General features: G+C 71.6%; 71 protein-coding genes and 1 riboswitch (1 of these 72 only partly in view). Of the genes, 34 read left to right on the top strand and 37 right to left on the bottom strand.

Going from position 1 to position 53,358, the window contains the following annotated elements; genetic code table 11:
- The 25 genes from ACFVHI_RS19100 to ACFVHI_RS18980 all read right to left on the bottom strand — a co-directional run.
- A protein-coding gene (locus tag ACFVHI_RS19100) for a hypothetical protein (RefSeq protein WP_380340858.1) crosses the window boundary here: on the bottom strand, positions 1-310 show its start. 443 nt of this gene lie to the left of the window's left edge; 310 of the gene's 753 nt are visible here — the first part of the coding sequence; the start codon lies at positions 308-310; its stop codon lies beyond the left edge, outside the window.
- A 213-nt stretch (positions 311-523) separates the two neighbouring features.
- Positions 524-1,321: a hypothetical protein gene (locus tag ACFVHI_RS19095; protein ID WP_380340855.1), complete on the bottom strand. Its 798-nt coding sequence runs from the start codon at positions 1,319-1,321 to the stop codon at positions 524-526.
- Between the two features lie 77 nt (positions 1,322-1,398).
- The gene (locus ACFVHI_RS19090) at positions 1,399-1,596 is read right to left on the bottom strand and encodes a hypothetical protein (protein WP_380340853.1); all 198 of its coding nucleotides are present in this window, start codon (positions 1,594-1,596) and stop codon (positions 1,399-1,401) included.
- Positions 1,593-2,147 (bottom strand): hypothetical protein, encoded by a 555-nt coding sequence (locus ACFVHI_RS19085; RefSeq protein WP_380340850.1) that lies wholly within the window; start codon positions 2,145-2,147, stop codon positions 1,593-1,595. Before ACFVHI_RS19085 ends, ACFVHI_RS19090 begins: the two co-directional genes overlap by 4 nt.
- Before the next feature lie 190 nt (positions 2,148-2,337).
- The gene (locus tag ACFVHI_RS19080) at positions 2,338-2,979 is read right to left on the bottom strand and encodes a hypothetical protein (protein ID WP_380340847.1); all 642 of its coding nucleotides are present in this window, start codon (positions 2,977-2,979) and stop codon (positions 2,338-2,340) included.
- A gap of 178 nt (positions 2,980-3,157) precedes the next feature.
- On the bottom strand, positions 3,158-3,442 hold the full coding sequence (locus ACFVHI_RS19075) for a hypothetical protein (RefSeq protein WP_380340844.1): 285 nt from the start codon (positions 3,440-3,442) through the stop codon (positions 3,158-3,160).
- 41 nt (positions 3,443-3,483) lie between these two features.
- Positions 3,484-3,726 (bottom strand): hypothetical protein, encoded by a 243-nt coding sequence (locus ACFVHI_RS19070; RefSeq protein ID WP_380340841.1) that lies wholly within the window; start codon positions 3,724-3,726, stop codon positions 3,484-3,486.
- Positions 3,726-5,573: a LysM peptidoglycan-binding domain-containing protein gene (locus ACFVHI_RS19065; RefSeq protein WP_380340838.1), complete on the bottom strand. Its 1,848-nt coding sequence runs from the start codon at positions 5,571-5,573 to the stop codon at positions 3,726-3,728. The genes ACFVHI_RS19070 and ACFVHI_RS19065 overlap by 1 nt, the downstream gene beginning before the upstream one ends.
- A gap of 117 nt (positions 5,574-5,690) precedes the next feature.
- A complete protein-coding gene (locus ACFVHI_RS19060) occupies positions 5,691-6,212 on the bottom strand; it encodes a hypothetical protein (RefSeq protein ID WP_380340835.1) in 522 nt (173 codons plus the stop codon).
- The gene (locus tag ACFVHI_RS19055) at positions 6,209-7,384 is read right to left on the bottom strand and encodes a hypothetical protein (RefSeq protein ID WP_380340832.1); all 1,176 of its coding nucleotides are present in this window, start codon (positions 7,382-7,384) and stop codon (positions 6,209-6,211) included. The genes ACFVHI_RS19060 and ACFVHI_RS19055 overlap by 4 nt, the downstream gene beginning before the upstream one ends.
- Positions 7,384-8,463: a hypothetical protein gene (locus ACFVHI_RS19050; protein ID WP_380340830.1), complete on the bottom strand. Its 1,080-nt coding sequence runs from the start codon at positions 8,461-8,463 to the stop codon at positions 7,384-7,386. Before ACFVHI_RS19050 ends, ACFVHI_RS19055 begins: the two co-directional genes overlap by 1 nt.
- Positions 8,464-8,546: 83 nt before the next feature.
- Entirely contained in the window at positions 8,547-9,461 is a 915-nt protein-coding gene (locus tag ACFVHI_RS19045) for a phage distal tail protein (RefSeq protein WP_380340827.1), read from the bottom strand.
- 298 nt (positions 9,462-9,759) lie between these two features.
- A complete protein-coding gene (locus tag ACFVHI_RS19040; protein WP_380340824.1) occupies positions 9,760-11,952 on the bottom strand; it encodes a hypothetical protein in 2,193 nt (730 codons plus the stop codon).
- 35 nt (positions 11,953-11,987) lie between these two features.
- Positions 11,988-12,527 (bottom strand): hypothetical protein, encoded by a 540-nt coding sequence (locus ACFVHI_RS19035; protein ID WP_380340821.1) that lies wholly within the window; start codon positions 12,525-12,527, stop codon positions 11,988-11,990.
- Positions 12,488-12,829, bottom strand: a complete 342-nt coding sequence (locus ACFVHI_RS19030) for a hypothetical protein (protein ID WP_380340819.1) — start codon at positions 12,827-12,829, stop codon at positions 12,488-12,490. Before ACFVHI_RS19030 ends, ACFVHI_RS19035 begins: the two co-directional genes overlap by 40 nt.
- Positions 12,830-13,447: 618 nt before the next feature.
- Complete coding sequence (locus ACFVHI_RS19025) at positions 13,448-14,044, bottom strand: hypothetical protein (protein ID WP_380340816.1); 597 nt, start codon at positions 14,042-14,044, stop codon at positions 13,448-13,450.
- 19 nt (positions 14,045-14,063) lie between these two features.
- Positions 14,064-14,492: a hypothetical protein gene (locus ACFVHI_RS19020; RefSeq protein WP_380340814.1), complete on the bottom strand. Its 429-nt coding sequence runs from the start codon at positions 14,490-14,492 to the stop codon at positions 14,064-14,066.
- Positions 14,489-14,776: a DUF5403 family protein gene (locus ACFVHI_RS19015; RefSeq protein WP_380340811.1), complete on the bottom strand. Its 288-nt coding sequence runs from the start codon at positions 14,774-14,776 to the stop codon at positions 14,489-14,491. The genes ACFVHI_RS19020 and ACFVHI_RS19015 overlap by 4 nt, the downstream gene beginning before the upstream one ends.
- Entirely contained in the window at positions 14,751-15,140 is a 390-nt protein-coding gene (locus ACFVHI_RS19010; protein WP_380340808.1) for a hypothetical protein, read from the bottom strand. Before ACFVHI_RS19010 ends, ACFVHI_RS19015 begins: the two co-directional genes overlap by 26 nt.
- Entirely contained in the window at positions 15,137-15,565 is a 429-nt protein-coding gene (locus ACFVHI_RS19005; RefSeq protein WP_380340805.1) for a hypothetical protein, read from the bottom strand. The genes ACFVHI_RS19010 and ACFVHI_RS19005 overlap by 4 nt, the downstream gene beginning before the upstream one ends.
- Before the next feature lie 8 nt (positions 15,566-15,573).
- The gene (locus ACFVHI_RS19000; RefSeq protein WP_380340919.1) at positions 15,574-16,566 is read right to left on the bottom strand and encodes a P22 phage major capsid protein family protein; all 993 of its coding nucleotides are present in this window, start codon (positions 16,564-16,566) and stop codon (positions 15,574-15,576) included.
- 123 nt (positions 16,567-16,689) lie between these two features.
- A complete protein-coding gene (locus ACFVHI_RS18995) occupies positions 16,690-17,184 on the bottom strand; it encodes a hypothetical protein (RefSeq protein ID WP_380340802.1) in 495 nt (164 codons plus the stop codon).
- A gap of 7 nt (positions 17,185-17,191) precedes the next feature.
- Positions 17,192-18,043: a hypothetical protein gene (locus ACFVHI_RS18990; protein WP_380340799.1), complete on the bottom strand. Its 852-nt coding sequence runs from the start codon at positions 18,041-18,043 to the stop codon at positions 17,192-17,194.
- On the bottom strand, positions 18,003-19,463 hold the full coding sequence (locus ACFVHI_RS18985; RefSeq protein ID WP_380340796.1) for a phage portal protein: 1,461 nt from the start codon (positions 19,461-19,463) through the stop codon (positions 18,003-18,005). The genes ACFVHI_RS18990 and ACFVHI_RS18985 overlap by 41 nt, the downstream gene beginning before the upstream one ends.
- Positions 19,463-21,124, bottom strand: a complete 1,662-nt coding sequence (locus ACFVHI_RS18980) for a terminase (protein WP_380340793.1) — start codon at positions 21,122-21,124, stop codon at positions 19,463-19,465. Before ACFVHI_RS18980 ends, ACFVHI_RS18985 begins: the two co-directional genes overlap by 1 nt.
- A gap of 99 nt (positions 21,125-21,223) precedes the next feature.
- Here ACFVHI_RS18980 and ACFVHI_RS18975 point away from each other — a divergent pair, with 99 nt between their 5' ends.
- Positions 21,224-21,481, top strand: a complete 258-nt coding sequence (locus ACFVHI_RS18975; protein ID WP_380340790.1) for a hypothetical protein — start codon at positions 21,224-21,226, stop codon at positions 21,479-21,481.
- Between the two features lie 10 nt (positions 21,482-21,491).
- On the opposite strand, the gene ACFVHI_RS18970 is transcribed toward ACFVHI_RS18975, so the two are convergent.
- From ACFVHI_RS18970 to ACFVHI_RS18960, 3 genes are read right to left on the bottom strand one after another with little or no spacing between them, the layout of a single operon-like run.
- Positions 21,492-21,719, bottom strand: coding sequence for a hypothetical protein (locus ACFVHI_RS18970; protein WP_380340787.1), 228 nt, complete (start codon positions 21,717-21,719; stop codon positions 21,492-21,494).
- A 13-nt stretch (positions 21,720-21,732) separates the two neighbouring features.
- Positions 21,733-22,083: a hypothetical protein gene (locus ACFVHI_RS18965; protein WP_380340785.1), complete on the bottom strand. Its 351-nt coding sequence runs from the start codon at positions 22,081-22,083 to the stop codon at positions 21,733-21,735.
- Positions 22,080-22,403 (bottom strand): HNH endonuclease, encoded by a 324-nt coding sequence (locus ACFVHI_RS18960; protein ID WP_380340782.1) that lies wholly within the window; start codon positions 22,401-22,403, stop codon positions 22,080-22,082. The genes ACFVHI_RS18965 and ACFVHI_RS18960 overlap by 4 nt, the downstream gene beginning before the upstream one ends.
- 574 nt (positions 22,404-22,977) lie before the next feature.
- On the opposite strand from ACFVHI_RS18960, the gene ACFVHI_RS18955 reads away from it, so the two are divergent.
- From ACFVHI_RS18955 to ACFVHI_RS18900, 12 genes are all read left to right on the top strand, one after another.
- Positions 22,978-23,256 (top strand): hypothetical protein, encoded by a 279-nt coding sequence (locus tag ACFVHI_RS18955; protein ID WP_380340780.1) that lies wholly within the window; start codon positions 22,978-22,980, stop codon positions 23,254-23,256.
- Between the two features lie 31 nt (positions 23,257-23,287).
- On the top strand, positions 23,288-23,488 hold the full coding sequence (locus ACFVHI_RS18950; RefSeq protein WP_380340777.1) for a hypothetical protein: 201 nt from the start codon (positions 23,288-23,290) through the stop codon (positions 23,486-23,488).
- Between the two features lie 28 nt (positions 23,489-23,516).
- Positions 23,517-24,335 (top strand): hypothetical protein, encoded by an 819-nt coding sequence (locus tag ACFVHI_RS18945; protein ID WP_380340774.1) that lies wholly within the window; start codon positions 23,517-23,519, stop codon positions 24,333-24,335.
- Positions 24,336-24,388: 53 nt separating this feature from the next.
- Complete coding sequence (locus tag ACFVHI_RS18940) at positions 24,389-24,577, top strand: hypothetical protein (RefSeq protein ID WP_380340771.1); 189 nt, start codon at positions 24,389-24,391, stop codon at positions 24,575-24,577.
- Positions 24,578-24,617: 40 nt separating this feature from the next.
- Positions 24,618-24,926: an antirestriction protein ArdA gene (locus ACFVHI_RS18935; protein WP_380340767.1), complete on the top strand. Its 309-nt coding sequence runs from the start codon at positions 24,618-24,620 to the stop codon at positions 24,924-24,926.
- Between the two features lie 115 nt (positions 24,927-25,041).
- Complete coding sequence (locus tag ACFVHI_RS18930) at positions 25,042-25,365, top strand: hypothetical protein (RefSeq protein ID WP_380340764.1); 324 nt, start codon at positions 25,042-25,044, stop codon at positions 25,363-25,365.
- 90 nt (positions 25,366-25,455) lie between these two features.
- Entirely contained in the window at positions 25,456-25,701 is a 246-nt protein-coding gene (locus tag ACFVHI_RS18925; RefSeq protein ID WP_380340761.1) for a hypothetical protein, read from the top strand.
- Complete coding sequence (locus ACFVHI_RS18920) at positions 25,698-26,024, top strand: hypothetical protein (RefSeq protein ID WP_380340758.1); 327 nt, start codon at positions 25,698-25,700, stop codon at positions 26,022-26,024. Before ACFVHI_RS18925 ends, ACFVHI_RS18920 begins: the two co-directional genes overlap by 4 nt.
- Positions 26,025-26,115: 91 nt before the next feature.
- The gene (locus ACFVHI_RS18915) at positions 26,116-26,613 is read left to right on the top strand and encodes a hypothetical protein (RefSeq protein ID WP_380340755.1); all 498 of its coding nucleotides are present in this window, start codon (positions 26,116-26,118) and stop codon (positions 26,611-26,613) included.
- Positions 26,614-26,699: 86 nt separating this feature from the next.
- On the top strand, positions 26,700-27,179 hold the full coding sequence (locus ACFVHI_RS18910; protein WP_380340752.1) for a hypothetical protein: 480 nt from the start codon (positions 26,700-26,702) through the stop codon (positions 27,177-27,179).
- 25 nt (positions 27,180-27,204) lie between these two features.
- The gene (locus ACFVHI_RS18905; RefSeq protein ID WP_380340749.1) at positions 27,205-27,420 is read left to right on the top strand and encodes a hypothetical protein; all 216 of its coding nucleotides are present in this window, start codon (positions 27,205-27,207) and stop codon (positions 27,418-27,420) included.
- A 35-nt stretch (positions 27,421-27,455) separates the two neighbouring features.
- Positions 27,456-27,812 carry a hypothetical protein gene (locus ACFVHI_RS18900; RefSeq protein ID WP_380340746.1) on the top strand — a complete coding sequence of 119 codons (357 nt, stop codon included), beginning with the start codon at positions 27,456-27,458 and terminating at the stop codon, positions 27,810-27,812.
- Positions 27,813-28,110: 298 nt separating this feature from the next.
- On the opposite strand, the gene ACFVHI_RS18895 is transcribed toward ACFVHI_RS18900, so the two are convergent.
- Positions 28,111-28,791, bottom strand: coding sequence for a hypothetical protein (locus ACFVHI_RS18895; protein WP_380340743.1), 681 nt, complete (start codon positions 28,789-28,791; stop codon positions 28,111-28,113).
- Between the two features lie 852 nt (positions 28,792-29,643).
- Here ACFVHI_RS18895 and ACFVHI_RS18890 point away from each other — a divergent pair.
- From ACFVHI_RS18890 to ACFVHI_RS18825, 14 genes are all read left to right on the top strand, one after another.
- Positions 29,644-31,206, top strand: coding sequence for a hypothetical protein (locus ACFVHI_RS18890; protein ID WP_380340740.1), 1,563 nt, complete (start codon positions 29,644-29,646; stop codon positions 31,204-31,206).
- Entirely contained in the window at positions 31,206-31,730 is a 525-nt protein-coding gene (locus ACFVHI_RS18885; RefSeq protein ID WP_380340737.1) for a DUF6879 family protein, read from the top strand. The genes ACFVHI_RS18890 and ACFVHI_RS18885 overlap by 1 nt, the downstream gene beginning before the upstream one ends.
- A 24-nt stretch (positions 31,731-31,754) precedes the next feature.
- Positions 31,755-32,606, top strand: coding sequence for a helix-turn-helix domain-containing protein (locus ACFVHI_RS18880; RefSeq protein ID WP_380340734.1), 852 nt, complete (start codon positions 31,755-31,757; stop codon positions 32,604-32,606).
- A 97-nt stretch (positions 32,607-32,703) separates the two neighbouring features.
- The gene (locus ACFVHI_RS18875) at positions 32,704-32,922 is read left to right on the top strand and encodes a hypothetical protein (RefSeq protein WP_380340732.1); all 219 of its coding nucleotides are present in this window, start codon (positions 32,704-32,706) and stop codon (positions 32,920-32,922) included.
- Positions 32,919-33,116 carry a hypothetical protein gene (locus tag ACFVHI_RS18870; protein ID WP_380340729.1) on the top strand — a complete coding sequence of 66 codons (198 nt, stop codon included), beginning with the start codon at positions 32,919-32,921 and terminating at the stop codon, positions 33,114-33,116. The genes ACFVHI_RS18875 and ACFVHI_RS18870 overlap by 4 nt, the downstream gene beginning before the upstream one ends.
- Entirely contained in the window at positions 33,113-33,361 is a 249-nt protein-coding gene (locus tag ACFVHI_RS18865) for a hypothetical protein (protein ID WP_380340726.1), read from the top strand. The genes ACFVHI_RS18870 and ACFVHI_RS18865 overlap by 4 nt, the downstream gene beginning before the upstream one ends.
- 6 nt (positions 33,362-33,367) lie before the next feature.
- Entirely contained in the window at positions 33,368-33,514 is a 147-nt protein-coding gene (locus ACFVHI_RS18860) for a hypothetical protein (protein WP_380340723.1), read from the top strand.
- 138 nt (positions 33,515-33,652) lie between these two features.
- Positions 33,653-34,075, top strand: a complete 423-nt coding sequence (locus ACFVHI_RS18855) for a hypothetical protein (RefSeq protein WP_380340720.1) — start codon at positions 33,653-33,655, stop codon at positions 34,073-34,075.
- On the top strand, positions 34,072-34,728 hold the full coding sequence (locus ACFVHI_RS18850) for a hypothetical protein (protein ID WP_380340717.1): 657 nt from the start codon (positions 34,072-34,074) through the stop codon (positions 34,726-34,728). Before ACFVHI_RS18855 ends, ACFVHI_RS18850 begins: the two co-directional genes overlap by 4 nt.
- The gene (locus tag ACFVHI_RS18845; protein ID WP_380340714.1) at positions 34,692-35,534 is read left to right on the top strand and encodes a hypothetical protein; all 843 of its coding nucleotides are present in this window, start codon (positions 34,692-34,694) and stop codon (positions 35,532-35,534) included. The genes ACFVHI_RS18850 and ACFVHI_RS18845 overlap by 37 nt, the downstream gene beginning before the upstream one ends.
- Positions 35,531-36,058 (top strand): GNAT family N-acetyltransferase, encoded by a 528-nt coding sequence (locus tag ACFVHI_RS18840; protein ID WP_380340711.1) that lies wholly within the window; start codon positions 35,531-35,533, stop codon positions 36,056-36,058. Before ACFVHI_RS18845 ends, ACFVHI_RS18840 begins: the two co-directional genes overlap by 4 nt.
- Positions 36,028-36,246 carry a hypothetical protein gene (locus tag ACFVHI_RS18835; RefSeq protein ID WP_380340708.1) on the top strand — a complete coding sequence of 73 codons (219 nt, stop codon included), beginning with the start codon at positions 36,028-36,030 and terminating at the stop codon, positions 36,244-36,246. The genes ACFVHI_RS18840 and ACFVHI_RS18835 overlap by 31 nt, the downstream gene beginning before the upstream one ends.
- 135 nt (positions 36,247-36,381) lie before the next feature.
- Positions 36,382-36,759: a helix-turn-helix domain-containing protein gene (locus ACFVHI_RS18830; protein WP_380340706.1), complete on the top strand. Its 378-nt coding sequence runs from the start codon at positions 36,382-36,384 to the stop codon at positions 36,757-36,759.
- Positions 36,756-36,989, top strand: a complete 234-nt coding sequence (locus ACFVHI_RS18825; protein WP_380340703.1) for a hypothetical protein — start codon at positions 36,756-36,758, stop codon at positions 36,987-36,989. Before ACFVHI_RS18830 ends, ACFVHI_RS18825 begins: the two co-directional genes overlap by 4 nt.
- A 22-nt stretch (positions 36,990-37,011) precedes the next feature.
- On the opposite strand, the gene ACFVHI_RS18820 is transcribed toward ACFVHI_RS18825, so the two are convergent.
- The 6 genes from ACFVHI_RS18820 to ACFVHI_RS18795 form a co-directional block, all read right to left on the bottom strand.
- Positions 37,012-37,263 carry an HAD domain-containing protein gene (locus ACFVHI_RS18820; RefSeq protein ID WP_380340700.1) on the bottom strand — a complete coding sequence of 84 codons (252 nt, stop codon included), beginning with the start codon at positions 37,261-37,263 and terminating at the stop codon, positions 37,012-37,014.
- A 100-nt stretch (positions 37,264-37,363) separates the two neighbouring features.
- Positions 37,364-38,632, bottom strand: a complete 1,269-nt coding sequence (locus ACFVHI_RS18815) for an MFS transporter (RefSeq protein ID WP_063350211.1) — start codon at positions 38,630-38,632, stop codon at positions 37,364-37,366.
- A 60-nt stretch (positions 38,633-38,692) separates the two neighbouring features.
- Positions 38,693-39,394, bottom strand: a complete 702-nt coding sequence (locus ACFVHI_RS18810) for a dienelactone hydrolase family protein (RefSeq protein WP_380340696.1) — start codon at positions 39,392-39,394, stop codon at positions 38,693-38,695.
- Positions 39,395-39,448: 54 nt separating this feature from the next.
- Positions 39,449-40,858, bottom strand: coding sequence for a sugar porter family MFS transporter (locus ACFVHI_RS18805; RefSeq protein ID WP_380340693.1), 1,410 nt, complete (start codon positions 40,856-40,858; stop codon positions 39,449-39,451).
- Between the two features lie 241 nt (positions 40,859-41,099).
- Entirely contained in the window at positions 41,100-41,753 is a 654-nt protein-coding gene (locus ACFVHI_RS18800; RefSeq protein ID WP_380340690.1) for an FMN-binding negative transcriptional regulator, read from the bottom strand.
- A 14-nt stretch (positions 41,754-41,767) separates the two neighbouring features.
- Complete coding sequence (locus tag ACFVHI_RS18795; protein WP_063350215.1) at positions 41,768-42,439, bottom strand: pyridoxamine 5'-phosphate oxidase family protein; 672 nt, start codon at positions 42,437-42,439, stop codon at positions 41,768-41,770.
- A gap of 34 nt (positions 42,440-42,473) precedes the next feature.
- Between ACFVHI_RS18795 and ACFVHI_RS18790 the strand changes: the two genes are divergently transcribed.
- Positions 42,474-43,811 (top strand): aminotransferase class I/II-fold pyridoxal phosphate-dependent enzyme, encoded by a 1,338-nt coding sequence (locus ACFVHI_RS18790; protein ID WP_063350216.1) that lies wholly within the window; start codon positions 42,474-42,476, stop codon positions 43,809-43,811.
- A 225-nt stretch (positions 43,812-44,036) separates the two neighbouring features.
- Complete coding sequence (locus ACFVHI_RS18785) at positions 44,037-45,254, top strand: GDSL-type esterase/lipase family protein (protein ID WP_380340686.1); 1,218 nt, start codon at positions 44,037-44,039, stop codon at positions 45,252-45,254.
- A 66-nt stretch (positions 45,255-45,320) separates the two neighbouring features.
- Here ACFVHI_RS18785 and ACFVHI_RS18780 read toward each other — a convergent pair whose 3' ends face one another.
- Entirely contained in the window at positions 45,321-46,679 is a 1,359-nt protein-coding gene (locus ACFVHI_RS18780) for an NAD(P)/FAD-dependent oxidoreductase (RefSeq protein WP_063350218.1), read from the bottom strand.
- Positions 46,680-46,850: 171 nt separating this feature from the next.
- On the opposite strand from ACFVHI_RS18780, the gene ACFVHI_RS18775 reads away from it, so the two are divergent.
- The 4 genes from ACFVHI_RS18775 (at position 46,851) to purB (ending at position 50,174) form a co-directional block, all read left to right on the top strand.
- On the top strand, positions 46,851-47,606 hold the full coding sequence (locus tag ACFVHI_RS18775; RefSeq protein ID WP_380340683.1) for a HipA family kinase: 756 nt from the start codon (positions 46,851-46,853) through the stop codon (positions 47,604-47,606).
- Positions 47,603-48,019 (top strand): DUF3037 domain-containing protein, encoded by a 417-nt coding sequence (locus ACFVHI_RS18770; protein ID WP_063350220.1) that lies wholly within the window; start codon positions 47,603-47,605, stop codon positions 48,017-48,019. Before ACFVHI_RS18775 ends, ACFVHI_RS18770 begins: the two co-directional genes overlap by 4 nt.
- Positions 48,020-48,138: 119 nt before the next feature.
- Complete coding sequence (locus tag ACFVHI_RS18765) at positions 48,139-48,594, top strand: MarR family winged helix-turn-helix transcriptional regulator (RefSeq protein WP_380340679.1); 456 nt, start codon at positions 48,139-48,141, stop codon at positions 48,592-48,594.
- 149 nt (positions 48,595-48,743) lie between these two features.
- A complete protein-coding gene (purB, locus tag ACFVHI_RS18760; RefSeq protein ID WP_063350222.1) occupies positions 48,744-50,174 on the top strand; it encodes an adenylosuccinate lyase in 1,431 nt (476 codons plus the stop codon).
- A 24-nt stretch (positions 50,175-50,198) separates the two neighbouring features.
- On the opposite strand, the gene ACFVHI_RS18755 is transcribed toward purB, so the two are convergent.
- Positions 50,199-51,731: an MFS transporter gene (locus ACFVHI_RS18755; protein ID WP_380340675.1), complete on the bottom strand. Its 1,533-nt coding sequence runs from the start codon at positions 51,729-51,731 to the stop codon at positions 50,199-50,201.
- 312 nt (positions 51,732-52,043) lie between these two features.
- A riboswitch (cyclic di-AMP (ydaO/yuaA leader) is annotated at positions 52,044-52,226 on the top strand.
- A gap of 2 nt (positions 52,227-52,228) precedes the next feature.
- On the opposite strand from ACFVHI_RS18755, the gene ACFVHI_RS18750 reads away from it, so the two are divergent.
- Positions 52,229-53,188 carry a peptidoglycan DD-metalloendopeptidase family protein gene (locus ACFVHI_RS18750; RefSeq protein ID WP_380340672.1) on the top strand — a complete coding sequence of 320 codons (960 nt, stop codon included), beginning with the start codon at positions 52,229-52,231 and terminating at the stop codon, positions 53,186-53,188.
- Positions 53,189-53,358 lie beyond the last annotated feature (170 nt).

Genomic DNA, 53,358 nt, shown 5'->3' with positions numbered 1-53,358 from the left:
GCACGGCGTCGGGGCCAGAGATGACGACCTCCACCCGGTCGGCGTCGGTCTTCACCGCCATGGCGTCCTCGGCCTCGGTCTCCCGTTCGTACGGGGTGCCGCCCAGCAGCTCCGCCACGGCCTCGGCGGTGGACGGCAGCGCGCTGGTCACCATCCACTCGTGCTGGGCAATCGGGAAACCGCCGTCGGGGGCCGCCTCGTAGTTGCGGAAGACGCCGGCCAGGTCCGGGCGGGCGGCGGCCTCTGCGCGTTCCGCGTGCTCGGCCAGCTCGGGGTCACTGTTGAAGATGTTGTCGAGTGCGTCGCTCAAGGGCATCCGTTCTGTCGGGAGGAGGGGCCACAGGTAGGGCGGCCCCGGGTTCACTAGGGGCGAGCCGGGACGGTTAACAACCCCGCTCTCCGTGCTCGCCAGGAGTGAGCCGGGGCGGTTAACAACCGTGCTCGCCAGGGTTGAGTCGGGGCGGTTAACAACCCCGGTCGCCGGCCTCGTGGAGAGTGAGCCGGGGCGGTTAACAGACCCGGGTCAGGCGGCGCGGCGCGCCGTGCCCGTCTGACGGCCGGCATCGTTGGACCAGGCGACGCGGCCGATGATCCCGGCGTCCGAGGCCCGGTCGTCCGCGAAGCGCTGGCGAAGGGTGAGGAAGCGCTCGAAGATGTCCCGGTCGATCTTCACCGGGCGGAACTCCGCGCGGGCTGGGGTGATGTGCAGCACAGCCCCGGCGTCGACCTTCGGGAACGCCTGGATCGCGCGGTCCACGGTGATCAGGTCGTCCGCGTGGGCGTAGGCCGCGAGCTGCGAGGCAACCGAGGTGTAGACCGACTTGGCGGTCTTCAGGTCGCCCAGGATCGTCTTGCCGTTGATCTTCACGATGAAGTCGAAACTCCCCGCGTACTGGTGCTCACGCGACCACGCCACGTCCTCCGCGTACAGCAGCTCGGGCTGGTAGCGGTCGAGCCACGCCTCAATGTGCGGCACGTACGGCTCCACGTCGTGGTGCGGGTACGGCACCTCTTCGCCGCGCAGCCGCAGCTCGAAGAAGTCATGCACAAGGCTGCCGACGTCAGCACGGACCTTGGTGTAGCGCTTGGCCGAGTACGTGAGGAAGTCGACGGCGGCCTGGCGGTCACGGGCGGCAATGCGCTGGACGACCTCCAGGTCCGTGACGGCGCACTCAGCTGCCATGCTCGCTGACCACGTCTGGAGGAAGGGCTTGGCCTCCATGGACAGGATGCTCGTCACCGACGGGGCGAGATCGCCCGACTCGGGGTGGACGTAGTAGCGCGAGCCCTTCTGGTGGATCGTGCGGACGCCTTCGGACATGCTCTCTCTCTTCTCTGTGGCTGGGCATGGGAAAGGCCCGCCCCGGGGATCGGGACGGGCCGAAGGGTGAGAGGCCGTCAGGCCGCGGTGGCGAGCGACGGCAGGGTGTCCGAGAAGCCGGGCACCTCCGCCTCGACCCGGGCGTTCGCCGCCTGCTCGTCGGTCTCCCGCTCGTCAGGGGTGAGCGGGTCCGGTACGGGGGTGTAGATGAAGACGATGTTCTCGATTGCGGTGGCGGTGCGGTCGATCGCGTCGATGCGGTCGCGCAGGGTCATGCGGTGGCCTCCAGGGCTTCGCGGATTCGGGTGTGGAAGGCGGCGAGGGAGCCCGTGTTCGGGACGGTCCGGTCGGCGTGCTTGGGGCCGAGCTGTTCGCTCGGGTGGTCGCCGTCGGCCCCGCCCCGGTCGATGAACCAGACCGCGAACCCGGCCGAGCGCAGCGCGTCCACCTCGTTGTCGAAGCGCACGTCGGTGACCACGACGGGCCCGCCGGCCGCTGCGGCGGCGCGGTGCAGGTGCCCGATCCAGAAGCCGGGGCCGACGTGACGGCGCACGCCCTCGGTCCCGAGCCGCTGAAGGAACCGCCGAGCCTCTGGGAACCGGTCCTTCACCGTCTCCCAGCCGTAGCGGTCCACCGCGTCGGCCAGGTGGACCGGGACCGGGGCATTCACGCCCAGCAGCTCGGTGCCCACCACCGGATCGACGTCGTACGCCATCACCTTCAGCGGGTCGGCCAGCGCGAGCCTCACGTACCCGTACCCGGCCAGGACCGAGGCCGCCGTGTCCTTGCCGGACCTCGCCCGGCCGATCAGTGCGATGTTCTTCACGGCACACCTCCTCGCAACCGTTTAGGCCCGCCGGTTAACAACCGGCCCGGCGGCCGAGTGCCGGACAACCCGGTGCACTCCTCCGCAACCGTCTAGACGTGCCGGTTAACAACCGCGCCGACGGCCCCGGAACGCGAAAAGACCCCGCCCTCCCCGGGGTGGGGAAGACGGGGCCCGGGGAGCCGGGGTGTCAGCCCAGGGACTCCTCCAGCGCGAGCAGCGCCGCACGGGTCTCGGCGAGTTCCTGACGGAGCAGTTCCTCCGACCTGGCATCCGCGCCGTCGAACAGGTCCGGAGCCAGCGCGGTAGCAAGCCGGTGGATTGCGTGGACCACCTCTGCGCCGTCGGCCGGCGCGATGGTGGGCTCGTCGGCGGACAGGAGGGCGCCGAGCTTCTGAAGCGAGATCCGGCGGTTGTAGCGGGCGATCCGGATCTCTCGCTGAGCCTTCGGGATGATCTTGTAGTACTCGAAGATCTCGTCGGAGGAGGAGAAACCCGGGAAGAGGCGTTCCCGCTCCTCGGGGTGGTCATCGAGTTGGCGGATGAAGGTGACGCGGGCCGGGGAGAGGGCTTCGCGGATTGCCTGGGCCAGACTCTCCCGCTCTCTCGCCACCTTCTTCCGTTCGTCCATGGGGGCAAGCCGTGGAGGGGCGAACCCGATGGCGTCCAGGAGGTCCGCCATCCATGCCCGCGCCAGCCCCCCGCTACGGCGCAGGTCGGGCAGGCCCTTCGGAGTTTTGAACAGCAGCGTTGTCTGGAGCACGACCTCTGCGACAGGGCCGCAGTCGCGCGTCTCCTTTGCTACGACAGCCAGTGGCAGCGCCTTGTCCATCAACCCCTGAGCGCCAGGGACCTCCTGCCAGCCGGGGGTCGGCTTCTTCCGGGGCATGGGTTCCTCTCGATCGACGGGGCCGTTGTGCAACCAACGACGCCCGCCACCCATTCCACCACGCGGGCCCCGTGAACGAGGAAAGGGCCCCGACCCGTCCGAAGACGAGCCGGGGCCCGGTTCAGCGCTTGCTCTTCATGCCGTCGCCCTGCGGCGGGGAGACGGTCTGCGGGGCGGGGTGGGGGCAGTCGCAGCACTCGGCGAGGGCCGCCGCGCGGGCGGCCTCGCTGTTGGCGGCATCGGTGGCGTGCGTGACGACGCGCTTACCCGCGGAGTGGCCGGCGGCCATCGTGGCGATGGTCAGCAGCAGGCCGATGACGGCCTCGTTGGTCTGGATTCCGGCGAGCTTGGGCACGACGGTGCCCAGCGCGGTCAGCGCAGCGATGACGGCCGACCGCGCCTTCACCGGGTTCTCGGTGATCCAGATCTTCAGCTCTTCGATGGTGGTCAGCCCTTCAGCCGTGCGACGACATCGGTGATCAGTGCGGTGCCTCCGGCGAGCCCGGAGGCGACGACGCCGTAACGCCAGCGTTCCAACGCGCGGACGCGGTCCTCGTGGTCTTCCAGGACCGCGTCCACGGTGTCGCGGCTCTGGGCGAGCGAGCGGACGTCCTCCCGGACGCCCACCAGCTCGTCGTAGATCTCGCGTGGTCCGATCACCACGCCGCCGAGCTGTTCATCTCGGGCCATCAGTAGCCCCCTGCGTTCCAGGCGATCGACTCGAACGAGCCGTAGGTCGCGTTCGCGTAGCGGACCCCGGCGATGATCGAGTCGACCGGGTTGAGGATGTCGCGGTGGCCGGGCAGTGAGTAGGTGTCGAAGGTCGGCCGGATGGTCTGGAGGAGGCCGTACGTCCCGCCGTACAGGGCCTCGTTGCTGTCCCAGTGGTTTTCGGCGGCCGGGTTGCCGCCGGACTCGACCATGGCGCGGTGCTCGATCGCCGCCGCGCTGGGGACGGGGTCGCCGTTCGCGCGCAGGATGTCCCGGGCCTCCTCGATCCACCCGGCCAGGTCGTTCGAGTAGCCGGTGCTCGGGGCTGGACTCTCCTCGACCGGCGGGGCCGGGAGGGTGCTCGGTCCGGCCGGCGTGGCCGCGTCGGGCTCCGGCGTCGGAGCGGCAGGCTTCGACGTCTTCGGTGCGGCCGGGCGGCGCGGGACCGGGGCGGAGCCGTCCGGGATCACGATGTCCTGGCCTGGGAAGATCAGGTCGGGGTTCGCCACGGTGGAGGTGTTCGCGGCGACCAGGGCTTCCAGGGTGACGCGGTAGCACGCGGCGATGTCCCACAGGGTGTCGCCGGGTACGACGGTGTGGACCGGCGGCGCGGCGGCTCCGGCCGGGGCGGTCGGCAGGCTGACGACCTGCCCGACCTCGATGCGGTCCGGGTCGGTGATCTGCGGGTTGGCGTTGGCCACGGCGTCCAGGCCGACGCCGTAGCGCGCGGCGATGGCGGACAGGGTGTCGCCCGCCGCGACGGTGTGGGTGGCCGCGCCCGGGGCCGGGGTGGGCAGCGGGTCCGGGCTCGGGGTCGGCTGCGGGGTCTCGGTCGGCGCGGGCTCGACGGGGGCCGGGGTCTCGGTCGGCTCCGGTGCGGGGGTTGCCGGGGCGGCGGTCGCCGACGCGGATGCGGCGGGGACGGTGATCTGCTGGCCCTCGGTGATCCGGTCCGGGTTGTCGATCTGGGGGTTCAGGGAGAGCAGCCCGGCAACCGTGGTGCCCAGCGCCACGGCGATGCCGCCCAGGGTCATGCCCCGGCGGACGGTGATCGTGCGGGTGGCCGGCGGCTGCGGCGCGGGGGCGTCACCGAACTCCGTGAGGAGGCGGGCGAGCTGCTTGGGGCCGGGGATTCCGTCGGCGCTGTCGGTGTCGCCGATCTTGTACTGCCAGGCACGGAAGCTCTCGGTGTCCGCACTGCCCCACACGGGGCCGGGGCCCTGGGTGTAGCGGGAGCAACCCGCGCGGACCAGGGCGCGGCCCATCTCGGTGATGTGCTCGCCGCGCGAACCCGGGCCGTACGGTCGGCCGTTGATGGTGACGGCCTGACCAGTCGACGGGATGGTGGTGGTGCCGCCGGAGGTGAAGGCGGGGCGGCCGGCCCCGAGGACGACCGAGCGAGGGCGGGTCTTGCGGGCGACGCAGCCGCCGGAGCCCTGACCCGCGCCGGAGGTGCGGGCGGTGTTGCCCTCCACGGTTTTCACCTGCTGGCCGGGGGCGGAGTCCTCCAGGACGATGCCGACGTGGTCGGCGGTGGGACCGCCGTCCCAGCTGAAGAAGACGATGTCGCCGCGCTTGAACGCGGCGTCGCGGGCGTACCACTGGCCCTTGTTGCGGAATGCCTGGACGTGGGAGGGGCAGTAGGCGTACCGGCCGACCGCTGCGGCCTCGCCGCCCTTGTCGGCGCACCAGCTGACGAACATGTCGCAGAAGGGCTGATGGTTGAGCCCGTACCACGTCCCGAAGGGTGTGTCGTAGTACTTGCCGTTCGGGCTGAGGCCGCCCCGGTAGTTCTGGTCGGCCCACCGCAGGGCCTCGGTGATCATTGCTTCGCGGGAGATAAGTAAGTCCTTCTGGGCATAGCTGGACCACCTACGCACATGGAGAGACCCGGCACACGTGTGCCGGGTCTTCTCGCGTGGGTAGGGGCAGGGATGTGGAGGTCAGGCGTAGCCGGGTGGGATCGGTACGGGGGTCCAGGTGCCGGCTTCGGTGGCCTGGGGTGCCTGGCTGAACGGGAGGGCTATGGCGATGCCGGGGTCGACGGTGCCGCCGCCTTCGACGTCGGTGCGGGTCTGGAGGAGGAGGCGCTGCCATTCGCCGGGCTGGCCGCCTCCGGTCGGCAAGATCCAGTCCAAGCGGGCCCAGCCGTTGTTGAGCGCGTCGCCGGTGTACTGCCACTGCGTGGTGACCGCGCGGGCCTTGTCGACGTCGAACAGGCGGAGCCAGACGCCTGCGCCCTGTTTGGCCGAGACGCGGCAGTCCAGGCGCAGGACGGGGTGGGCGATGCCGGCCGTCGGGATGGTGGCGGCGGCGCGCCAGGTGGTGCCCACGTCCAGGCCGGGGCGGTAGGGGGTCATGGGCAGTACCGCGCCGAGCGCGCTTGCGGTGCGCTCCATCGCGGACAGGCGGGTGTCGATGCCCTGGAACTCGTCCGCCAGGGTCGGCCGGCCGTAGACGGTCATGCGGCCATCTCCAGCTCGCCCTTCACCCAGTCGTCCACGCGCTCGAAGATCGTGACGGGGACGAGGGTGAGGGTGGTCTCCTCGCCGCTGCGGGAGGCCTTGGTGTTGATTTCCTGGATCACGTACTCGGCGTCGATGCCGGGCCAGCGGGCGGTGCGGGCGCGGACGCGGATCTTGTGGCCGACGCGCAGCTCGGCGGCGGTGTACTCGCCGCCCGGGTGGAGTGTGATCTCGGGGACGATGAGGGGGAACGCTCCGACGGCGGTCATGCGCTCGGCCTGCGCGGTGAGCGTTTCGGTCCTGACCACGGAGTTGTTCGTGGCGATGGACGCGAGGCGGGGGATGCGGCGGCCGTCCTCGGTTTCGAGCTGGCCGTTGTACCACCAGCTCTTGAGCTGGCCCCAGCCTTCGCCCGCGCCGTTGACGCCAGTCTCGGTGCACATCTGATCGCCGTCGGACGTCACGGAGGTGACGGTGCAGTTGGTGCCGTGCTCCAGGACGATGCCGGTCGCCTCGCCCCCGGCCGGGTACAGGAAGCGGAAGCGGTTGCGGATCGCGTGGGCGTCCACGTCCCAGTCGTGGTCGATGCGGAAGTCGAAGCCCTTGATCACGCCCGCCAGTTGCTCGACGGCCTCACCGACGCTCTTCCACTCGAACCAGGGGTAGGTGCGTTCGCGCTTCATGGTGTTCAGGTCGGGGTCGAAGGTGAGTGCGCCGGGTCCGTTGCTGCCCCAGTAGCCGGGGCGGCCGGGGGCGACGGGTGAGGGGGTGTCGGCGAACTGCTGGATCAACTCGCGGGCGATGGTGGTCTGTTCGCGCGGTGTGGTGCCGGTGCTGTACCCGAGGTTGATCATGTTTCTGCGGTAGTAGTCCCACAGGCCGACGCAGCCGAGCGTCATCTCCTCGGCGGCCAGGTCCACGGACCAGGTCAGCAGCGGGCCGCCCCACAGGACGCGGCTGCCGCGCTGGACGTGGGCGATGATGCGCCACGGCGAGATGAGCGACCAGTCCAGTCCCTCCAGGGGCTCGGCGTTCAGCGGCACGGTGAAGCTGGCGGCCCCGGGGGCGTTGAGGATGGAGCGGTAGTTCAGCCCCGAGACGGGCAGCTCGGCCAGCAGAGCGCCGCCCTTGAACTCGGAGAGGATCACGCGGTAGCCGTTGTCGCCCGCCATCAGGCCGCCAGGGTGACGACGGCGTCGGCGTAGGACGTCCAGGCGGCCGTGAGCTTGACGTTGTTGTTCAGCGTGTACTCCGGGGCGCAGGTCGCGGAGACGTCCAGCGGTGCCCCGGCGGGCACCCGGATGGTGGCGCTTCCCCGGGCGTCGTGGGTGTCACCGGCCCTGGTGTACTGCGGGCGGCCCGCGCGGCGGCGCTCGCCGTGGCCGACGAGCATCGGGATGACCCAGCCCTCGCCGAACTCACCCCGGTAGGTCGCCTCGAAGGACACCGTCACCAGCCGGGGGTAGGGGGCCGCCGGAGCGGTGAAGACGTGCCAGGCGTCGTCGCCCCACGATCCGTCTCCCGCCTGGTAGACGGCGTCCAGCCGGACCGCGCCGGGGACGAGGGGGGCGGTGGTGCCGGGGCCGGTGACCTTGTGCAGGGCGGTGCTCGCCGAGTCGTAGACCAGAGAGCCGGCCGGGGCCCCGGTGGCGGCCTGGGCAACGCCCTGAGCACCGGCGGTGCGCAGGTGGCGCAGCGGCGTGGTGTCGAGCTGCCCGGCGGGCACGAAGCGCACGTCCTCGATCCCGGTGATCCCGGTTTTGGAGATGCTGACGACGGCCAGGCGGATGCAGTTGGACGGCACGGGCCAGTCCTGCGCACCCGGGGTTGACTCGGCGAGGACGGCGATGGACCAGCCGCGCGCGCCCTCCTTGGTCACCTGCGTGCCGGAGGCCGCGGTGGCGTAGGGGGTGCCGTCGGAGGCGTAGGTGACCGGCTGCATGTACTGGTCGGCGGTGGTGCGGATGTCCATCAGCAGCGGGCCCGCCGGGGCGCTGTCCGGGTCGGCGAAGGCCACCACCAGGTCGGCGCGCGCGGCCTCACCGGGTTTTGGGGTGGAGCACTGGAGCTGGATCGACGAGTCCAGGTTGGCGAAGTGGACGGCGCCCTTGTGGGACACGGCGACGTCGTCGGGCAGCCATACCGAGCCCGCCGCGACGGACACGCGCGGGGTCGGGTGGTCGACCTTCTCGACCAGTAGGGCGGTGGGGCCGGACACGCCGACGTGGGCGCCCCGGGTTCCGCCGATCATCGTCCGAAGATCAAGCGCGTCGTACCTGCCTTGCTGAATGAAGAGCGGGGCGCGGAGTTCAACAGCCAAAGAGAGAGGGGTCCTTACATCCAGGCGGAGCGCCACTGCACGTCCGCCGTGACCCCGTCGGGGCCTTCCAGTACGTCGAGTTGAAGGGTGCTTGCGCCGGGCGGGACGGAGAACCAGGTGGAGGCCTGGTCGACCTGCCCGAAGCGCGATGCGCCGTTGAGGGTGATGCGGCGGCGGCCCATGTCGACGACCAGGGCGTCGCCCCGGCCGACCCGGAGCCCCCTGGCGGCGAAGCGCTTGCGGTCGCCGCCGTGGACGAGGGTCAGCGACGGGTCGCGGATCTCGCCGGTGCGCGGGGTGAGCCGGATGACGGGCCAGGTGTCGACCGAGCCCGCATTGGTGATGTCCGGCGCGGCTCGGGCGGTGGGCCCGGTGCCCATGTCGAAGGGGAACGTCAAAGGAAAGATCGGCCGGCCGCCCCGGGGGACGGCCACCGCTACGGTCGCGGTCGCCTCGTCGGCCGAGTACAGCCGGGGGTCGGTGGCCACCAGCTCGACCGTGGCGCGGCGGCGGCCGGCGTGGAAGTCCCGGTCGATGGTGACGTTGCGCTTGCGGACCCGGGCCATGATCCGGGCCTTCCCGCCGGCCACCCCGGGGAACGCGAACTCGAAGGGCCGCTCGTCGCCGCCGGGGGCGAACGCGGCCAGCAGGGCGGGCAGTTCGTGGTCATCCAGGGCGAGCATGGTCAGGGTGACGGTGCGGGCGCCCATGTAGTCGGTGCCCGGGGTCAGGCCGTCGCGCTGGAGCAGTTCGGCGTCACTGCTGCGGACGTCGGGTGCGTCCAGGAGGCCGGCCACCTCCTCCAGGACGACGGATGATCCCTCACCGAGCAGCAGCCCACCCCACGTCGCCGTCCAGGGCTGGCCGGTGTAGGGGTTGTGGGCGCTGGGCTGGGGGCCGATGCTCGGCAGCTTCGGCGGTGGCAGCACCGGCAGGGTGCGGAAGGTGACCGCCTCCGACCAGGCGTCCAGGCCGTCCCCGGTGCTGTGGTAGCGGACCCGGTACTCGGTGTCCGGTTCCAGAGGCGGGTCGTCGCCCAGCGGGCCGCCGTCGCCGATGACGGCCGAGCCCGGCCACGTGGGGTCCTCGGCGTCGTAATGCGCTTTGCCGGTGGTGGTGTTGGTGCTTTCGATGTCCGTCCACGCGCCTGCCGTCTTCTCGAAGAAGACGCGGGCGCTGGTGGAGGTGACGTCGCCGATGAAAGGTGGGGAGAGAGCCCCGATCTTGCTACCTCCCCGAGGTCTTCAGCTCCCACGCGATCTGCTTGCCGATCTCGTGGGGGTTGGCGTTGGTGGTGGCGTTGACGGTGATGCGCGGGCCGTAGCGCTCCCGGCCCGCCTTGGAAGCGGTGTCCGGATGGCGCAGCCCGGCTGCGGCGCGCTGGCCGTAGCCGTAGGAGTCCAGCGAGCGAAGCCCCGTGGCGACCGGGCGAATGGCCTGCTCCAGCGGGCTCACGTACGCGGAGGCCCGAAGGGCGGTCGGCATGGCGAAGGCCGCCATCGGCGCGGCCATCAGCGAGCGCGGCGCGGCGGCCGGGGCGGCAGCGGGCGCGCTGGCCTTGAAGGGGTTGAGGCTGCCGACGATGCCGGAGACGATGCCGCCGACGCTGATCGACTTCATGCCGTTGACCAGGCCCTGGATCGCCGACTTGCCCTTGTCGTACAGGAGGCCGCCCAGGTCGCCGATCGCGCCGAGGATCTTGCCCGGGAGGCTGGAGACGTACGAGACCACCGTGGAGATCCCGGACGACACGCCGCTGGCGATGTTCGACCAGGCCGAAGTCACCGCGTTGACACAGGAGTTCCAGGCGGACGACGTCCACGACTGGACGTTGCGCCAGGCTGTCGAGACGGCGTTGCCCACGGAGGACGCCGCCGAAGAGACGGCGGACGTCACGGACGACCAGGCCGACGAGGTCCAGGAGGTCACGGACGACCAGGTGCTGGAAGTCCAAGAAGAAACGTTTCTCCAGGCGGTCGAGACGGCAGAGGCCACGGCGCTGGCCGCCGAGGAGACGGTGGACGTCACGGACGACCAGCACGAGGCCGTCCACGAGGTCACGGCGGACCAGGCTGCGGAGGTGGCGGACGTCAGTCCGTCCCAGGCTGCTTGGACGGCGTGCCAGGCTGCCACGGCGGCGACCGCCAGGGCGTTCCAGGCGGTCATCGTGATGTCGAAGCCGACGACCAGGGCTCGCAAGCCCAGGTCGACCAACCGCATCATGGCGGCCGTGGCCTGGGCGTTGTCCTTGAAGACCTGGAAGAACTGGCGCAGGGTGTCCGCGAACCACGAGATCGACGCGGCGATCTCGGGCGAGAACTGAACCGCCAGGGAGGCGAGCCCCTGGAGAACCGCGTCCAGGACACCGACCAGGGGGCCGAGGACCAGCTTGAGCCGGTCGCCCCCGTTGGCCAGGACAAGAAAAAAAAGACCGAGGCTGGCCCCGATGCCGACGAGCGCCTTGGGCAACTCGTCGGTGAACGCCCGCATCCCGGGCGACAGCATCGCCGCCGTCAACTTCGGGAAGAGCGTGTCAGTGAAGGCGGTGACCGACTTCACCATGGGGCGGACGTACTGCGCCCCGGCGTCGAAAAACGCCTTGAACTGCGGTTCGGCCTGCTTGAACCAGGCCGTGACATCCTTTACGGAACCGCCAAGTTCCTTGCGGATGGCGGAAGTTGCGGGTTGCAGCGCCTTCGAGGCGCTGGTCATCGCGTCCTCGGCGGCCTTGCCGAGGTCCTTCATGTTGCCCGCCGCAGCGATGGCCGCAAGGCCAAGCGGCAGGACCGGCAGGGCCGCCAGCGCCAGGACGCCGACCAGTCCGGAGGCGACGACCGTCACCCACGAGGCGATGGCCGTGACCAGCACCAGCAGCGGTGCTGCTGCGGCGGCGGACTGGGCGAAACCCGCCGCCATGCCGAGCGTGCCCTGTGCGGCCGAGCTGATGCCCGAGCCGATGCCCTGGAGGGCGGAGGCCGTCTGCTCTATCGAGAGCGTGAACAGCCGGCCGAAGTTGCGGGCGACCTCCGCGGCCCCCGAACCGGCCTCCCGCAGACCGGACTTGATCCGGTCGAGTCCGCCTCTGGCGAGGTGGACGTTGATGCCCAGCCGCCAGCGGCGGCCGGTGAACGCCCGGATCTGGGCCTCGGCCGGCGCGGTGTCCGCGTCCGCCCGAACCCTCGCTCGTCGCTCGCGGGTGAGCGCCGCGATCCGGGCTGCGGCCTCCGCCGTGTCGGCGAAGACGTTGACCCTGACCTGGTGGTCGTGGGTCAGCTCCCGCAGCCGGGCGTTCACACCCGTGGTGTCAAGGTCGAGCTTGACGGAGAGCTTGGTGTAGCGCTCCAGCATCTCCAGGTACCGCTTCAAGCGGTCCCGGAAGCCGTCGGTGTCCGGCAGGACGCGCACATGGAGGCGTCCCACCTCTTTGCCGCCGGGACCGGCCACAGGCTCACCTCCTACGTGAGTCGGACCGGCGCGGGCCGCTCTGGCGCGTTGGAGCGCGCGAGCACGGCCGCCGGAAGGCGGAACGTTTCTGCAAGAGGGGCAAACGGTTCGGCGAGCACCATGCCGCCGCCTTCGCCGACCTCGCGCTGGAGGGCGGCGGCGAAGGGGCTTGTGCCGGTCGGCCGGCCGGTGCGCTTGGCGTACGGGCGCGGATACGGCTTCGGCCGCTCGACCGTGCGAGGGTTCTTCGAAGCCTTGGCGACCTGTACGTGGGTGAGCGCCTGCACGGCGTCCACCAGGTCCGCCAGGACGTAGGTCCGGGCATCCCAGCCCAGCGCCTCACGGCCACCGCGGAGTGCGGCCAGCGTCGCCGAGTCGTCGGGGAATGTCCCGATCAGGGAGAGGATCAGGCGAGCGGAGTGCCGGCCCCGGATGAAGTCCAGGACGTCCACGCCGCAGAAGCGGCGCAGGTCGGCGGTGATCTCCGCGCCGTGCTTGTCCAGCAGCCCGATCAGGCCGGAGCTTCCCCCGGCGCGGCCAGCTCCATCCACCGCTCGACCACGGTCATGGTCTGCTCCAGCGGCAGCGCGTCCACGGACTCGCGCATGGCCTTCTTGTCGGAGGCGACCGCGACCAGCAGGCCCGTCATGGCGTCGATGCGCCGCTCGTTGCTGACCTTCTCGGACTGCACGATGTCCAGCAGGGCGAGCGCCGACTTCAGGTCGCCGCCGGGCAGGGCCTCGATCCGGCGCAGCCGGATCTTCTTGCCGCCTGCGGCGATGAACTTCAGGCCCTTGCCGGTGTGCTTGCGCTCGGCCTCGGCCTTGAGGTCGGCGAAGTCCAGGGTGGTCAAGTTGGGAGTCTCCAAGGGTGGTGCTCACGGTGAAGCGAAAGAAAACAGCTTCGTTCGGAACGGGTTGACAGTGATGACTAGGAGTCAGAGAATTTGAGTAGAGAGAGGCCCATCACGGCCCCTCACCCACTGCCGCTCAGCGGCGGGGGGCTCAGCATGGAAGAAGTGGCATCTCAGTGCCGGGCACTTGATGCGTGTGCTTCTTCCGTACCTCACAGTTGTGTGAGGGTGAGTGCCCGAAAGGGCAGCGGCCCATCAGTGCCGCAGGATGCCGGAGCCAGTGCTTCGTCATCCACCCGAGAACCTGCGCCGGAAGGTCTCGATTCGTCTACCGCATGCGGTAGATCGGGTCGAGTCCTGCATATGGCCAGGTCAACTCCCGATCTGCCTTGAGATCAGAGGAGTTGTTGTGCAGGTTCCGGAGTGGCTGGCACCTATCAGCGTGGCCGTCAGTGCCGTCGTGCTCATCCTTCGGGCTGTTCTCAGGCGTTGGATTCCGTCGCTTAGCGAGGACACGATCGTCACCAGCCAGGCGCTTCGGAAGCTCCGGGACGAGTTGCGGCAGTGGCGGGAGCCAGCACCTCAGGCGGCGCATGGAGAGGTCGGAAAGGGGCCTGATCAGGCTGCGGGCTGAAGGCCGGCGGCCAGGTCGAAGACGGGGCTGACCGTGCCGAGCGGGGCGGCCTGGTTGAGGGCCACGACGGTGGCCTTGACCGGCATCTCGGTCAGGGCGGCCGGGTCGATCTTGACGGCGTCCGCGCCGATGATCGACGTTCGCGGGTAGTGCCAGACGACCGCCTTGCCGCCGTCCACCGCAGCGATCATCAGCGCCCGGTTCTGCGCGGTGGGGGACGTCGGGATCGAGAACAGGCCCTTGGAGTCCAGCCCCTTGTCGGTGCCGTAGTAGAGCTTGTACGACTCGGCCGTGAAGTCCTCCAGCGCGATGGCCACGGAGTACGTCTTGCCGGGGTCGGTCGTCTTCAGGCTCTTGGACTGCCAGCTCCCGAGGACTTCCGGGTCGTCGCCGTCCACGGCCATCTCGATGCCGGTGTCCAGCGAGGTGTTCCCGATGCTCTTCCAAGTCAGCCCGTTCGGGCCCCACTTGGTCGAGTCCTTCGGGTCCCACCCGGCCTTCAGGTCCGGCAGCGGGGTGCCCGGGGAGGCGACGTAGATGTATCCGGTGCCCGGTACCAGGACCGGGGAGTCGTCAGCCATGCTGACTCCTTTCCGGCCCTCAGCGGGGCCTTGTTGCGATCATGTAGTTGGCGGAGAACCGGTAGAAGTCCGGCTGGGCCTCGGTCATGGGGTCGGTGGTCATGATCGGCCCCGTGGCCTCCCGGAAGCGGGACAGGTAGCCGTCCGCGTTGCCGAACTGCTCGAAGGTGAGGCGGACCAGGCCGGCGCGGGCGCGGCGAGCCAGCAGGGAGGCGTCCGTGCGCGAGGTGGCGTAGGTCTGGACGACGAACATGCCCTCGTCGATGTGCCTCTTGTCGCGCATCACGCCGCCGACGCGGCGGGCGATCACCAGGCCGCCGCTCTCGCGCAGGGCGAACTGCCAGTCGGTGGGCAGGTAGACCGCGCACCGGATGCCGGGCAGGGTGGTGCGCAGGGCGTCCAGGACGATGCGCTCGGAGTCGGGCATCAGGTACGGCTCCGGGGTCACCACAAGGCGGCCTCCATCGCGTGGATGCCGTCCACGTGACGCCCGGCCCGCTCGTTCCAGCCGCCCCAGTTCTTGTGGGCGGCCAGCGGGTCCAGGTTGACGATCGCGTAGCCCTTGGCGTGGCGGCGCACCTTGATCCCGGCGATGAACTCGCCGGTGTCGACGTGCAGGCTGGCTTTCGCGACGACGCGGGCCGCTCGTTCCTCGGCCTCCAGCTTGAGCGCGCCCATCACGCCGGGCAGGGCGGCGACCACGGCGTCACAGTCCGGCCGGATCTCCGCCACTCTGCCCACCGCCTTCCACGATCACGGTCACGAATCGCATGCGGTCGGACGCGCCGTGGTGGGCGCGGGGCGGATCGACCACGGCCCAGCGGGTTCCGGGGTCGCCCGGGTCCTCGAAGGAGACGGCGGACCACTTGTCGATCACGGTGTCCGGCGGGAACACCACCTTGCGGCGCACCGGTGGGGACCAGCCGACCTGAGCGCCGACCGGGGCCCGCCACCCGGCGGCGTCGCCAACCGGCTGGACCCACGCCGAGTAGGTGCTGCTCGGGCCGGGTGCCGGTCGCCGGTCGCCGTAGCCGTCATCGACCATGCGGACGGTGTGGACGGTCACCCGGGTGCGTCCGCGTTCCAGCAGGCTCACGCGGCACCCCGGTAGTCCTCGGGGTCCGGGAACGGGTAGCCGGTGCGCAGGCCCCGCGAGACCGCCTCGCGGCGGCCCTGAACGGACTTGAGACCACCGCGGCCTGCCGTCCGCTCGATCAGGGCGACCTCGCCCCGGGTGAGGGCAAGGCCCATCGGCGAGCCGTCGGGCATGCGGTAGGAGACCTCTCCGGCCTGTTCCTGGACGTATCCCTCGGGGTTGCGGAAGCGGCGGTCGGCGAGGGCCAGGGCCAGGGTGCGGATCACCGGGGGGTGGCGCTGTGGGGTCCACGCGGGGTGGCCCTGCGCGGTGATCACCCAGAAGGCGTCTTCGAGTGCGGCGCTGGCCCGCTCCCAGTCCGGTGTGCCGGGCTCGGGGGCGGGGCGGCCGAGGCGCTTGAAGAGGTCGGCGACGTCGAGCGCCACGGCCCCGGTCAGGCGGCCAGGGCGAAGTCGGCCGTCTTGGCGGCGACCGGCTCGCCGGTGAACGTGACCTTGACGCCGCGCACCTTGACCAGGTTCTTCGGGTCCTGCCAGTTGGTCTCGCCCTTCTTCAGGTCGGTGACCAGGGTCGCGCCCCAGTAGGAGGAGAGGAAGCTCCGCTCCATGGCCGCGCCGCTGTTGTAGTCCTTGATCCACCTCAGCGAGAAACCGTCCGCCGACTGCCGGCCGCCCTTCGCGGACTCCGGGACGGACGGAGCACCGGAGACGAGCTGGATCGCGCTGCGGTGGAAGGCGTAGAGACCCAGCGGGTTCAGCTTGTCGTTCGTGGACTCCACCAGGCGGAAGCCGTGGATACGCCCGAGGGTGCTCTCCTTCAGGGCCGCGCCGCCATCGGCGTGCTCGTTCGCCTTGAGGATGTTCGGGTCGTTGAGCAGGTAGAACGCGGCCTCGGAGCCCAGGACGACGGTCCGGCCCTCAGCGGGGACGTTCTCGCGGTTGAGCTGGACGCGCAGGCGGGCGAGCGCCTTGCGGATCATCCGGCCGGCCTGCTCGTCGCCGGCCGCCTTGGTGAGGTCGACCGGGATCTTCGCGGCGCTCGCCACCTCGGGGAACTCGGTCATCGCGCTAGCGACCTTGTTCTCAAGGCGTTCGGTGACCGAGTCGATCTGCGGGACCATCACCTGCTCACCGAAGGACAGTAGGTCGAGCGTGAGTTCGGCGTCGGAGAGGTCCACCGCGGAGTAGGCGTGGGTGTCCATCTTGACCGTGAGAAGACCCTCGTTCAGGTTCTCCGACTGGATCCAGGTCGAGGTGTCGTTGAACTTCCTCTTGGCGTCGATGGCCTCTTCCGCGCCCTTCAGACGGGCGGGGCGGCGGATCGAGAGCACCTGACCGGTGGCGTTGATGAACTCGGACGCCGGGCGGCGGTCGAACATGCCCGCCAGGACCACGGAGTCCTTGAGGTTCGCGAGAGCCTGGCCAATGAGCTTGTCGGGGTTCTGGAAGGCGTTGGCACGTGCGGGGTTGAGAGAGATAGCGCTGTTCCTCGGGGAGACGAAAGGCCGCCCCGGGGCAGGGCGGCCTCATGTAGTGCGGGTGGGGGTGGCTCAGATGCCGAAACGGCGCTGGCGCAGCTTCTCGGCCAGGCCCTTGTAGGGGTCGGGCTCGGAGTGCGGGGTCAGCCCGCCGGCACCCATCAACGGCTTGGGCGCGGCGACGGCGGCCAAGGCCTCCGCGTGCTGGCGCACGGCGGCTTCGTCACCGCCCTGGACCAGCGCGGCGAGGACCGGCGGCAGGGCGTACTCGGCGGCGATGCGGTCCCGAAGGGCCTGCTCCTGGAGCTGGGCCACCTGGGCGCGCAGCTCGTCCGCCTCGACGCCGGCCTCGTCGGAGCGCTCGCGGGTGGCGGCCAGGTCGGCCTGCATCTTCTCCCACAGCGCCTTGTAGTCCGGCTCCGCCGGGACCGGGGCCGGGCTCTCCTGACCGCCGTCGGCGGGCGGGCCCTCGGGCTCCGGAGCTGCGGGCGGCGTGTCCGGGTGGACCACGCCGCCGGGGATCGCCTCGGCCGGGGTCGGGGTGTCGGGCGTCGGGGTCTCGGGCACGTCTCTCCTAAGTCTTCGTGGTCTTGCTGTAGTAGGTGCGCCAGTCCGCCAGCGACCCGCCCCCGAAGTCGCGCCACATCCGGCTGAACCTGCCGTTCTCGGCTGGGAGTTGGTAGCGGCGCGAGAAGATGGGGACGGCCTGGCAGTGGCAGTGCGGGTGCGCGCCGAACGCGGCCGTGCGCTTGGACTTGTAGACCGCGCCGCGCGAGGCCATCAGCGCGCAGAAGTGGCAGGGGGAGCTGTCGGTCTTGCGGTAGTAGCCGAGCGCCCCCGGGTCGTCCTGGAGGGCGGTGTGGATCACGTCCCGGCCGCCGTCCTGGACGAGCATCCCGCCCGCCCCGGCGCTGCCGGTCTTCAGCGACTCCAGGAACTCGCGCTCCCAGGCCACCAGCTCCGCGTCGTCCAGCGCGGCCGAACCTTTGCGCTCGCGCTCGTGCTTGGCGACGCGGTCAGCGACCTGGTGGCGGAACGTTTCTTCCACCCTGTCGGTCTCGCGGGCGATGTCTTCGGCGGGGAAGGGGTTGCGGGTGTCCACGGGCAGCGGCTCGCGCGGTCCGGTGCCGGTGCGCTTGCCCGTGGCCCTGTTGAAGTCGGCCCACAGGGAGCCGAGCGAGGCACCCGGGCGGTAGCCGGGGCCTCCGATCACACGGCCGGTCGCCAGTGCGCGGACCAGCCGGTAGAAGGCGACCGATAGCACCCGGGAGGCCGCCGCGGATTCGCGGATCGCCGCCGCGTACTCGGCTTCGAGTACGGTCAGCGAGTCGGCCAGGTCCCGGGCTTCGACGGCGGCCAGGGCCTCGGCCCAGCGAGCGGCGAACTCACCGGCCAGCGCCTGCTGCGCGAGCTGGTACGCGGCCACCGCCCGAAGGATCTCGGCGGACCTTGGAGTCCACACCACCGCCCGCCTCCTTCTGCTGCTTCAGGGCCTCGGCCTCGGCGGCCTCCGCCTTGCGGGCGGCCTCCTCGGCGGCCTTCACCGCCTCGTCAATGTCCGCCTGGCTGAAGCCCGGCACCTTGCGCAGCGCGACGCTGAGCGGGACGCCCTGCTGCATCAGCTTGACCATGGCGTCGGCGGCCTGCGCGAGGCTGCGAGTTGCCTTCTCGCCCCACTCGACCTGGCTCTCGTCCTGCTCGATCTCGCCCCGGCCGGCCGCGAGCGCGCACAGCCGGAACACCGACTCCCACGACTCGCCCAGCGAGTCCTGAAGCGTGGACAGGAACCTCTTGAACGAGGTCTCCGCTGCGGCCAGGGCGTCCGCGCTCAAGTTCACCAGGTTCGACCCGGCGAGGTAGTGCGGCGGCACATCGGCCAGGCCCATGATCTCTTCGATGGTCTGACGGCGGGACTTCAGCAGGTCCGCTGTGGGCATGGCCGGGAGCTGGCCGAACTTGGCGTCACTGTTCGGGGCCATCAGCAGCGTGGACGGGTCCAGCGAGGGCACGTCGTACACCGGCTCGCCCGTCTCCGCATCGCGCAGCGGGTCACCTGTCTCCGGGTCCAGGCGCTCGGACGGCGCGAGGCCGGTCGCGTAGCGGATGGCGTGAGCGCCCCAGTGCTCGTTGAGCAGCAGGGACAGCGTCTGCTGGTTGAGGCGGTCCTGCGAGGTGACGAGCGGTTCGACCAGGCCCCGGGTGCGGCCCCGAAGGTCCACGGCCGGGGAGAACCGGACGACCGGGCAGACGTTCATGCCGTGCGGTTCGGTGGCGAGCACCGCGGCCTCCGGCTCGGCGTCCAGGTCGACGGTGTGGCGCGCGACGTCGTCCCACAGGTATGCGAGCGTGCGGTGCTCGTCGGGCTGCTGCTCGGGAACGTGCAGCGCGTACACCGGGAACTCGTCCCACGCCGGGTCGGCGTAGACGGCCACGGTGCTGATCGCGTCGTACGCGCGGATCAGCGGCTCGCGGCGGCCCCGGCGCGGGTCGGGGGTGACCACGACGTACGCGGCCCCGCTGGTGAGGGCGGCGCGGTGAACCGCGTTCTGCCGCTCGTCCAGCCGGTTCTTCTGCCAGTACTTCCACTCGAAGGCGTTCTCACCGCTGCCCGGCTTGCGGAAGCCCTGCACCCGCAGCGCGTTCAGCGGGGCCTCCACCGCCAGGCCGGAGACGTTCACGATCGACCGCTTCACCAGGTCCTTGAACTCGCTGTTCGCCTTGGCAGGCATCCACGGCGCGCGGTGCAGGCCCCGGGCGTAGCGGTCGACCAGGTTCAGCCGCTCCTGGTCGCGGTCGATCAGCCCCTTCGCGTGGCGGGCACGCGTCAGGACGGCGGGGAGGGACATCAGAACCCTCCTCGGGTCTGTAGCGTTCCGGGCCGCTTCTGCGGCTTGAGCTTGCCGCTCTCGGTGAGGCGGCGGTGGGCGATCCAGGCGATCACCATCGCGGCGTACAGGTCGACCTTCAGCTTCGACTCGCGCGACTCCTTGCCGAACGAGATCCCGTACTGGTTGGGCCTCTTGCGCGCGTTGAGGGTGTGCCGGGTGAGCGAGTAGTCGCGCACGTGGGGCAGGGCGGAGGTCTCGATCGCCCCGACGAGCGCCATGTGCTCGGTGGTGATCTCGCGCTGGTTGGCGCGCATGTCGAAGCCGACCGTCGACTTCCCGGACGCCTTGATCAGCAGGTGCTTGCCGTACTTCTCCGACCAGTCGGCGACGTAGGACTCCCACCCGGCGACGTCGGCGAAGAACGCGGTGACGGTGTACTTCTGGAAGACGTGGCCGACCATGTCGTTGACCTCGGCCCCGTCGACTTCCCAGTGCTTGCCGGCCGGGCCGTCGGGCTTCTCCCACAGCGCGATTCTCTGGACCAGCTTGTCCCGAACGCGCATGGCCAGCAGTGCTGTTGAGTCGTCCGTCTTGCCGCCATCGAATGACAGAATGATTCTCTCACCCGGCCGTATTCCATCGGCTGGCTCGACCGTGGCCAGGTCCCAGGTGTCGCGGTCCACCAGCGCGTCATCGTGTGAGCTGAGCTGGTTGAGGTACTTGCGGCGGGACTCGTCCTCGGACGTGGAGGCGGACCAGATGTCCTTCATCACGCGGTCGGGGTTGATCCACACCGAGTCGCCCCGGGCGCACAGGATCGCGGCGCGCAGCTGGTCCTCGTCGGCGAGGTCGACCCCGGCCGGGGCCTCCACCGAGTCGTAGTAGATACCGGCGTCGCGGTTGACCCCGTCGCGTTGCTTCTGGAAGGCGTACCAGGTGCCTTCGGCCACCGACTCCTCGCCGATCACGGGGGCGTTGGTGATCTCCATCGTTCGCCCGCCAACTTTGGTGGCGTTGGGCCGAATGGTGGCTGCCAGGCGGGGGCCCCCGGTGGCTTGCACCCAGTGCCACGTTTCGTTGAGCAGTGCCAGAGATGGGCGCCCGCCCTCCGCAGCGCGGAAGCTGGACGCCTTCGCCTCCAGTCGGCACTGGCGGCCGTCGGTGTCGGTCTGGCTCGCGTAGCAGACCTCTTGGCCGAGCTTGATCGCGTACCGGTCGATCGCGGCCTGGCTGAAGATCGTGGAGAACGCGCTCATTGTGTTGACGTTCTGGCCGGCCGCCGTGGCGAAGATCTGGACCCACGCCTCTTGCGGCGGGCCGCCGATCGGCGAGCCGTCGGGCCGGAAGCCGACCAGGCGGCACGGGCCGACGAACTCCATCGCGCAGACGCTGGCCATCATCGGGTCCTTGCCCCACCCCTTCAGGCGGCGCAGGGTGCCGGACTCCCAGCGGAAGGCCCGGCCCCAGGTCTCGGGGTCGTTCGGGTCCTCGGGCACGGCGTCGTCACGCAGCTCGTACCAGCGGGCCAGGATGCGGCACTGCTCGGGGCTGTACTTCCAGTCCGGCCGGAAGGCGTGCGCCGACCAGCGCAGCAGCTCGCCCGCGAGGGTGCGGTGCGGGTGCGGGACGGTGTCCGCGATGGTGCGGACCGGCTCGTAGGTGATGGTCAGCGCCGTCACCTCCCGGAGCGGATCTCCTCAGGCGGCACGGTGGGCCGCTCTGCTCAACTCGGAAAGCGGGCAGCTGAATCGGCCCAGAAGACGCTCTAAGCTGTCGCCATGTCAGAGCACTTTGATGGACTGGACCCGCTCCCGGACGACTCGCTTGATCCTGTTAGCTCCGCAGCCGTCCGCCCCGAACTGCTGGCAGTTCTGGCCACCGGGGCGATCATCGCGGTCGGCATGTTCCTGAAGACGCTGGTCGACATCCACGCGACGCAAACCGAAGCTGAGACTCGCCGGTTCGAGAGCGTGCAAGAAACCAGGCGTGAGGAACTGCGGCAACGCCGGGCGCAACCCCCTCGGGAGGAAGACTGACAACCCCGCTCTACGGCTTGGCTGCCTCCCGGCGAGCGCGGGCTTCGAGCAGCCGGGCAGCGTCAGCGGAGACGTGCTCACCGGCCGCGAAGGGCGAGCTCATGTCGTGGGCCCACAGCTCGCGGGCAACGGCGTGCGCGACCTCGCGGTCTAGGCACGCCTCGTAGTAGACGATCGTCCGCGCGATGCGCAGGGACTCGTCCGAGGGCCCGGCGGCCCGGGTCTTGCGGCGTGCCACGGCGGCCCCCTTCTCAGACTCGGTTGCCCCAGCGGGCGGCGATCGCGTCGCGGGCGTTATGGCCACGCTTCGGGCCCTCGCCCTCACCGCGGATCTTGGCGAGGTAGCCGGCCGCGCTCGCCCGGTTGGTCTGGGCCTGCGCGATGCCGGGGTGCAGGACGAACATCCCGGCGCGGTTGCCGCCGGGGATCATCTGGCCTTCGCGCTTCACCACGGCGTCGAGCTGGGCAGCGCGGGCGAGCATCGGCGCGGCGATGTCGATCAGCGCGAGGTCGGTCGGCTCCAAGTCCAGCTCGGTCTCGTACAGGGCGACCAGCGCGGCGCGGATCTTCGCCGGGTCCTTCTCGGTCGGGTCGACGTTCAACGGACCTCCCCGGGGTGTGGTCGGCGGGTTCGGGCGGGCTGCCAGCGCTCCGCGGTGGCTCGTCGGCGGGCCCGGCCGGCGTCGGCCGCGTCCTTGCGGAGCACGTGCCAGTCGCACAGGGCGCGGAGGTTGGCGGGGGCGTCGGAGCCGCCTTCGGAGGCGGGGACGATGTGGTCGCAGTGGCGGGCGGGCTCGGCGCACGGCTCGCCGGTGTCGTAGCGGACGTGCTGGCAGCGCCAGGCGTCGCGGTTCATCACCGCGCGGCGAAGGCGAGCCCAGTGCGGGGGCAGCGGGGTCGTCCGGCGCGAACTCGCGGGCACAGTGACCTCCTTGAGCGCAGGACCCCGCCAGGTGCTCGACCACAACCGGGGAGAGAGGACCGATCGGGGAGCGTTGCCCTGGCGGGGCTGCGAGGGGAGGCCGGCCGGGTGCCGCAGCAACATGTGCGCGCACGCGCGCGGAGCGGCCTCCACATGTATTAAGCGGCTCCGGTTAACACGCCGGCCGACGCCCGTGGTCTCACTCTCCGCAATCAGTGTGTGACAAACAGTCCATCCTCGCTGGTCACGCTGTGTAGATGATCCAGAAGAAGGGGTCGGCCGGCGTTCGTATCGGATCTCGACTGCTATGACGCTCCGGGCAATGAAGGAACGCGCGCGGGAGGCACCCCCCGGGTCACCCCGCAACAGCCGTCGAATCGTCGCGACTGGGCAGCCAAAACCCTTGTGCAGCAACGAAGTTCAAGCTTCTTCGCGAGCGCGCGCGTCTTCCGACTTGGCGAGAACGAGCGTTCAGCTATGTGTGATGCAGGTCACGCACGTCGCATTGGACATCCGCTGTGAGGGTCGGGCAGTGTTGCCCTCAGAGTGACGGACCGACCGAAACGAGATCACAATGCGTAACCACTGCACCCCCGCCGCCCTGGGCCTGGTCATGCTGCTGGCCGGGTCGCCGTGGCAGACCCACAACTGGGGCGGAGGACTCGCGGCGGCCCTGCTGACGGGCCTTGTCGCCCACTGGGTGGGCAAGGTGCCCGGACTGGTCAAGCGGGCCGTACAGGGCCCGTCCGAGGCCGCTGCGCCCGCCGTCGCCCCCGCCCCGGTGAACGCCTACGACCGCGACCGCGCCGAGACCGACACCCGACGGGGCAAGCGCAACCGCCGCGCCCGTTGACCCTGCCGACTCAACACCCGGAGAACCCGCGATGAACCTGCGCCACACCCTCGCCGCGCTCACCCTGTCCGCCGTAACTGCACTCTGTGGATGGCTGGTTGGCCACGCGACCGCCGCACCGACCGCACCCGACACCGGACGCGTCGAAGCCTTCAACGACGGATGGCAGGACGCCATGCGCGACGCCTGCGACCAGGGCAGCGCGTACGCCTGCGACTGGCTCTCCCGCTAACCCACCCGCACCACGCAAGGAACGCACCATGAACGCCACGCTCGCCCCCGAACTCTGCGCCACTGTCGACCAGTTCGGGAACTCCTGGGACACCGCACAGAACCTGATCAGGGAGTGTGAAGGGCACGACTGGGCCCGGATCGCGCTCGTGATGGACGTGTCCGGGTTCCTGGAGGACGGGGACCACTGGTACGCCACCGAGGCGGAGCAGGTCCGCGCGGCGTCCAACTACGCCGCTGCGAAGCGATGGTTCACGGAGGAGTGCGGCCCGATCGGCGGCGCGTGGGACGACACCGGGTGGCTCATGTACGACGCCGACAACCCGGCCGCCGTCGCCGTGGCCGAGCGCATCACGGCCTGCCTGCACGGATACCCGATCCTGGACGACGACGACCACAACGAGCGCGAGCACGCCGCCATGGTCGAAGAGATCGAGGGCTCACCCCTCACCCTGCCCGACGGGGTGGACGGGGAGGACGTGCTGCGCGAACTGCACTGCCCGTCGCTCGGCGAGATCACCATGGCCATGGTGGAAGACGCCCTCTCCGGCATGGGGTACACGCAGTGCTCCGACTGCGACGAGTGGCTGACCGTGATGGACGCCCGGGACGGCGAACCACTCTGCCGCGACTGCGCACTCGAAGAGTCGTGCCCGCCCGTGCGCTGGACCACGCCGACCCTGTACGGCGGAGCCGGGTGGACCACCGGCAAGCCGCTGACCGACGTCCTGACGCCCTACCTGGACGGCTACGCCGCCCAGCAAGGGGCCGCATACCGGGAAGACGTGCGCGCCATCGTGCGCGGCTCCAAGCAGGGATACCGCGCCATCTACGGCCGCGCCGCGTAGACACCAGGCCCCACCCCCTCCCAACTCCCGCACCCCCGAACGGAAGCACCACCATGACCCGCACCGCCGCCCTTGAACTCGCCCACTACTGGCCGCGACTGGCCAAGGTCGCCCAGGACCACCCCGAGCAGGCACCCGAGCTGTGCGCCGCGTTCCTGGACATGCGCCACGACGACGTCACCGCCTGGGGCCTGGACCTCATGTTGGGCGAGCTGCTGGACGACCCGCGCACCGCCGCCTGACCCGCCCCTCACCCCGCACCGACCCGAGAAAGACACCACCATGAGCCGCACCGCCGACTACCTGACCGAGCTTGCCGAAGACGCCGGAATCGTCGCAGAACTGGAAGCCCTCACCGCCTACGCCGCGTACGTCGGCAACGCCAAGTACGCCGTAGCCACCTTCGAAGACGCCTACTGCGGCCAGTGGGACGACTTGGAGGACTTCGCCCACGACCAGCTCATGGAGACGGACGCCGAGTACCGCGCGGTACGCGAGAGCTGTCGGGGGTGGCGTGCCTTCCCGGACATGACCGCGTGGGAGTGCGACTACACCCACACCAGCGGCAACTACGTCTTCCGGTCGCTCTGAGCTGCGCCCCTTTGGTGAGGGCCCAGCACCACCGCCGGGCCCGCGCCATGGGTGCACAGACACCAGACCCCACCCCCTCACACCTTCCCCAGAAACCACCCCCGGAGGCACAGCCATGCCCGTCGACCTGTTCAAGACCACCACCGTCGACCAGTCCTTCGCCGCGATCGTCGCCGACGTCCCCGACCTCGACATCGCCGCCGATGACGAGTTCGCCTGTGAGGACTGCGGCGGGAAGCTCGAAGCCGCCGCCCCGCTCTGGTTCAACGTCCGACGCCGCCCCGACGGAACCCCCGTCCTGGACGTGTACAGCGTCGGGATCGAGTCGTCCACGGTCAGCTGTGACGACTGCGGCCGGGCCGCCGGGGTCCGCCTGCACCGGCTGATCACCGACGCCATGTGCCCGTTCAACGCCGCGCTTCGCGGCATGGAGGTCTGAGCCGCTTCGGTGGCGGCCGGACCCCCTCCGGCCCCCGCCATGGCTGCTCAGACACCAGGCCCCACCCCCTCACCCCGAAGGAACAGCGCCATGTCCACCGCACAGCTTCAAGCCCTCGTTGACCGTGTCCGCGAGAACGAACGCGACTGGGAAGCCTCGTTCGTCGCCAACGTCCCCAGCTACGACCCCACCAGCCCCGACCAGCCCGCCGACGACGAGCACATGAACGACTGGGACGAGATCGACGACCGCCGCGCCTTCGACAGCCGGGACCTGCTGCTCGAACTCACCGCAGAACTCGAAGCGATCATCCGCGAGATGGAGGGCGGCCGGTGATCAGCGCCGAGGACTTCGCGCTCCTGTCCCACTGGTCGTACGGCGACCGCATCGGGGCCGACGTCGCCGACCCCGACCGCACCGCGACCGCCCGGCTGGCGGACGCCGGATACCTCACCCCCGGGCCCGTCCACGGCGTGTGGCGCGTCACCCCGGCCGGACACGCCGCCCGCGCCGAGTCGGACCCCGACGACGAGGTGGACCCCGCCGAGCTGGACGAACTGCGCGCCCGCGTCGCGGCCGTCACCGCCGCGAACGCCGCGCTGCGGACGGAACTCGCGGACATCAGGGCGGACGTGCTCCGCCTCCTCCTGAGCCGCTGACACCAGGCCCCACCCCCTCGGCCGGCGTCGGACGCCCCGACGTCGGCCGGGCCCCAGACCCCCCACCCCGCACCATCCGCAGGAGACACCAGTGCCCACCCCCGCCGCTCTCACCACCACGCTCCGCCTGCCCGGCGAGAAGAAGCCCGTCGTCGTCACCACCCCGGCCCGGCAGCGCGGCGCACAGAACAAGCACACCAAGGCCGTGCAGCTCGCCCTGGATCTGCCCACCGCCAGCAGCCCCGGCCGCGAGGTGAAGATCGGGCCCGGCCCCCGCCCCGCCACCAAGCCCAGCAAGGTCCGCAGTAAGGGCAAGGGCTGGCAGCGCTGGACCGAGAAGGACGGCACCGTGCGCTACGGCGTCGCCAGCGAGACCCACCCGGGCGAACTCGGCCTCGCCTGCCCGGCAGTGGCCAAGCCCCGCGCCCGGTACCGCGTCGTCGTCCCGGCCGACGGGGGCGAGCCCTTCGCCATCGTCACCGCCCCCGGATTCGGCTGGTTCCGCGACCGCGACACCGAGATGACCCCCGCCCTGCTCCAGGACTGCCTGCCCGGCCTGCTCGTCAGCAGCACCGAACTCGCGGCCTGACCCGCCCCGGTGCGGCCCGGACACCCCTCCGGACCGCGCCGAGACCGGCCAGACCCCAGGCCCCAGCAGCACAGGAGAGCAACAGCATGCCCAAGTACATCGTCGCCGTGGACGTCATCAACGTGCACGTGGTGCCCGTCCTCGCACCCACCCCAGGGGCGGCAGAGGCCGAGGCCGAGCGGATCATCGCGGGCGACTGGGAGACCTGGTGGGACCACACCGAGCCGCTGTGCGTCGGCGATGCCCTCACCGAGGCCGAGTGGGACGCCGAGCAGGAGAGCATCAGCCGCACGGGCACCAGCGGCCAGCCCGGCCCCCTCCGGGCCCGCCGCCCGAAGGCCACCCCCGCCCCGAAGTTCCGCGCGCCCCGCACCGACCACCACACCGACGGCACCGAATGCCCGCCCAGCCACAAGCACACCAGCAGCGGCAAGCCGCTCACCGACGGGTGCCCCGGCCGGGCGTACTCCACCGCCACGTGCACGTGCGGGTGGACCACCCGGAACACCGCCAAGGGCTACACCGACGAGACCCGCAAGCGGCACCTGTCCACCGAGCACCACTGACCGCACCCCCGTGAAGGAACGCCCAGTGCACGCCACCTCCGAGCCGCTGAAGGTCATGGACCTGCCCCGGCACCTCACCTTCGGCTACGCCACCCCCGGCACCGCCCCGCACGTCACCGGCGCGGACACCCCGCTGCCCGAGCGCCGGGCCCTGTGCTCCCCGGCCCTGCCGCTCACCTCCGACTGGGCGCGCAACGCAGACCCGCTCTGCCCCGCCTGCGCCGTGCTCGTCCAGCCCTGACACCAGGCCCCGCCCCCGCCCCCTTGGAGACCCCAGTGCCCACCCCCACGCTCCCCGCCACCCGCTACACCCTCACCTACCCCGAGCAGCCGTCGATGGCCGTCCAGTTCACCGTGGCCCCCGACGCCAAGGGCACGTGGACTGTCGAACGCCAGCCGTACGGTGCGGCCGGCCGAATGCTCGCCGGGGACCAGCCCCGCCAGTACTACGGCGACGAGGCCCAGGCCCGCGCCGAAGCCGCCTACCGGGGACTCGTCGTCCGGGAGTGCCTGCACCTCGGGCAGCTGCTCGGCATCTCCCTGGGACCCCGGGACATCCGTTTCCGCGACGGCCACCCGACCATCGACGGCATGGACGCCGGGCAGTGGCTCGAAGCCCTCGGTACCGACTGACCAAGCCCCGATGGGTACCAGGCCCCACCCCCGGCCGCAGGAGAGACACGAGTGGCCATCCCCGCCGCCGCGCTCCGCCCGCCCGGCCAGCCGCCTCCGTCACCACCCCGGCCGCCCCGTTCGGCGCACAGGCCGATGATGTGTAGGCGAGGACGTTTGACGTGCGGGCAACAGCGAGCCCAGGGGTGTTCAGCGGCTCGTTGATCCCCGTCCCTGGTGTCTGGGTCGCTGAGTGCTGTGGCAGACCCCGGACAACTTCCCTTGTCCGGGGCCCGTCGGAGTGCCTAGCGCCAGGCCTTCACCAGGTGATCAGCGCGTAGCCCGGGCCGCCTGCCCCACCGGCCGTCCCGGCGGTGCCAGCGGTGCCGGTGGCACCGTTGGATCCTTTGTTGAGGACACCGCTGGCTCCGTTGCCGCCCTGGCCTCCCGTGTCGGCGTTGCCGCCATTGCCGCCCGCGCCACCGACGCCGGTCCCGGCGGGTGGGGTGACCGCGCCGGCGGGCGCGGCGACGGGAGGAGCACCCGCGCCGCCTGTGCCGCCGGAGCCTCCGGCCTCGCCCGGGCCGGGGACAGATCCGCGCCTGCCCTCGCCGCCGGTGACACCGGCATTGCCCGGGCTGCCGCCCAGGCCGGCGGATCCGCTCGCGCCGATCACTTCCGTGACGGCCGTGCCCTCGCAGCCCCCCGGATGGGTGAAGGAGGCCGCGCCGCCTCCGTTGGACGCCCCACCCGGCGAGCCGCCCGCTCCGCCGGGCGCGGTGTTCTCGCCGGCCTCGCCGCCGTCACCGCCGCTGCCGCCGGCGCCGGCCGGACCCCCGCCACCCGGGAGCCCCGACGCGCCGCTGAACGCCGCAGCCCCTTCAAGCGTCCGCTGGTTCTCCACCAGGGTGAAGAACAGGCCGCCCCCGGTGCCGGTGTTCACTCGTTCGCCCAGGCTGCCCGGACGCCCGGTCTCCCCTCCCCCTCCGTTGACGGTCACGATCCCACCGTCGCCGCCGCCACCACCGGCCCCGCCGCCACCGCCGCCACCGCCCAGGGTGTTCCCGATTCCCAGATTGGAACCACCGCCACCGCCGCCGCCACCGGCTCCGCCGGCTCCTCCGCCACCGCCACCGGGCGCCCCGGGTGCCCAGGTGTACACGGTCACCGACGTCACCCCCGCCGGCACCGTGAACGTCCCGTTTCCGGTGAACGGCATCTGATTGGTCGGCTGCGCCGCCTGGGAGACGGCCTGCGGTACCTGGGCGTCGCTCGCGCCCGCGGGGAACGGCGTGGCGAGAGCGCCCGTCGTGGCGGCCAAGGCCACGAAGGCCGCGGATACGGCGGGCAGCCGTCGCGCTCGACCCGGGCCGGTGACTATGAACGGTGTACGCACGGATTTCTCTCCTTCGATGAGGCGGCTTCGGTCGTGCGGCGAGTGCTCCGGACACCTCAGGCTTCATGCCAGGCCGTGACTTCGCCGTCACAGGTCAATCGTGCCCAGAGCACCACTGCTGCGACAGATCTGAAGGGCATCCGAGTGGCGCGTAACGGCGCAATGTGGCGGACAGCGGAGAAGGGGCAGGGCGGGAGATGGCCTGGTTTTGCTGAAGTCGAGGCCCTTGTCGCGCCCGGCCGATGGCACCGGGCCCCACCCTCTCCCCAGGGGTGGGGCTCCGGTGTCGAAGTGCCGGGTGTCGGAGCCCGGTTGGCATTGAGTCCCACCGTAAGAGTGCTGTGTATATATCTTTTTTAAAGTGTCAAAAAAATGACACTAACGACATGGCCCTTACGCCGTACCGCCCACTCCACCACCCTGCGTGACCACAGGCCCCACCCCCAGGAGACCCCAGTGCCCACCCCCACCCGCGCCCTCTGGATACCCGGAGGCGGCACCGCCCTGGAGTGGGGCCTGCGCAACCCGTGCCCGGTCGGCGTCGGCCCCGGCGGCTATCGCGGCCAGGGCGGGAAGGTGTGGTGCCTGTGGTGCGGCGACCGGTACACCGGGCGCCCCGCCCAGGTCGGCGACGACCACGGCCACCGCGACGACGCCCACCACGCCGCCCGCCTCCACGCCGACGGCCACGAGAGCGATTTCCGCCGCTTCATCACGGCCGAGCGCACCCGGGAGGCCCGCGAGAAGTCCGGGTGGACCAGCAGGGTCTACGCCCTCGTCGCGGCAGCTACCCTGCCCCCTGGCGAAGGCGGCGTGTGGTGGGACGGCACCGGCTACCGCCTCGTCCCCGCCGGGGCCCGCACCGACGCCAAGGGCCGCCGGGTGCGTCGCCGCGTGGTCGAGCTGGTCATCGAGGCCGGGTTCCTCCAGCAGGACGAGCACGGCGACGTCGTCGCCACCCTCGACGGCCGGGCCATGCTCACCATCTGGCGGCACCACCGCGCCGACCTCGCCGAGCCCTGGCCCGCCCGCCACGAACCCCAGGCCCTACCCCCGCTGCCCGGCGGCCAGGAAGCCGCCCGCCGCCGCGAGGCAGCCCGCCAGCGCATGCTGGAGCTGGAACGCCAGGCCGCCCAGAGCCGGGCCGAGTTCCTGCGGTGGCGGGAAGAGGCCGAGCAGCAGCACCAGGCCGAGCAGGCCGTCGCCCGCCAGCGCCGGGCCGATGAGCAGGCCGAGCGCGAGCGCGCCCAGCGGGCCCGCACCGGAGCGGACATCCACCTCACGTGGTCCGCGGTGGCCGCCGGCCGCTGGAGCGTCACCGGTGCCGGCCACGACCGCCGACTCGACATCACCCTCAACACCACCGACTTCCCGGCGGACATGTACGAGATCCGGGAAAACGGCTACTTCATCTCCCGCCACCGCTACGAGCACCAGGCCGAGGCCGCCGTCCGGCAGCTGCTCGCCGACGGCGTCGAGATCGGCGAGCGGACACCAGAGCCCACCCCCGCGGCCTCCACCGAGCCGGACCCCGCCGAGCCCGCCGGCCGCTGGCACCAGGCCCCACCCACTCTCTGTGACCGCATGCACTCTTCTCGGAGGCGAGTCGACCGCGCGGCATCCCTGGGAGCTGCGATACCTCGCCGTCGGGCGGACTTCATCGCTGAGCTGGCAGTTCGTCAGAAGACGAAACGCCTGACAGGGTCTTTGCTCGCAGGCGATCCTGGTTTTGGCATCAACGACCATGCAAGATCGCGCAAGCGGAGTGACAGGAGGGGTAGCCATGACGATACGGTTCTTTGGTATCGACCCGGAGACCGGCCAGGGGAACAGCCCAACCGTCTGGGTGGACGAGGGGAACGGGGACTTGCTGGTTCAGACCTATGTGGCCGACGAAGCGTCGATCGACGGCGTCCTCGCCGCCGGCCACGGTCCGGACCACGAGAACACGATCCCCGCGCACGAGGGAGTGTTTCGGATTCCGGCCCGCATGGTGCCGATTCTCAGGAAGGCGTGTGATGAGGCAGAGCGTTCCCAGCTTCTTGGAGATGCTGGACTCGGCGACGAGCACGGCAGTACACCTGGAGCTGCGTGACCAGTACGGCGTTGCCGAGGAAGCCTCAGAACTCGCCAAGTGGCACCGCGGCGAAGCCGTCGATGTGGACCCCGACTCGGAGTACTGGAGTGGGTGGAGCGACCTCGTCCGCCGCACCGTCGCCCGAGGCGTCCAGGTGCGACGGGCCCGCGTCGTCTCGGTACCGGTCACGGACTACGTCCGGTACGAGCACCACATCACGAGCGTGAACCTCGCCATCGGCGAGCAGGTTCGCTGGCTGTCCCGCACCGGGGCGTCGGATCTGGCCCTTCCGGGTAACGACTTCTGGCTCGTGGACGGTCGCGCCGTTCGCTTCAACCTGTTCGACGGGCCCGGCGCGGCGCTGGACCCCCAGTACTCCGAGGAACCGGCGGTTGTCGAGCTGTGCGCCAACGCTTTCGAAGCGGTCTGGGAGCGTGGAGTGGAGCACGAGAAGTTCGCAGTCTGATTCCGTACGCAGGACCGCCAGATCATGCCCCTGTCTCCGTCGTCCAGTGCGCAGAGCGCCCGCGAGACGATCGCCAAGAGGTTGAAGGCCCTACAGCAGGAAGCTGGCCTGACAGGGCATGATCTGGCCCTGCGAACCGGCTTCAGCGAGTCGAAGGTCTCGCGGATCGCAGCCGCCAAGACGCCCCCGTCCGCTGATGACATCCAGCGGTGGTGCGCTGCATGTGACGCTGCTGAGGGCGAAGCCGCCGATTTGGTGGCCGCGAGCCGCGCCGCAGACGAGATGTACGTTCAGTGGAAGCGCCTCCACCGAACGGGGATGAAGCACGCGCAGGAGGCCATCCTGCCCCAGTTCGAGAACAGCCGGCACATCCGCATGTACTGCTCCAACGTCATGCCGGGAATCGTTCAGCGCCGTGACTACGCCCGTGCGCTGATGGGGACCATCACGGCCTTCCAGAACACGCCGAACGATGTAGAGGCTGCGGTCGAGAGCCGCCTTCAACGAGATCGCTACCTTCGCCAGGGGAACCGCACCTTCGCCTTCGTCCTGGAGGAGACGGTCCTGTACTACCCCCTCGGTGACGCCGCCGCCATGGCGGACCAACTGCGCCATCTACTGGACATCATGGCTCTGCCCCGCGTCAGCCTCGGGGTGATCCCCTTCCAGGCCCCGCGAGCCATGTGGCCTCTCGAAGCCTTCTACATGTTCGATGACCGGCAGGTCGACGCGGAACTACTGACCGCCATCGTCAAGATCACGGCTCCGGGTGAGATCGCCGCTTACTCGAAGGCGTTCAAAATCCTCTCCGGCATGGCGATGCATGGCGGCGCGGCGCGAACCCTGATTGAGCAGGCCATTCGCGGCCTTGGGTGAATCCGTGCAAGACGGTGCAAGACAGTGGCACCGCCTGTAGCCGAGTCCCTACGGTCTATCACGCACCCCCACCGCCACGGCGAAGGAGGACAGACCGATGGTGAGACGCAACCCCCCGCGTGTGTACCGCGAGGCCGTTACCGGGCCCTCCAAGTCCGAGTTGCAGCGGGCCCCGGCCGGCTGGAACCCGCTGGACGACTACAGGGCGGCCAACGTCGCCGGACGCGCCCTCTCCGTGGGTGGTGAGATCCAGATCGCCGCCGTGCGGTCCTGGTGCACCTGCCCGCGTTGCCGCGTCCACAGGGACGCCGCATGAGCACGGACGGAAAGGGCGCGGCCGTGGGCCGCGTGATCCAGGGCGACCCGGTCCGGCACCGCACGGACGGCTGGACGGGCACCGTCGCCGAGACCCCGAGCAGGCTCGCCAACCACGCCTGGGTGAACCGGGACAGCTCCTCTGACCCGTACCCGGAGTTCGTCCTGCTGGTGGACTTGGAGGCCGCGGATTGAGCACGCTGCCGCTGCACTCCTCGCCCACGGGTGAGGGGATGGTCGCCGACCGGCCCGACGGCTTCCGCGAGGGGACCTGCTGGGTCTGCCACCGGGAGACGCTGGTCTGCGCGGGGGCCTGGCTCCAGGCCCCTGGCGAGGCCCAGGGCACCTGTCACTCGGTCTGCGACGACTGCATCATCCGTGCCCGCAGCCACCACCGCCGCGCCGCCCTGCGGGCCGTGCTCGACAAGCGGCCGGCGTAGGGCGGCGTGGACGACCAGAACGAGTACCGCGAGGCCGCCGAGCAGGCCGCGCGCGGGGTTCCGACCCCTGTGGCGGTCGCTGTCGCCTACACGCTGTCGCTGCTCGCGCTGATGGCGCTGGCCACCGCGCTGATCGCCTCCGGCCGCTTCTAGCCGACACCTGCGCCTTCGGGCGCCCACACACCTCCCGGCCCAGCGGACGCGCGAGGGCTCCGCCGGGTCGGGGGCACCACCGCACGACTGCCCGCCCGGGTACGGGCGGGCAGAGGTGAACCAGGATTGGAGATGTACATGAGCACCTCCGGTATCAAGTCCGGCATCGAGCTGGACGAGTTGGGCAAGTTCTTCACCATCACCGCGCGGTTCTTCGACGCGGGCCAGGCCGCTCCGCAGATGTTCTCCGCCGCCATCGACGCGGCGTGGCACGCCCTGGTCGCGGACCCGGCCGCGCACGAGGCGTTCGCCCTCCAGCACGCCGGCCGCAAGCTGTTCCACGCCGAAAGCACGGGTAGCGGCTTTATCTCCTGGGTGAGCGCCTACGAGCAGGCGTACGGCCCCCTGCCGGAGATCTGGTTCACCAACGCCGACGGCACGCTCAACTCCGAGGCCCTGGCCCGCTACCGGGACACCGGCGAGGTCTGGGCGGAGTGGGACTGCGGGCCGGTCGAAGGTGGCGACGGCGACGACCTGATCCCGGCGGCGTCCTACCTGTGATCACCACGCTGTTCGACGGAGCGTCCCGGCCAACCGCCGGGGCGCTCCGCCTCACCCACGCCCGCACCGAGAACCCCGTTGGCCTGGAGGTAGACAACTACCTCGCCGACCTGTACGAGCACTGCCCGTTCCTGCGGCCCTCCACCCGCCGGGGCATGACCGGCTGGACGGTCTACGAGATCACCTCGGGGAGCCACCAGTACGCGGTGGAAGCGGAGTTGTTCTACGCCGGGGTGCAGGCCGCTGAGTGGGTCCGTCCGCTGACGGGCCGCGCTTTCGGCGTCCTCGCGTGCGAGAACATCGTGCTGCGCGGGCACTGCGAAGGCGCGGACCACCGTGAGCTGTTGGCCTGGCCGCACTGGGCGCTGAAGCACCTGTACGCCCCCGTCGGGATCATGTTCGGCAAGTTCCCCCAGGGCGTTGCCGAGACCGGCCACAGCGGTCGGAACATCCCGCCGCCGCCCTTCTCGTTCCTCCCGGTGCGGGCGGGCGTCCGACCGCTGGACCCGAAGTTCCTGGGAGCCACGCCCGACCTTGCGGCAGCGTTGGCGGTCTCGGCCGATGACGGCCGAGACGTCTTTGAGCACATCCCTTGTGAGTGGAAGGCAGTTCGAGAATGGGCGAGTTCCTTGCCGAGGCCCGCGAGGCGCTGAAGGCCGCGGAAACCATCTGTGGGCCGGTGGAGTTGGAGGAGATCAGCAACCGCCGGGGCTCGGCGGTGTGGAAGGCCAACGGCCCGCTCGGCGCGGCGAGCATCAAGCTCGGCACCGGCGAGGCCGCCGAGGTCACCGCCCGCGAAGCCTCCGTGCTGGACCAGCTCCCCGGCTACGCCGTGACGGCCGGCCGCTTCGCGGGTGGCGTGTGGTACGTGACGCCGTGGCTAGCCGGGCCCTCCACCTGGGAGGTCTTCCGTCCCGTCCGCAAGGCCGAGGCCGGACGCGACAAGGCCCTGGCCGCTGCGGTTGACCTGTGCCGCGCCGTGGCCGACTTTCACGCGGACGGTTGGGTGCACGGGGACCTCCAGCCCCAGCACGGCGTGCACACCCCCGACGGTGTCCGCCTCCTCGACTTCGCCTGGTCCCGCAGGCTCGGTAACATCCCGTGGTCGACGTTCGACGGCACGATGATCCACCTCACCGCGCCCGAACTCGCCGCGCGGATCATCAACGGCCCCCAGCCCGTTGACACGACGCCGAGCGCCGACGTCTACGCCCTCGCCGGAACCCTGTGGACCTGCGTCACCGGCACGTGGCCGCTGGACTACGAGACCGCCGGCCTGACCAAGGGCACGCCGCTGGAAGACCGCCGCAAGGCCATCGCCCACCGCGCCGTCCCGCTCTCCACCGCGATGCCCTGGCCCGCCCTCCAAGCCCGACTGCGGTACGTCCTGCTGGCCGGCCCCGACGACCGGCCGACCGCCGCCGAGCTGACCAAACTCGTTGGGGCGGTTGACGGATGATCGAACTGCGCGAACTGACCCCTGGCGACGCCGGGGCAGTGCAGCGGATCTACGGCCCCGAGCCGGTCAAGTTCCTGGGCCGCAGCCCGCTGGACGCCGCCGACGCCCGGCGGTACGTGGCCCACGCCATCACGTCGGCGCAGCGAACGCCGCGCCTGCTCCACACCCTCGGTCTCACCGTGAACGACGACCTCCTCGGGGTCGTCAAGCTCCACCTGGACCGCGCCGCCGCCGCCTTGAGCTACATCCTGCGTGCGGACGCCTGGGGCCGGGGCTACGCCACCGAAGGCGTGCGCAAGGCCCTCGCCCTGGGCCTGGGACACCTCCGCCTGCCGGAGATCCACGCCCGACACCACCCGGCCAACCCGGCCTCCGGCCGCGTCCTCCTCAAGGCGGGCTTCACCCCGACTGGGGAGCACGCCGGATTCCTGACCTACGCCATCCGCCCGGCCGGCAGACCGACCGGCCACCCCCAGCACACCCGGAGCACCACATGGAACGAGCCCTCCTCGTCGCCGTCCTGATCACCTACGTGGTGGGCGGCGTCCGCTTCTACCGCGAAGAGGTGGACGGGACGACCGACCTGACCAAGGTGATGGACGGCACCGGTGTTCCCGGCAAGCTGCGGTACGTCCGCGTCGGCGAGCACCGCAGCGTCGAGATCTGGCAGCGGGGCCTGTCCTTCGACATCCGCGTGATCCGGGAACTCTGACCATCTCGCACCCCCGCCGCCTCAACCCCGGTAGCGGGACCGCCCCCGTTCTGCGACTGCCCCCGCTGCCGCAGAACGGGGGCCTTCTCATCGGACGCACCACCGCGGACCGCGCCCGCCAGGCAGGAGAAGCAGATGCTTGAGCAGCCGGACTTCGGGCGCAGACTGCGCCAGCTCCGGGAGGAACGGGGAATCACGGCCCGACAACTGGCCGGGGCCGGGTACTCCCCGCCCCATATTTCGCGGGTCGAGACAGGGGTACGCAACCCCACCCCGACGTTCCTCGCCTGGGTCAGCCACCAACTGAAGATCAACCCCACCGAGTTCGACCACCTACCCGAAGAACCCGAAGACGCCATCGACCTGATCGAGATGGCCACGCAGCTGGGAGTACCGCCCCGCTGGCGTCGCCCGTTCGTCGCCGCCGTGCTCGCACTCGCCCACGGCTGTCAGGCCGAACACCTTACGGAGCAACCATGTGGGCCAACACCACGCAGGACCGCCATGCCATGATCAGGGCACTCGCGATCGCCGCTTTACCGGCCATCGCCCACCGCTACGCCTCGGGGGTCGGCGTGAGGGTCCTGGGCACCATGTACGGCTGCGACCCGAAGTGGCTGCGCGACCTGTTGCTCAGGTCCGGCTACACCGTCCGACCGCTGGAAGAGTCCACGGCCCTGCGCCCCGCCGCCCCCGCGTCGTGGGAACCGATCCCGCTGCCGAAGTGGACACGGCTTCCCTGACGCTGGATACCGTGTGCGGCGATCACGCCGTGGCCCCTTGCACCTCAGCCCATTTCCGCAGGTCGGGAACAAGGTGCAAGCTCGGTGCGTTCTTCCAGGTGGTGGCCCACACGAGTTCGTAGGTGCCGGCCAGCTCGCGCAGCCAGGCGCCGTGCCGTGCGGAGAGGAGCACCGAGTAGCCGAGCAGGGTGTGAGTGTCGAACCCGGCGTCCGGGTGCGGGCAGACCGGGTTGAGCACCCCGTCGACGTCCAGGAACAACAGCGGCTTCGGCACCAGTGGCCCCCCAGAGACGGTGGTGTGACTTACCTGGTCGGACGAACCTGGCGTACCAGTGGTTGCGTACGGCCGGGCGCACGCGGGGCGCACGGGGCGCTCACGGCGCGGCCACCGGCTCGGCGGCGGCCACCGGTGCGTCGGCGGTGCTCCTGCGGGCCAGCCGGCGGACCTGAGGCTCCAGCAGCACGACCGCGCTGAGCACCAGGCAGACGACGGCGCAGGCCCACAGCGCGCCCGAGAGGCCGAGCACCGTGGCCGCCGGGCCGGCCAGCGCGATGCCGATCGGGGACAGCGAGAAGGAGCCGAGCTCGTCGTACGCGGCGACCCGGGAGAACATCTCCTCGGGGATCTCCTGCTGGAGCGCGATCATCCAGTTGACGCCGAAGACGGTGACGCCGACCCCGGACAGGAACATCGCGAGGGCGAGCAGCGGCAGCGGCGCCTCCGCCGCCAGCGCCAGGGCGGGCACGCCGAACAGGAACACCCCCCAGTTGCCGACCAGCAGGATCCGGCGGGGCCGCCAGCGGGCCATCAGCACGCCGGTCACCACCAGCCCGACGCCATAGGCGGCCATCGCCAGGCCCCAGTCGGACGCCCCGCCGAGGCGCTCCTTGGCGACCGTCGGCCCGTACACCGACTCGACCGCGCCGATGCAGGCGACCAGGACGGAGAACTGCGCCACGACCACCCAGAGCCAGCGGCGGGAGGCGAACTCCCGCCAGCCCTCCCGCAGATCGCGCAGCATGCTGTGGCCCTGCGGGGCGGGCGCCTGCTCGGCCTCCAGGAAGAACCGGAGCGAGGCGGCGACCAGGAAGCAGGCGCCGTCCAGGGCGAGCACCCAGCCGGGGCCGACGGCGGCGGTGAGCGCGCCGCCGAGCGCGGCGCCGCCGATCTGGGAGGCGTTCTGGCCCATCCGGAAAACCGAGAAGGCCCGGGCGGCGTGCTCCGGGGCGACGGCCTGCAGCATCATGCCGCCGGAGGCGGGGGAGTAGAGCGCGTACCCGGCGCCGCCGGCGGCGGAGAGCAGCATCAGCTGCCAGAGCCGGATGTCCCCGGACAGCACCAGCGCCGCCAGGACGACCTGGGACAGGCCGCTGAACAGGTTGGCGGCGACCATGAGGTGGTGCCGGGGCATCCGGTCGGCGAGGGCGCCGCCGACCACCAGGAGCAGGACGGTGGGCAGCAGCCGGGCGGCGGTGACGTAGCCGACCTCGGACGTGGTGCCGCCGTGGCCGAGCACGGCGAAGGCGGTGGCGATGGGGGCGCCGGCGTTGCCGAGGCCGCTGACCACGGTGGCGGCGGTCTGGATGCGGAAGTTACGGCTCGCCCAGGCGAGGCGGCGGGGGCGCGGGGGTCGGGTCGGCACCTGGAGACTATGACCGCGGTTCGTACAGCTGTCCATCGGGTTTTCGCGGCTGGGACGGGCTCAGCCCAGGTGGCCCCAGAGGAAGGTGAGGGTGCGGCGCCAGGCGGTCGCGGCCTGGAGCGGGTCGTAGGTGCCGAGCGGGTTCTCGTCGTTCATGAAGGCGTGGCCGGCCGGGTAGAAGTGGATCTCGGGGCGGATGTCGGTGGCCTCGCCGATCCGGATCGCGGCCTCGTCGACGGCGGCCATCGGGATCGAGCCGTCCAGTTCGCCGAAGTGCCCCAGGACGTGGGCGGTCAGGCCCCGGTAGTCGAAGTCCGGGTCGGGCGGGAGGCCGTAGAAGGGCACCACCGCGGCGACCCGGTCTCCCTCCCGGGCGGCCAGCAGCAGGGCGAAGCCGCCGCCCATGCAGAAGCCGACCACGCCGACCGCGTCGCCGACCACGCCCTCCAGGGCGAGCAGGTGGTCGACGGCCCCGGAGAGGTCCTCGACGGCCCGCTCGACCGGGAGTTCGCGGGTGAGCCGGGCCGCCTCGGTGCGGTCGTGGGTGGTGGCGCCGCCGAACAGGTCGGGGGCCAGCACGGTGAAGCCCTCGGCGGCGAAGCGGTCGGCCATCGTCGCGACGTGCGGGGTGAGGCCCCACCACTCCTGCACCACCACCAGGCCCGGCCCGACGCCCTGGGGCGGGCGGGCCAGGTACCCGTGCGCGGTACGGCCGTTGCTCGGGAAGGCGACGTTCTGCCGGGAGCCGCCCTGGTCAGGCATGGGTTCCTCGCGGGGGGTCGGGCCGGATGCGGCGGGGACTCGACGGGGGCGGGCTCAGCCCATCTCCTCCAGGGCGCGGCCCTTGGTCTCCTTGATACAGAAGGCCACGAACGGGATGGAGAGCAGCGCGAAGGCCGCGTAGATGACGTACGTCGCCGACAGGTTCCAGTCGGCGAGGTTGGGGAAGCTGACGGTGATCGCCCAGTTGGCGATCCACTGGGCCGAGGCGGCGACGGACAGCGCGAGCGCGCGGATCCGGTTGGGGAACATCTCGCCGAGCAGGACCCAGACCACCACGCCCCAGGAGAAGGCGAAGCAGAGCACGAAGACGTGCGCCGCGACCAGGGCGACGGTGGCGTGGGTGTTGTCGAGGGTGGCGGTGTCCCCCGTGCCCTGCCGGTACGAGAACGCCCAGGCGGCGGTGCCCAGCGCGAGCGCCATGCCGATCGAGCCGGCCAGGGCGAGCGGCTTGCGGCCGATCCGGTCCACCAGCGCCATCGCGATCACCGTGCCGATCACGTTGATGATCGAGGTGGAGAGGCTGATCAGCAGCGAGTTGGACTCGTTGATGCCGACCGACTGCCAGAGGAAGGAGGAGTAGTAGAAGATCACGTTGATGCCGACGAACTGCTGGAACACCGAGGCCCCGATGCCGACCCAGACGATCGGCAGCAGGCCGAACCGCCCGCCGAGCAGGTCCTTGAGCCGGGGCTTGTGCGAGGACTCCAGCACCGCGCGGATCTCCGCGACCCGGGTGTCCAGGTCGACGTCCTCGCCCTCCACCTCGCGCAGCACCTTGCGGGCCTGGTCCTCCCGGTGGTCGGCGATCAGGTAGCGCGGCGACTCCGGGATGGCGAGCGCCATCAGCCCGTACACCAGGGCCGGGATGGTCTCCACGCCGAGCATCCACTGCCAGGCCTGGATGCCGCCCAGGTGGCCGGTGGACTCGCCGCCGGCGGCCTGGTTGATCGCCCAGTTGGCGAGCTGGGAGACGGTGATGCCGAGCACGATCGCCATCTGCTGGAAGGAGGCGAGCCGGCCTCGGTAGGCGGTCGGCGCGACCTCGGCGATGTAGGTCGGCGCGATCACCGAGGCGATGCCGATCGCGATGCCGCCGACCACGCGCCAGGTGGCCAGCACCTGGATGCTCGGCGGGAACATCGAGCCGATGCCGCTGATCGCGAACAGGGTGGCGGCCAGCAGCATGGTGCGGACCCGGCCGAGGTGGTCGGCGAGCCGGCCGGCGGCCACCGCGCCGGCCGCCGAGCCGAGCAGCGCGATGGCCACCACGAAGGCCGTTTCGCCGTTGCCCACGGCGAAGTGCTTCTGGATGCCCGTCACCGCACCGTTGATCACCGCGCTGTCGTAGCCGAACAGGAACCCGCCCATCGCGGCGGCGGCGGAGATGAAGATGACGTGCCCGAGATGGGCCTCGCCCGCCCGGTGGCTGTTGAGTGTGGACAAGCGCGCTCCCCGAGGTGGACGGGCCCGCTCTGACGGCCGAGTGGGCAGGGCTCGTCTCACATTCGAGCAGCGGCGGGGCCGCCCTGCTCGAATTGGGGGCCGATCGGGTGATCCGGGGTCAGTCACCAGGGGCGCGATGGGCCATTCGCGCCGGGAGCGTGAACGGTCGGACGCGCCCCCGGGCCAGCCGGTGCGCCTGCCGGGCCAGTTGACGTGCCCCCGGTCGGTCGGTGCGCCCCGGTCAGCCGACGCGCCGCTGGTGCCGGCGCAGCAGTTGGGCGCGGGCGGCGGCGTCCTGGTCGCGCCGGGGGTGCGGGGCGTTCGCGCGGCCGGCCTCGCGCTCGGCCAGCCGGTCGGCGATCGCGTGCTGGGCGTCGGCCGGCTTCTTGTCGTCGTACTTGAACTTGGCGCGCACCTCGCGGACCGTCAGGCGGAGCCCGCGCAGGCCGGGCAGCAGCCGGGAGAACTCGCCCTCACCGGGCACCACCCGGGTGTCCGGCGTCTCCGGCTGGAAGTGCGCCAGCTGGCGGTTGAGGATCTCCGCCTTGCCCGCCGCGGACTCGACGAGCTCGGCGGTGCAGTGGAAGTGGACGGAGGCGTAGTAGCTGGTGGGCGTGCCCGGCTCGCCGCGCCAGTGGCCGGGCGCGAAGGCGTAGCCGTCGGTGACCGCGAGGGTGACCTGCGGGTCGGCCCGGACGGCGGCCAGCAGCGGGTTGGGCGTGGCGAGGTGGAGCAGGATCTCGCCGCGCTCGGCGTCCAGCAGGAAGTGCGTCGGGACGAGCACCGGGCCCTCGCCCGGTCCGCCGTTGGCGGCGAGCAGGCCGAAGTCGCGGCCCTCGGCCAGCCAGGCGCGCCACTCCTGTTCGTCGCCGCGGTCCCAGGATCTGATCAGCATCGGCGGGCCCTCCGTCAGCGGGGGTAGCCGCGCAGGTGCGCGGGCAGCGGGACGGTGGTGGAGTCGGCGGGCTCGGGGGTGCCGTGCACGGTGGTGACCGGGATCAGGCCGGACCAGTGGGGCAGGTCGAGGTCCTCCGGGTCGTCGTCGGCGCCGTCGTCGCGGGTCTTGGCCGAGACCTCGTCCAGGTCGAGCCGCAGGACGGCGGTGGCGGCGAGTTCCTTGGCGTTGGCCGGGCGGACGTCGGCGGAGCGGCCGGGGATCGCGTGGTCGACCAGCGCGGCCAGCGCGACGTCCAGCTCCTCGGGGTCGGTGACCTGGTGGGCGGTGCCGTGGGCGACGACCGAGCGGAAGTTGACCGAGTGGTTGAACGCGGACTTGGTCAGCACCAGCGCGTCGACCAGGGTGACGGTGAGGCAGACCGGCAGGCCCTGGTCGGCGGAGGCGTTGCGCAGCGGACGGCTGCCGGTGGAGCCGTGGACGTACAGTCGGCCGCCGACGCGGGCGTAGATGGTCGGCAGGACGACGGGGGCGCCGTCGGCGACGAAGCCGAGGTGGCAGATGTACGCGTGGTCGAGGATGTCGTGGATCGCCTCCTGCTCCCAGGTGGCGCGGTCCTTGTAGCGGGTGGGGGTGGTGCGGGGGGTGCGGGAGTAGCTGGCGGAGCCTTCTGAAGGGGCCGACATGACAACCTCTATGTACTAGTGCATAATTTACTTTGTGCTAGGAGACTATCCGCTGAAAGGGCGACGCGCCAGCGAAATCGCGTCCCACATCGAACAGGGCGTGAGCACCGGACGCCTCGCCCCCGGAACCGCGCTGCCCCCGCTGCGCGACCTCGCCGCCGAACTCGGCGTCAACCCCAACACCGTCGCCGCCGCCTACCGGCTGCTCCGCGACCGCGGGGTGATCGAGACCGCCGGCCGCAAGGGCAGCCGGATCCTCCCCAGGCCCGCGCTCACCCCGCGCGACCAGATCCGCGTCCCCGTCCCCCCGCACGCCCGCGACCTGTCCGCCGGCAACCCCGACCCGGCGCTGCTGCCCGACCTCGCCCCGGTCCTCGCGGCCGCCGCCGAGGCCGCCCACGCCGAGCCCGTCCTGTACGGGCACCCGGCCATCGACCCCGGGCTGCTCGCGCTCGCCCGCGCCTCCTTCGAGACCGACGGCCTGCCCGGCGGCCCGATCGCCGTCGCCTCCGGCTCGCTCGACACCATCGAGCGCATCCTCGCCACCCGGCTGCGCCCCGGCGACGCCGTCGCCGTCGAGGACCCGGGCTGGGGCAGCCTGCTCGACCTGCTGCCCGCGCTCGGCCTGCGGCCCGCGCCCGTCCGGCTGGATGACGAGGGTCCGCTGCCCGACTCGCTCGCCGTCGCGCTGGCCGAGGGCGCCCGCGCGGTGGTGGTCACCAGCCGGGCGCAGAACCCGACCGGCGCCGCGGTCACCGCCCGCCGGGCCGAGGAGCTGCGGGCCGTCCTGGCCGAGCACCCCGGCGTGCTGCTGATCGAGGACGACCACGGGCACGGCATGGTCGACCAGCCGTACCACTCGCTGGTGGGTGCCGGCGCGCGGCACTGGGCCGTGGTGCGCTCGGCGGCCAAGGCGTACGGCCCGGACCTGCGGCTCTCGGTGGCCGTCGGCGACGAGGACACCATCGGACGGGTGACCGGGCGGCTGCGCCTCGGCGCAGGCTGGGTCAGCCACCTGCTCCAGCGGGCCGTCGCCGAGCTGTGGCGCACCGACGCGGTGCCGGTCGCCCGGGTGGCCGGCGTCTACCGGGCCCGCCGGGACGCGCTGCTCGGCGAACTCGCCGCGCGCGGCATCGAGGCGCACGGCGAGAGCGGACTGAACGTCTGGGTGCCGGTGCCGGACGAGACCTCCGTGCTGGTGGCGCTGGTGCAGCGCGGCTGGGTCGCGGCGCCCGGCGCGCGCTACCGCATCCAGTCCCCGCCCGGGCTGCGGCTCACCGTGGCCCAGCTGGAACCGGCGGACGCGCAGCGGCTGGCCGAGGACCTGGCGGCCGTGCTGGGGGCGGGCGGGGCCGGCTCGCGGCTGGTGTGAACCGGGCTCCGCCGGTCCGGTTCGACCCGTGCGCTCCGCCGGTCTGAACCCGGTGCTCCGCTGGTCTGAACCCGGCGGTAACAAAGCGGGAAACCTGGTGCAGATACCTAGCGGTAACCAGTGCGGGCATGTCATGTTCATCGCGCCACCGGCCGGCGGCCCACCCTCACCTAGGCGTCTTCCCGTCCCCACCGCACGGGAAGACCGAGCCGCAGGAGTTCCGCCGTGCCCGAAAACAGTTCGAGCATCACCCGCAGCGCCCCTCGACTCCGCCGACGGCTGCTCACCGCGGCCCTCGCCCTCCCGCTGGCCGCCGGCGGTCTGATGGCCGGCGGCCTCGCCGCCGCCGCGCCGGCCGCCGCGGCCTCCTCCATACCCCTCGCCGCACCGGGCGGCCCCACCGCCAGCGTCACGCTCGGCGACAGCTACATCTCCGGCGAGGCCGGCCGCTGGATGGGCAACGCCGCCGGCACCAGCGGCAGCCGGGCCGGTACCGACCGCGCCTGGAACGGCAGTTCCGCCGACGCCTCCCGGATCTACGGCCCCACGGCCGCGAGCGGCTGCGACCGCTCCGACGTCGCCGAGGTGCTCAGCGCCTCCACCGGCGCGCAGAACGAGATCAACCTGGCCTGCTCCGGCGCCGTCACCGCGAACATCTTCCGCGCCGCCAACGGCGGCCAGACGCTCAAGGGCGAGGCCCCGCAGGCCGACCAACTCGCCACCGTGGCACGGCAGAACAACGTCAAGCTGATCACGCTGTCGATCGGCGGCAACGACCTCGGCTTCGGCGGCATCATCTCCAACTGCGTCCAGGACTACCTCATCTGGTACTCCTACTGCCACGACTCCGCGCAGTCCTCGATCGACTCGAAGATGCCCACGGCGATGGCCGGGGTCGGCAAGGCGATCGACGAGATCCGCGCGGTGATGGCCGGCGCCGGCTACGCGCAGGGGGACTACCGCCTCGTCCTGCAGTCCTACCCCTCGCCGATCCCGCGCAGCGCCGAGATGCGCTACCCGGAGAGCGGCTGGACCCGCTCGAACACCGGTGGCTGCCCGTTCTGGGACGGTGACGCCGACTGGGCGCGCGACTCGATGGTGCCGCAGATCTCCAAGTCGCTGGCCGGGGTCGCGGCGTCCAAGGGCGCCCAGTTCCTCGACCTCTCCGACATGCTGCAGGGCCGTGAGGTCTGCTCGACGGCCACCCGGCAGCCGACCGCCACCGCCGGACCGTCCGCGACCACCAGCGAATGGGCACGCTTCCTGGACGGCGGCCTCAACTCCACGCAGGGCGTGCTGCAGGAGTCGATGCACCCCAACTACTACGGGCAGCAGGCGCTCGGGCGCTGCCTGACCCTGCTGTGGGGGCAGAGCAGCGGCGACTACGCGTGCCGCAACACGGCGGGGCAGGACGCGGGCGGGATGTACCTGGCGGCGCGGTGACGCTGTGACGTTGTGGCGCTCGGCGCCCGTTCTCCGGATCGGTTCCGGAGGCGGGCGCCGGGTGGCTCAGCCCTTGGCGAGCAGGGCCTGGGCGTGCGCCCGGACCTGGTCCTTCGTCAAGTAGGCGTCGGTGTACTCGAAATCGCGCATCCGGGCGGGCTGCCGGGCGAGGAAGCCGGTCCGGACGAAGTCGTCCCCGGCGGTCGCGTTGAGCAGCCAGTTGGCGCTCACCCGGAACTTGGCCGCGTTGGTGCGCATCGCCATCAGGTGGTAGCCGCGGGCCACCAGTTGGGCCGGCACCCCGTGCAGCTCCACGCCGAGCGGCTTGGACACCGCGTCCTTGCCGCCCAGGTCGACCACCAGGCCCAAGTCCTTGTGGTAGTAGGGCTCCAGAGGCTGGTCGCGGAGCGCGGCGATCACGTTGTCGGCCACCACGCGGCCCTGCCGGGCGGAGTGCTGGGCGGTCGGCGGGCAGACCGCGCCGTCGCCCTTGGCGAGGTCCGGCACGGCGGCCGCGTCGCCCAGCGCGAACACGCTCTCGAACTGCGGCACCCGCATCTCCGCCGTCACCGCGAGCCGGCCGCGGACCGTCTCCGCGTCCAGCGTGCCGATCAGCGGGCTCGCGGCCACCCCGGCGGTCCAGATCAGCGTGCGGCAGGGCAGCACCCTGCCGTCGGTGAACTTGACCGACTCGGCGCCGACTTCGGCCACCGAGACGCCCAGCGACACCTCGATGCCGCGGCCGCGCAGCACCTCCAGAGCGGCCAGGCCCAGCGCGTCGCCCAGCTCCGGCATCAGCTTCGGGGCGATGTCGATCAGGTGCCACTTGATCTGCCGGGTGTCCAGGCGCGGATAGCGGTGGGACGCGGCGGTGGTCAGACGCTGCAGGCAGGCGGCCGTCTCGGTGCCCGCGTAGCCGCCGCCGACGACCACGAACTGGAGCCGGGACTCGCGTTCCCGCTGGTCCAAGGTGGCCGAGGCGAGGTCGAGTTGGGCGATCACGTGGTCGCGGACGTAGGCCGCCTCGGCGAGCGTCTTCATCCCGCGGGCGTAGTCGGTCAGGCCGGGGATGTCGAAGGTGCGGGTGACGCTGCCGGGGGCGAGGACCAGGTAGTCGTACTTCTGCGCCACCACCTCGTCGGTGATCTTGCGGACCACGCACACCTTGGAGGCCGGGTCCACGCCGATCGCGCCGCCCGGAACGATGTGGGTGCGGCGCAGCGTGCGGCGCAGGGAGACCGCGACCGACTGCGGGGTCAGCACGCCGGCCGCGACGTGCGGCAGCAGGGGCAGGTAGAGCTGGTAGCTGAACGGTGTGACCAGCGAGATCTCGGCCTCCGACGGCGCGAGCTTGCGTTCGAGTCGGCGGGCGCACTCCAGGCCGGCGAAGCCACCGCCCACGATCAGGATCCGAGGTCGTTCCATCGCTCATCCCTTTGCCGTGCAGGTCGTAACCGCGAAGGTCCCCATTGCTGTCCGCCACACTCGCACGGAGCAGCGGGGGCTGCCACCGGGGTGGGGCGGATGGTGGAGGGGTGGGACGGGGGGCGTACGGAGGGGAGGAGGTGACGGGTCGGCACCGATAGGCTGTGGGGCGTGCTCCCCGAGGTGACGGCGGTCCGTTATGTGACGCCACTGCGAGAAGGCGGCTCGATGCCGGGCCTGGTCGAGGCCGACGACCGGCGGCTGTACGCGCTGAAATGGGTCGGCGCGGCGCAGGGCCGGAAGGCGTTGGTGGCGGAGGTGCTGGCCGGGGAGTTGGGCCGGCAGCTCGGGCTGCCGGTGCCGGAGCTGGTGACGGTCGACCTGGATCCGGTGCTGGCCCGCAGCGAGCCGGACCAGCAGGTCCAGGACCAGATGCGGGCCAGTGGCGGGACCAACCTCGGGATGGCCTTCGTCAGCGGCGCGCTCAACTTCGACCCGCTCTGCTTCGAGGTGGATCCGGAGCTGGCCGGCCAGGTGCTCTGGTTCGACGCGCTGATCGGCAACGTCGACCGCTCCTGGCGCAACCCCAACCTGCTGGTGGCGACCGGCGGGCTGCGGCTGATCGACCACGGCGCGAGCCTGATCTTCCACCACCACTGGGCGGGCGCCGCCGCCTGGGTGCGCCGCCCGTACGACGCCTCCGACCACGCGCTGCTGCGGGCCCGGCCGGACCTGACGGCCGCGGACAAGGCGCTCGCGCCGCTCGCGGAGGCCGCGATCGAGGGCGCGGTGGCGAGGATCCCGGAGGTCTGGCTGCTGGACGAGCCAGGCTTCGACTCGCCCGAGGCGGTGCGCGCCGCGTACCGCGCCCAGCTGACCGGCCGGCTGGCCGGTCAGCGCGACTGGCTGCCGGAGGTGCCCGCATGACCGAGCCGAGGACGCCCGCGCTGCCGGCCGCCGTCGAACTGCACGACTACGAGTACGCCGTGATCCGCGCGGTGCCGCGGGTGGAGCGCGGCGAGTGCGTCAACGTCGGGGTGCTGCTGTACTGCCGGCAGAACGGGTATCTGGCCGCGCGCACGCACCTGGACCAGGCCCGGCTGCTGGCGCTCGACCCGGTGGCGGACGTGCACGGGGTGCGGCGGGCGCTGCACGGGATCGAGGCGGTGTGCGCCGGGGGCCCGCAGGCCGGTCCGGCGGCGGGGGACAGCCCGGGGCAGCGGTTCCGCTGGCTGACCGCTCCGCGCAGCGCGATCGTCCAGCCGGGGCCGGTGCACACCGGGCTGACCGCGGACCCGGAGCCGGAGCTGCGGCACCTGTTCGATCAGCTGGTGCTCTAAGCTCTGTCGACCGGCCGGAGGCTCTGTCGACCGGCCGGTGCTGCAGTTCTGGTCAAGCCGTCGACGGTTGCCGTGGTCAAAGCTTGAGTTGCTGAAGCACTCGGCCGTACGCTGACCCCATGGGTTCGACAGCGACGACGACCGTACCGACCAACGCCGAGTTGATGGAGGCGTTGGCCGCCGTCGGCGCCGCGTATTTCCAGGACTTCGCGGCGGCCGCGGCCCGGCACGGGCTCTCCTCCTCGCAGGCCAAGGCGCTCGGCGCGGTGCAGGAGCCGGTGCCGATGCGGGCGCTGGCCGGACGGCTGGGCTGCGACGCCTCCAACGTCACCGGGATCGTGGACCGGCTGGAGACTCTGCGCCTGGCCCACCGGGAGGCCGCCGCCGGCGACCGCCGGGTGAAGATCGTCGTGATCACGGACGAGGGCCGGGAGATCCTGAACCGCATCCGCGGTGAGATGGCCCGCACCCACCAGGCGTTCGAGGCGATGACCGACGAGCAGCGGATCGCGCTGCACTCGATCTGCGGGCAGGTCCTGCCGGTGCTGGCCGGCCGGGCCGGCGCCGGGCAGTAAGCCGCGCAGTGAGCCGCCCGGTAACGGACCGCGCCGCGCCCGGCGGGAGCCGCCGGGCGGGCCCGGTCGGAGCCGTCCGCTCCGGCCCGGGCCGGAGCCGCCCGATGCGCCGACGTTCCGGCTGACCTCGGCTGTTAGGCTTGCGAAGCGTGAGCGCGAAGCCCCAGATCCCCAATGTCCTGGCCTCCCGGTACGCCTCGGCGACCCTGGCCCAGCTGTGGTCCCCCGAGCACAAGGTGGTCCTTGAGCGCCACCTGTGGCTCGCCGTCCTGAAGGCCCAGCAGGACCTCGGTGTCGAGGTACCGGCGAACGCCGTCGCCGACTACGAGCGGGTGATCGACCAGGTCGACCTCGGCTCGATCGCCGCCCGTGAGCGGGTCACCCGCCACGACGTGAAGGCCCGGATCGAGGAGTTCAGCGAACTCGCCGGCCACGAGCAGATCCACAAGGGCATGACCTCCCGGGATCTGACCGAGAACGTCGAGCAGCTGCAGATCCGCCAGTCGCTGGAGCACGTGCGCGACCGTACGGTGGCCGTGCTGGTCCGGCTGGCCCGCCTGGCCGCCCAGCACTCCGAGCTGGTCATGGCCGGCCGCTCGCACAACGTGGCCGCGCAGGCCACCACCCTGGGCAAGCGCTTCGCGTCGATCACCGACGAGCTGCTGGTCGCCTTCCGCCGCCTGGAGGAGCTGATCGCCCGCTACCCGCTGCGCGGGATCAAGGGCCCGGTCGGCACCGCCCAGGACATGCTGGACCTGCTCGGTGGCGACACCGACAAGCTCGCCGAGCTGGAGCGCCGGGTCGCCGGGCACCTCGGCTTCGACAACGTGTTTATCAGCGTCGGCCAGGTCTACCCGCGCTCGCTGGACTTCGAGGTGCTCACCGCCCTCGTCCAGCTGGCCGCCGCGCCGTCCAGCCTGGCCAAGACCATCCGTCTGATGGCCGGCCACGAGCTGGTCACGGAGGGCTTCAAGGAGGGCCAGGTCGGCTCCTCGGCGATGCCGCACAAGATGAACACCCGCTCCTGCGAGCGCGTCAACGGCCTGGCCGTCATCCTGCGCGGCTACGCCTCGATGACCGGCGAGCTGGCCGGCGACCAGTGGAACGAGGGTGACGTCTCCTGCTCGGTGGTGCGCCGGGTCGCGCTGCCGGACGCCTTCTTCGCCTTCGACGGCCTGCTGGAGACCTTCCTGACCGTCCTCGACGAGTTCGGCGCCTTCCCCGCCGTGATCGAGGCCGAGCTGGACCGCTACCTGCCGTTCCTCGCCACCACCAAGGTGCTGATGGGCGCGGTGCGTGCGGGCGTCGGCCGGGAGACCGGGCACGAGGTCATCAAGGAGCACGCCGTCGCCTCCGCGCTGGCGATGCGTGCGGGTGGCCGCGAGAACGAGCTGCTGGACCGGCTGGCCGCCGACGAGCGGATCCCGCTGGACCGGGCCGGGCTGGACGCGCTGCTGGCCGACCGGCTCTCCTTCACCGGTGCGGCCGGCGCCCAGGTCGCCGAGGTGGTCCGCCAGGTGGAGGCCGTCGCCGCCGCCTACCCGGAGGCCGCCAAGTACGCGCCGGCCGACATTCTCTGACGGGCAGTACTTCCTGACGATTCGTCAGCTGGCTGAGGGCCCTGCCGCCGATCCGGTGGCGGGGCCCTCGTCCGTGTGGACGTGGCCCGGGTCGAGCGGCGGGGTGGTGCCGCAGGCCCACTCGCAGTCCGGCTCGGCCACCGGGCGGTCCACCGGCGCGAGCACGTTGCCGCGGACGGTGGCGAAGGCCGTCAGCCCGCCGGTGACCAGCAGCCCGGCGCAGATCAGCATCGCGGTGCGGAAGGCGGAGTCCACGGCGGACGGCACCCGGTAGGCGTCGCCGCTCAGCCCGGCGAGCGAGGGCAGCGCGGCGACCGCGAGCAGCCCGGCCGCGCGGGCGGCGGCGTTGTTGACGCCGCTGGCGATGCCCGCGTGCCGGACCTCGACGGCGGCCAGCACCGTCGCCGTCAGCGGCGCGACCAGCAGGGTCATCCCGCAGCCCAGCACCGTGACGGCGGGCAGCACGTCCGCCCAGTAGGAGGAGCCGGGGCCGATGCGCAGCATCAGCAGCACCCCGGCGGCGCACAGCAGCGGACCGACGGTGAGCGGGATCCGGGGGCCGATCCGCTTGCCCAGCCGCCCGGCGCGCGCCGACAGGGTCAGCATCAGCACGGTGATCGGGACCAGGGCGAGGCCGGAGACCAGCGGGGAGAAGCCGGAGACGATCTGCAACTGCACCACCAGCAGGAAGAACACCCCGCTGAACGCCGCGTAGACGCAGAGGGTGACCAGGTTGACGGCGGTGAACAGCCGGGAGGAGAAGAGGCCGAGCGGCAGCATCGGCTCGGCGGCGCGGCGCTCGACCGCGATGAAGGCCGCGCCGAGCAGCAGGCCGATCGCGCCGGTGAGCCAGACCGCGGGGGACAGGCCCTCTCCGGCGGCGGTCAGCGCGTAGGTGATCGCGCCGAGGGCGAGCGCGGCGAGCAGCGCGCCGAGCACGTCGAAGCGGCCGACGGCGCTCTCGTTCCGGCTCTCGGGGACGAACCGGGAGGTGACCGCGACCACGGCGGCCGCGAGCGGCAGGTTCAGCAGGAAGATCCACCGCCAGCCGGGGCCGTCCACCAGCCAGCCGCCGAGGAAGGGGCCGACCGCGGCCGACACCCCGCCGAGGCCCGACCACAGGCCGACCGCCGCCGAGCGGTCGTCCGGGTGGAAGACGGCTTGCAGTATGGCGAGCGAACCGGGGGTGAGCAGCGCCCCGCCGATGCCCTGGACGGCGCGGGCGGCGATCAGCACGTGGATGGTGGGGGCGGCGGCGCAGGCCGCGGAGGCGGCGGCGAACCAGAGCACGCCGATCAGGAAGACCCGGCGCCGGCCGTACCGGTCGCCGAGCGCGCCGCCGAGCAGGATCAGTCCGGCCAGGGTGAGCAGATAGGCGTTGAGCGTCCACTGCAGGGACGCGAGGGAGGCGCCGAGATCGGTGCCGATGCGGGGCAGCGCGACGTTCACCACGGTGCCGTCGAGCATCGCCATGCTGGAGCCGAGCACCGTCGCGAGGAGGACCCAGCGTCCCCGCGAGGTGCCCAGGCGCAGTGTTCCTGCTTCGGAGGTGGCCACGGGCCGATCCTGCGCCCGTGGGGCGTACGTGACAAGGGTCACCGGGGGGTGTGTCGGTGGGTGCGCGGTGCGTGAGCGGGTGGGTGCGCAGCGGTGGCGGAATCGGCGCAGCGTCGTGGATCAGTGGCGCCGGGTGAATGGATTGTGCACGTACGGTGCAGCCGATCATTCGGAGGGTCACCGCAGCTCGGGGGGTTGTTGCCGGTTCAAGTGATCGACATTGCTTCACCCGAACGGATGGGTTTTAGTTCAGCGACCGCCCGGCCAGTCCGGACGGATCCACCGGGTGGAACGCCGAATCCTGCCGCTGCCCGGTGGCTCGCACCGAACTCTGTACGGCAGGAGCGGGGGACCCACAGGTAAGTCGCCGGACCGGAAACGGCACGCTTTCGCGTACCCGGATCCAGGGCCGGCTAGGGGTGAAGCCGCATGTGCGGCCGGGCAACTCCAGCCCGAACCCGACAGCTCACCTCGCAGGCGTCGGAGAGGAAAATTCCATGCCTGCACAGGCTCGTCGTATCGCCCTGCCCCGCGCCGCCCGCATCGGGATCGCCACCGCCGTCACCGGTGTCTCCTTCGCACTGCCGCTCGTCACCGCGATGAGCGCCCAGGCCTACCCCGCGCCGGCCGCCGCCGTCACCGCCGCCCCGGCCGCGGCTCCCGCCGACCAGGCCCAGGCCCCGTCGCAGGAGAGCTACCGCGTCGTCAGCGGCGACACCCTGTCCCGGATCGCCGACGCCCAGCACGTCGACGGCGGCTGGCAGGCGCTGTACGACCACAACCGCGAGGTCGTCGGCGGCAACCCGGACCTGATCTTCCCCGGTCAGCAGCTCGTGATCGCCGGCCAGGCCGCCCCGGCCAAGCCCGCCGCCCCGGCGAAGCCCGCCCAGCCGTCCGCCCAGGACGCCGCGCCGGCCACCACCGCCGCCAAGCCGCAGGCCCAGCTGGAGGTCCGGACCGAGGCGGCCAAGCCGTCCGCCCAGCTCCAGACCCAGCTGCAGACCGCCGCGCCGACCACCGCGGTCACCGCCGTGCCGGTCGCCGCCGCCTCCGCCTTCGTCGCCCCGCTGGCCAGCCCGAAGCTGGGCACCGCCTACGGCGTGGCCGGCTCGATGTGGGCCTCCGGCCACCACACCGGCCAGGACTTCGTCGCCTCCACCGGCACCCCGCTGCGCGCCGTCGGCAACGGTGTCGTGGTGAAGGCCGGCAACGGCGGCGCCTACGGCAACGAGGTCGAGATCAAGCTCGCCGACGGCCACTTCGCCGAGTACGCGCACCTCTCCTCGATCGGTGTGAAGATCGGTCAGGCCGTCAAGGCCGGACAGCAGATCGGCCTCTCCGGTGCGACCGGCAACGTGACCGGCCCGCACCTGCACTTCGAGATCCGCAACGGCTCGGAGTACGGCTCGGACATCAACCCGGTCGCCTACCTGCGGGCCCACGGCGTCGCGCTCTGACCAGTGCCGGATGTGCCGGATGTGCCGGATGAGGAACCACCGCTGCTACGGGGCGAATCGACCGCCCGGGATGGTCATGTCGGGTGACCGCTCGACCGGGTGATCGCCGCAGCAGTGGACATGGGCGCGGGACACGCCCAGGCCGGCCCGGCTCGCGAGACTTCTCTCGC

The sequence above is a fragment of the Kitasatospora sp. NPDC127121 genome (genome assembly GCF_042677305.1).
Classification (GTDB): Bacteria; Actinomycetota; Actinomycetes; order Streptomycetales; family Streptomycetaceae; genus Kitasatospora.
This window is presented reverse-complemented; position numbering and strand designations above follow the sequence as displayed.

Coding starts and splice junctions, on each gene's coding strand:
- ACFVHI_RS19095 (WP_380340855.1), bottom strand. CDS start 1,321: ATGTCCGAAGGCGTCCGCACGATCCACCAGAAGGGCTCGCGCTACTAC.
- ACFVHI_RS19090 (WP_380340853.1), bottom strand. CDS start 1,596: ATGACCCTGCGCGACCGCATCGACGCGATCGACCGCACCGCCACCGCA.
- ACFVHI_RS19080 (WP_380340847.1), bottom strand. CDS start 2,979: ATGGACAAGGCGCTGCCACTGGCTGTCGTAGCAAAGGAGACGCGCGAC.
- ACFVHI_RS19070 (WP_380340841.1), bottom strand. CDS start 3,726: ATGGCCCGAGATGAACAGCTCGGCGGCGTGGTGATCGGACCACGCGAG.
- ACFVHI_RS19065 (WP_380340838.1), bottom strand. CDS start 5,573: ATGATCACCGAGGCCCTGCGGTGGGCCGACCAGAACTACCGGGGCGGC.
- ACFVHI_RS19060 (WP_380340835.1), bottom strand. CDS start 6,212: ATGACCGTCTACGGCCGGCCGACCCTGGCGGACGAGTTCCAGGGCATC.
- ACFVHI_RS19055 (WP_380340832.1), bottom strand. CDS start 7,384: ATGGCGGGCGACAACGGCTACCGCGTGATCCTCTCCGAGTTCAAGGGC.
- ACFVHI_RS19050 (WP_380340830.1), bottom strand. CDS start 8,463: ATGATCGGCGGAACCCGGGGCGCCCACGTCGGCGTGTCCGGCCCCACC.
- ACFVHI_RS19025 (WP_380340816.1), bottom strand. CDS start 14,044: ATGGCTGACGACTCCCCGGTCCTGGTACCGGGCACCGGATACATCTAC.
- ACFVHI_RS18985 (WP_380340796.1), bottom strand. CDS start 19,463: ATGTCCCTCCCCGCCGTCCTGACGCGTGCCCGCCACGCGAAGGGGCTG.
- ACFVHI_RS18975 (WP_380340790.1), top strand. CDS start 21,224: ATGTCAGAGCACTTTGATGGACTGGACCCGCTCCCGGACGACTCGCTT.
- ACFVHI_RS18955 (WP_380340780.1), top strand. CDS start 22,978: ATGCGTAACCACTGCACCCCCGCCGCCCTGGGCCTGGTCATGCTGCTG.
- ACFVHI_RS18950 (WP_380340777.1), top strand. CDS start 23,288: ATGAACCTGCGCCACACCCTCGCCGCGCTCACCCTGTCCGCCGTAACT.
- ACFVHI_RS18945 (WP_380340774.1), top strand. CDS start 23,517: ATGAACGCCACGCTCGCCCCCGAACTCTGCGCCACTGTCGACCAGTTC.
- ACFVHI_RS18940 (WP_380340771.1), top strand. CDS start 24,389: ATGACCCGCACCGCCGCCCTTGAACTCGCCCACTACTGGCCGCGACTG.
- ACFVHI_RS18935 (WP_380340767.1), top strand. CDS start 24,618: ATGAGCCGCACCGCCGACTACCTGACCGAGCTTGCCGAAGACGCCGGA.
- ACFVHI_RS18930 (WP_380340764.1), top strand. CDS start 25,042: ATGCCCGTCGACCTGTTCAAGACCACCACCGTCGACCAGTCCTTCGCC.
- ACFVHI_RS18925 (WP_380340761.1), top strand. CDS start 25,456: ATGTCCACCGCACAGCTTCAAGCCCTCGTTGACCGTGTCCGCGAGAAC.
- ACFVHI_RS18910 (WP_380340752.1), top strand. CDS start 26,700: ATGCCCAAGTACATCGTCGCCGTGGACGTCATCAACGTGCACGTGGTG.
- ACFVHI_RS18885 (WP_380340737.1), top strand. CDS start 31,206: ATGAGGCAGAGCGTTCCCAGCTTCTTGGAGATGCTGGACTCGGCGACG.
- ACFVHI_RS18880 (WP_380340734.1), top strand. CDS start 31,755: ATGCCCCTGTCTCCGTCGTCCAGTGCGCAGAGCGCCCGCGAGACGATC.
- ACFVHI_RS18875 (WP_380340732.1), top strand. CDS start 32,704: ATGGTGAGACGCAACCCCCCGCGTGTGTACCGCGAGGCCGTTACCGGG.
- ACFVHI_RS18870 (WP_380340729.1), top strand. CDS start 32,919: ATGAGCACGGACGGAAAGGGCGCGGCCGTGGGCCGCGTGATCCAGGGC.
- ACFVHI_RS18855 (WP_380340720.1), top strand. CDS start 33,653: ATGAGCACCTCCGGTATCAAGTCCGGCATCGAGCTGGACGAGTTGGGC.
- ACFVHI_RS18845 (WP_380340714.1), top strand. CDS start 34,692: ATGGGCGAGTTCCTTGCCGAGGCCCGCGAGGCGCTGAAGGCCGCGGAA.
- ACFVHI_RS18840 (WP_380340711.1), top strand. CDS start 35,531: ATGATCGAACTGCGCGAACTGACCCCTGGCGACGCCGGGGCAGTGCAG.
- ACFVHI_RS18835 (WP_380340708.1), top strand. CDS start 36,028: ATGGAACGAGCCCTCCTCGTCGCCGTCCTGATCACCTACGTGGTGGGC.
- ACFVHI_RS18830 (WP_380340706.1), top strand. CDS start 36,382: ATGCTTGAGCAGCCGGACTTCGGGCGCAGACTGCGCCAGCTCCGGGAG.
- ACFVHI_RS18825 (WP_380340703.1), top strand. CDS start 36,756: ATGATCAGGGCACTCGCGATCGCCGCTTTACCGGCCATCGCCCACCGC.
- ACFVHI_RS18810 (WP_380340696.1), bottom strand. CDS start 39,394: ATGCCTGACCAGGGCGGCTCCCGGCAGAACGTCGCCTTCCCGAGCAAC.
- ACFVHI_RS18800 (WP_380340690.1), bottom strand. CDS start 41,753: ATGCTGATCAGATCCTGGGACCGCGGCGACGAACAGGAGTGGCGCGCC.
- ACFVHI_RS18795 (WP_063350215.1), bottom strand. CDS start 42,439: ATGTCGGCCCCTTCAGAAGGCTCCGCCAGCTACTCCCGCACCCCCCGC.
- ACFVHI_RS18780 (WP_063350218.1), bottom strand. CDS start 46,679: ATGGAACGACCTCGGATCCTGATCGTGGGCGGTGGCTTCGCCGGCCTG.
- ACFVHI_RS18770 (WP_063350220.1), top strand. CDS start 47,603: ATGACCGAGCCGAGGACGCCCGCGCTGCCGGCCGCCGTCGAACTGCAC.
- ACFVHI_RS18765 (WP_380340679.1), top strand. CDS start 48,139: ATGGGTTCGACAGCGACGACGACCGTACCGACCAACGCCGAGTTGATG.
- ACFVHI_RS18750 (WP_380340672.1), top strand. CDS start 52,229: ATGCCTGCACAGGCTCGTCGTATCGCCCTGCCCCGCGCCGCCCGCATC.